Here is a 57,671-nt window from a genome sequence, read left to right on the forward strand (position 1 = left end):
AAAAAAAATTATATACGTTGGCAAAGCCAAAAATTTAAAAAAAAGGGTAACGCAACATTTTGCTAACAATAAAACCACCGCACAAAAACAAGCTTTTTTACGAGAGGTTTATGCCATTGAGTTTAATGTTTGCAGCAGCGAATTTACTGCTGCAATATTGGAGAGTATTGAAATAAAAAAAAGGTGGCCGAAGTATAATAAAAGCCAAAAATTTAAAGAACAAAAGTTTGGCTTATATCATTTCATCGATAACAAAGGCTATGAACGCCTGGCTATTGACAAATGGAAGAAACAACTAAATCCCTTAGCAGCATTTAGTTATATAACCGAAGCGAATAATTGCTTGTGGAACCTAATTCATGAATTCGAACTGATTCCTTACTTATGTTTTTTAGATAAAAACGAACCGGATTATCCTTTACCTGATACATTCGAATACAACGCAAGAGTAAAGAAGGCCATCCAATCGTTAGAAGCCCAAGCAATTACATGTTCCATAAAAGATGGTTCACATTATATTTTAATTGAAAAAGGCATGTTTACGGGTATGGGTACATTGCAAAATGAACCTGAACAAACTGCATTAACAGTTGAAATGCTTAAAAACGCATTAACACCTTACCCTGAAAACGATGTTATTAAACACCTTATTCAACAATATATCCGCAATTATCCCGAACAGGTTATTTACTTCAACAATTAGGCATTAAATAATCTAATGCTATTTTAAAAATTTTTTTTTAACTGTCAGCAATTATATTCGCTGCCCGAATTCAAATATTTTATTAAATATTTTGTGTATGTTACCAGAAAATATCAATGCATTAGTAGCTGCTAATGTACAAATAAGCATAAACCAAATTAATTCCGTTATTACCCTTTTAAATGAAGGGGCAACGATACCCTTCATTGCCCGATACAGAAAAGATAAAACCGGAGGTTTAGATGAGGTGCAAATAGAAAAAATTCAAGATGAGTATAAACGTTTGCAACAATTTTTTCAACTAAAAGCAAGCATTGAAAAAAGTATAACCGAGCAGGGTAAAATGACGGAAGCACTGCAAGAGCAATTAAACAAAGCCACTACCGTTGCAACATTGGAAGATATTTACCTACCATACAAACCAAAACGTAAAACCAAAGCTCAAACAGCAAAAGAAAATGGTCTTGAACCCTTGGCACTTCAAATTTTAGAACAACAAAATATTGATGTAGAAGCTTTAGCACAAAATTTTATTAATGAATCTGTAGTTGATGCTGCCAGTGCATTACAAGGCGCAAGAGATATTATTGCAGAAAGTATAAATGAAGATGCCGGCATACGTGCCAAACTTCGGCACTTGTTTGAGCAAAAAGCTTTGTTTCAAAGTAAAGTATTAACAGGCAAGGAAACAGAAGGTATTAAGTTTAAAGATTACTTTGATTTTCAAGAGTCGGTAACCACCATTCCCTCTCATAGAATTTTGGCTATTTTAAGAGGGTTTTTAGAAGGTTTTTTAAAAATTAGTATTGCACCAAATGAAGAAGAGGCTATAGCAATTATTGAAGAACAATTTATTACCAATTATGGCAATGCTGCTGTTGAACAAGTAAAAAAGGCCATTAAAGATGCATATAAAAGACTTTTACAACCAAGCTTAGAAACAGAATTGCGTTCTGCATTAAAACAAAAAGCTGATGAAGAAGCTATTCAAGTTTTTGCAGAAAATTTAAAGCAATTATTATTAAGTGCACCATTAGGCAGTAAAAGAATTTTAGCCATTGACCCCGGATACAGAACCGGTTGTAAAGTAGTGTGTCTTGATGAAACAGGTGCATTACTGCATCATGATTTAATTTATGTTCATGAAAGCAACAAACTACAGCAAAGCAGTGCCGTTATTTTACATTTAATTGACAAATTTAAAATAGCTGCTTTTGCTATTGGCGATGGTACCGCAGGGCGAGAAACGGAGCAATTCATAAAATCATTAAATACAGGATTGCCTGTATTTTTAGTAAATGAAGACGGTGCATCAGTATATTCTGCTTCTGAAATTGCCAGAGAAGAATTTGGCGATTATGATGTAACAGTAAGAGGTTCCGTTAGTATTGGAAGACGTTTAATGGATCCATTGGCAGAATTAGTAAAAATTGACCCAAAAAGTATTGGTGTTGGTCAATATCAACACGATGTAAATCAGTTTCGCCTAAAAGAGAAATTAGATCAAACAGTAGTTAATTGTGTGAATGCTGTTGGTGTAAATATTAATACTGCGAGTAAACATTTATTAAGTTATGTAAGTGGAATCGGGCCTACATTAGCCGCACAAATTATTGAATACAGAAATAGTATAGGAAAGTTTACCAATAGAAAACAAATTTTAAATGTTCCCCGCTTAGGACAAAAAACCTTTGAGCAATGTGCCGGTTTTTTACGTATTAAAGACGGGGATAACCCTTTAGATGCCAGTGCAGTGCATCCCGAAGCATACCATATTGCTGAAGCCATTGCCAACGATTTACAAACCAATGTGCAACAACTGATTGGCAACGAAACTTTATTAAATAAAGTAAAACCTGAAAAATACGTATCGGAAACAATTGGAACATTGACCATTCAAGATATTTTGAATGAATTGAAAAAACCCGGATTAGATCCTCGAAATGAAATTGAACAATTTGAATTTGCAGGTATATACAGTATAGAAGATGTTAAGCCTGGTGATATTTTACCGGGAATTGTTACGAATATTACACGCTTTGGTGCATTTGTAGACATTGGTGTAAAGCAGGATGGTTTAGTACATATTAGCGAAATTGCCAATCGTTATATAACCGACCCTTCAGAGGTATTAAAATTAAACGAAAAGGTAAAAGTTAAAGTTCTGGAAGTTGATGTAGTTAGAAAACGCATTGCACTTTCTATTAAACAAGCAGCAGCAACAGGTGAAACAGTAAAAAAAACAAAACCATCTCATAAAAAAACTGACTCTGATTTAAGTAACATGAGTGTTGAAGATGCACTTTCGGTTTTAAAAAAGAAATTCGGCAAATAAAAAAATGCGACTGTTTTGCAAAAAGCATTACAGTCGCACTTAAATTAAAAAAAGTACCTTACGTGTTAGTTACTTTCCGAAAAGGGTAGCGGGAATTGTTTCCAAATATGATCGGTAGGTCTATCTAAAGGCAAAGTACTTAGTAAATTATACCTACGCACATCTACCCACCGATGCCCCTCATAAAACAAAGAAAATCTTCTTTGTTTCAGCATTTCAGTAATCAAAGCTGATTGAGTAAGAGGCCCACTGTAATTAGGCAAATTGTGGCCATTGCGAATGATATTAATGGCAGTTTGAGCATCAGTTAAAGCATTGGTTTGAATTTTTGCTTCTACATAAATTAATATCAATTCTTCATTCCTAATAATGGACACCGGATCCGTATTTGTTTTGAAAATTGCCACATCATAGTTACTGGTTAAACCACTTTGTGTAGCGGGAGTATTACGTAAAGCAACTTTATTTATTCTGTCATCGCCAGGTTCCATATCTGTTACATATGAAGGCTGTGCCAAACGATTTTCACCTGTATTATTCAATGGCAAATACAAAGGATTTAATTGATCGCCCGATGCTGTTGAAAATACATGATTCACCCCAGTATAAAAATTACCATTTAAATTAAAGAAGGAGGCATTTAAGTCTGTTAAGGCAGCTGTCCAGTTTTGTTGATACACATCTACCCTTGCAGCCAAAGCCCGATTAAATTGAATTAAACCACTTGCAGTATTAAAACCGGAAAAGCCTGATGATAAATTAAATATAACATCGCTACCGGTTAGGTCTGCCTGCCCCTGATTCAATAAATTACTAATGGCGGTAAGTGCATCACTTAATCCAACAATAGGTCCCAATTTATTATAATCTGCCACATCAACCCTTATACCATTTTCATAAGTTAAATTCAAATTCAATAAAAGTTGATAAGCAATAATTGTTTTGGCAAAACCGGTATATGCTTTGCGCTGAGCATCTGTTATATAAGTTGAATTGGTAGCAGCTTGAATTAGAATGTAAGCGTTACGAATGGTATTATACCTTGACCCCCAAGGATTAGTAAGATAAAATGTATTATTATCTAGCACTGCATTACCGGCACCCAACAAATCAGATGTGTATCGAGGTTCAGAACCGGAAAATCTGTAGCCTTCACGCCCAATCATACTTACAACATCTAAATATATTGCAATATTATTGCGCATACCCGATTCTGTTCCGGTAACCAAATTATTCAATTCACTAATGGTAGGATCACTTGTTATTTGTTGTGATGTAGGACCATTCAAATATGGTATAGGTTCTTTCTTACATGCAGTATTCATTAGCAAACTGATGCTAATTAGCAATACTGAGAATTTAAAATTTTTCATATATTAATAATTTTATTTTTAAAATGATATAGCAACATGAAATTGAACACGTTTTGAAGTTGGGAAAGGAGTAACATCAACACCTGAAGAAAAACCAACACCAAAGTTTGATACCTCAGGATCGTAACCAACATAAGGTGTTATTACAAACAAATTATTGGCTGATACACCCAATTGTATGCGTTCAATATTTTTAATGCGATAAGGAACAGTATAATACAAACCAATTTCCCTGAATTTAACAAAGCTGGCATTTTGCACAAAAGGTTTTGAAGAAACGCCTAATGCAGCAATTCTATTTTCTCCAGCTGTTTTACCATTACTTTGCATCACATCAAAGTCGGGACTGGTGCCGCCTAAATCCGTTAACAGCTGTGTTAAATTAATAACATCACCACCCTGTTTCCAGTGAATTAAGAAGCGCAAAGACCAATTTTTGTGAATTGTGAAATCGTTTAAAAAGTTCATTTGGAAAGTGGGTTCAGCATCGCCTAATTTCCCAATACCACCATTGCCATTTAAACCTACTATTTGAGTTGCTGAAGCACCTTGTTGAATAAAATATGTACCCAAAGTTGTACCAAATGCACCTAACGGGAATGCAGGAATATTCAATTGTGTAATCAAAGAACGATTCAACCAAAAGTTTGTAGTTGAGGTCCATCTGAAATTTTTTCCTTCAAATGGTATTGCTTTCAAGCTTAACTCAATACCTCTGTTTCTTAAACTACCGGCATTTAAATATTTTGTAGCAAAACCGGTTGAAGCCGGTACTTGTCCTTGCATTAATAAATCTTTTACTACTTTATTGTAGAATGTGGCTTCTAAGCTTAATTTCCCTTCTAACACACTTATGTCAACCCCTGCTTCTAATTCAGTTTGCCTTTCTGAACCTATACTTCCATCACCCAAAGTATTTGAAACCAATGAACCGGGATAACCACCAATATTAGAAGAATTTAGTGGGGTAAACCGACTAATATAAGCCGGGAAATTGCTTGACTCACCATAAGCAACCCTTAATTTTAAATCGTTAATGGTTTTACTTTTCCAAAAATTCATTTTTGATAAATTCCATGCCACATTTGCTTTTGGATAAGTAAAGTATTTTTTATAGTCACCATTATTGGTTGATTGATCAAAACGTAAACCTGCTGTAATGTTTAAATAGTTTTTGAACGCAAATTCTTCCTGCACAAAAACACCATCATTTTTATATTGTGTTCTAAACTGTGAAACGTTGATAGCGCCAGCCTGATCAAGATTGGTTTGAATACCGATTAACTGTGTAGCAACATTTAAAATGTTATCGTATTTACCATATTCGTGGGTTAAACCTGCAGTAGTAATAAAAGATAAATCATCTGCCGGTTTATAAGAGTTTACTAAAAATCCTGCCCAGTTTGTATTTACATTATTGGTCATACCCTGAATACTATGTCCTTTTGTGGTATTCACTTCAAATTGTAAAATAGAGGGAAATACAGCTGTTGTTTTTAAGTTGTAGTAATCTAATCCACCTCTTGCTATGATGCGAGTAGTCATTTTGTTTGACTGTTGAATAATGGCATCCAAATTAACACCGCCAATATAACGATTGGTTAATTCATTATTTGTCATTAAATCGCGTGTTTGTAATGGGTTAGATGCAGCATAAGGGTTGTTGGGGTAATTACCATTTGCATCGGGAAATAATTGTGCAAATGAAGGTGTAGATGAAAGTGCTACCCCGAACGTTACCCCTGCGTTATCGTTATTCGTTAATCCCCTGTCGGCTGAAGAATTAATAAATGTTGAACTATAGCTTAGTTTTATTTTATCATTAATACGATGATCAATGTTCACACGTAATGAATTGTTGGCATAGCCTGTACGTTTAATAATGCCATCTTCTTTACGCAATCCGCCTGCTAAATAAAAAGTTGTTTTATCATTGCCACCACTAATGGATAAACGGGAATCACGAATCAATCCTTTTTGTCCATACATTACTTTTTCATAATCGTATAATTTTCCTGCAGCTTTTGCAGAATCATAAGCTGCAACATCCCAACCTTGTGATTGAACGATAGCATCAGTTAAAGGGCGTTGTCCCAAATATCTGATAATAGAGTTAAAACCCACATCTTGTGAAAAATTAAATCTGGTTTTACCTGCTTTACCTCTTTTAGTTGTAATAATTACAACACCTGCTGCTGCTTGTGCACCATAAATACTGGCTGCTGATGCGCCTTTTAGTACTTCAACACTTTGAATATCTTCCGGATTTAAATCGGCAATTCTATTCGATGCATTGTCCTGATTAGAAGAATTACCTGCCGCTGCTGCTGCAGTTACTGCATTTAAACCTGCTGATGTTGCTGAGTTGTTTACAATAACTCCATCTACTACAAATAACGGTTGCGAATTGCCGAAAATGGTTGTTACACCTCTTAACTTTATAGAAGTTCCGCCGCCGGGTGCACCGGAATTGGAAACAATATTAGCTCCCACCACTTTACCATTTAAAGCCGCATCAAAAGTTTGTGCAGGTGCAGTACCGGCTAATTCACGCGCACCAATTACTGCAACTGCATTAGCAGCATTACTGCGTTTTACAGTTGTGGCCAAACCTGTTACCACAACCTCATCTAATCGAGCATAATCTTCTTTTAAAGCCACATTAAATGAGGTTGTTTCATTGGTAATTTTAAAACTTTGAGTTCTATATCCTGTAAAACTTATTTCAATGGTAGAGCCAACAGAAGCCTTTAATGAAAAATGCCCTTCAGCATCACTTAATGTACCTGTTTGTGTGCCTTTTACAGAAATGTTAGCCCCGGCAACAGGGTTCCCATTTTGGTCAGTAACTTTTCCGGAAATGTTTTTTTGTTGAGCTATTGCCAAAGCCGGCAATAACAGTAGCAGCCAACAGAATAGCTGCACTCGTTTTTTCATCTGCATAAATGTAGTTTTGGTTTAATAATTAGTTAAGCAACATTGTAATTTAATAAAATTTTCAGAAAACTAACATTTGTTTTACAATCTCATTAAATAGTACTAAATGCATTTAACATTCGTTGAATATATTAAAAATTAAAATTTTTCGATTATTGTAATTATGTACAATTTTGCGCCATGCATTTACAAAAGAAAGATGTGATTTTAATGGCCATCTGCACCGGTTTAATTGTAGCCAACATTTATTATATTCAACCATTAATTGTATTAATATCCCACACATTTAATGTTCCTGAAAATATAGCCGGAAGCACTACTTACCTTACACAAGCCGGATATGCCGCGGGTTTATTGATTTTGGTTCCACTCGGCGATATGATTGAACGCAGAAAACAAATTATAGCTACTACCCTTTTAGCCATTATTGCTTTAATTGGTGTAGCAACGGCTCAAAGTTTTGTTGCATTACAAATCAGTTGCTTTTTTGTAGGGGTTGGTTCCATTGTACCTCAATTAATTTTACCATTGGCAGCAACCCTTTCCGATCCCAACCAACGAGGTAAGGTTGTTGGTACTGTAATGAGCGGACTTTTAGTGGGTATTTTACTTTCGCGTACATTAAGCGGTGCAGTGGCTGAATGGATGGGCTGGCGGAGCATGTTTTGGATAGCCGCCATTTTATGTTCATTTTTGGCCATTTTCATGCAAAAACGATTTCCCAAAAATTATGTTTCATTTCCCGGTCATTACGGACAATTAATGCATTCTTTAATTCAATTAATTAAAACACAACCTGTTTTAAGAGAAGCTACTGCCATCAATATGTGTTGTTTTGCAGTATTTGGCAGTTTTTGGACAACCATGGTTTTACATTTATCAAATGCACCCTTTCATTATGCATCTCATCAAATTGGTTTATTTGGAATTGCAGGGGCTGCCGGTGCCATTACTGCCCCTTTTGTTGGTAAATTAGGCGATAAAGGTTCACCCAGAAAAACCATTAAAATGGGCTTATCTTTATTTTTAATAAGTATAACAGTACTGTATTTAGGAAGAGATAGTTTATGGTTTATGATATTGGGTACCATTTTCATTGATATAGCCCAACAATCAGTTCATGTTACCAATCAAACCCGTGTTTATGCACTTTTGCCTGAAGCCCGTAATCGTTTGAATACCGTTTTTATGAGCATGAGTTTTGTAGGTACAACTTTGGGTTCGGCCATTGGTTTGTATTTATGGAAACTGGGTGCCTGGCATGGTGTAATGATAGGTTCCATTATTATTATAGGTATTGCCTGGATTATTTTTATGAGTACGAAATCTAAGAAAATTTTGATATCAAGAACAATTTCATAAATACATAATCACAAAAAAGCAAGAGTATTTGCAACAGGACCATAACATTATTTTTTCAAGAATATTATATCATAGTTCTAACAAAAAAATCTGCATCATTCAATAATCATAGCATTCAAATATGAACATAAATGAATGGGAATTTACACTGAATGGTATTTTACATCAACACAAATAAATTACGCATTGTTATTTCTTAAGGCTAATTTTCTTTGAATAAATGGCCATATGATATGTATGGAAAATTCCGATGAATAAAAATAAAAAGCCCCTTTCAATTTTCATTAAAAGGGGCAATTTGTAACCGTTGGAACTGAATGCGGTTAGTAATTACTGCTTCTTCAGTTTTACAAAGTATATAATGGTATTGTGCATTAAATCATTTGAAATGCTTACCTCTGTACGTTTGCCGGTATCATCAGTAATAACCATTAATGCTGAGTTTGGCGGTATTTCTCCCAAATTCTCTGCAAAGAATATCATTTCATTGCGTTTTTCATTAGGCTCAACCGGCACTTTGAAGCTAATGGCTTTATCGGTTTTTAACTCTTGTTTGTACACAATAATTTCTGAATTATAAATTACAGATACACTATCGTGGTCATAAGTACCATTATCATATAAATCAACGTGCACAGAATCTGATGTGGTATAAACTGTAAATACCTGATTAATTGAACGATGATTGATAGCTGTTAATAATAGTCTGCTCTTAATTTCAGAAATAGAATCAAGGGTTGCTATCTTTCTGTCTTTTTGTTTCAGTTCATTTTCCAAATGTGCCGGTAGGGCTTGATTAACAACATTATTATTATTGTTCGATGTAACTGGTTTTGACACATATGGATTATTTGCTGCAGCATTCTTTTGGGCATTTTTTTCTTTGGCAGCTGCCTTACGTGCCTCTTTTTCAGCTTGTAATCTTGCCCTACGCTCAGCCGCAGCTCTAGCTTTCTCTTCACGCCTTAAACGAGCAGCTTCAGCTTCTTGTTGTTGTTTCAAACGTTTTTGTTCTCTTAATTCAGCTAAATGCTCTGCCCTTGCTCTTGCTTTTTCTTCACGCAATAACTGTCTCTCTGCTTTTAAATTATTATTAGCCTTTGTAGTAGGTTCATCAGGAATATACCTGAATGGACGTCGGCCATTGGTAATATCATCTAATATTTGATCAATATCCAATTCTTTTCCTGATGGAACCCATTTCGGATTCTTAGCCTTGGTAACAATAATATCTGAACGTCGATTGACAATTTGTTGAGCAGTATCATAGGTAGCATCATCTTTACAAGGTAAGATTAAGTGTTGTTCGCCATAAAAATCAACATTAATTCTTGATGCAGCAATATGATGCTTGATTAAGTACATTTTTACTGCTAATGAACGAGCTTTTGATAAACGCAAATTCAAATCAAATTTACCTTTACAATCGGTGAATGAACCTATTACCACATTGTATTCAGGATTATCTTTTAATAATTGAATAATGGTATCTAAGCTATTTTTGTCTTCAGGTCTTACTTTGGCTTTATAAAAATCAAAGTTTACTGAAACGCGTTTAATAGTAGCACTATTCAGTGAATCTAAAATATGTTTCCTTCTTTCAGCTTCTTCATCTAATTTGTTCACAGGAATTGAAACTACAGGAACATTATTCTTTGCACTGGTATCAGGTGTATTCAACTTTGAAGAATCAATGGGTTCGGGTTGTTTAACCTCAGGCAAAGGAGGGAGTTTGATAGATTGAAATATTTCCAAACAGCATGGCGATTCTCTATCAGAAGTTAAATAACTTGTATCTGCATTGCCAAAACTATCATAATAAATATCATCTTTAACTGAATTAATGGGAAGCCCTAAATTTTCAGCAGTGTTCCATTGGTTGGAAACAATATTGCCTTTGCTTTTATAAATATCCATGCCACCAAGCCCTACCCGTCCGTTTGAGCTAAAATAAAGCATACTGCTATCTGCTAAAAATACCGGGAACATATCATCATCAGGTGTATTAATGGCAGCCCCCAGGTTTTCAGGTGCAGCATTGGGTAAGCCAAAACTATTTAATGAAACTTTCCATATATCATATTTACCCAAACCGCCGGGCCTATCGGATGCAAAAAATAAATATTGTCCATCTTTTGTAATGAATGGATGCCTTGCATTATACCCGGGGGCATTGACGAAACTATCTAATGCAAAAGGTTTATCCCAAGGCGCATCAACCGATGAACGTGTAGCCGTATAAATAAGATATTTGTTGGCATCTGATTTTTGGTCTTCATTCCATCCTGTAAAATATACCCGTAAGCCGTCAGCCGAAAACTGCGCTGCTGCTGCATCATAAGGTAATGTTTGTTGAAATAATTTTGAAACGGTATTTTGATTGGTATTGTATTGATATAAAGCAGAACGATAGATTACCTGTTTATTTTTTCCAACTGTATCAGGCCTTGAGCTTGAAAAAACAAAAATACTGTCATTCAATTTTGCATAAGCATAGTTTGACCCCAAGGCATTAATTGGTGAAGGCAATTTTTGAATAGTAAAGCGTTTAACATTTTGTTGTTGTTCAATATTGAACCTGCAATCGGCCATTTCTTTCAAAGCCAACGCAGTATAGCTGTCTTGTTGTGTGTATTCTGTTGTAAATTTTGATAACGCTTCTATTGCTTTTTCAGGTTCATTCATTGCCCTTAATGAAACTCCGTACCACAAATAAGCCATAACATCTGGCTTCTTTTCTAAACTTAAATATTTTTCATAATTAGGTAATGCATCTTGATAGTCATGATACAACCTGTATGACTCTGCTAACTGGTGTAATAAATATATTTCTTTTGCTCCTTTGGGTCGTTTACCATGTTTGTGCACAACAGGTGTATAAGGCAATACGTCTTTGCTGTCAAAGTTACCATACAAAGCTTTGCTGTACAATTGTGCAGCACCATAGTAATTTTTTTCTTTAAACAATTCATCAGCTCTTTTCGTATAAGCGCGAATAGACTGAGCATTTAAGAGAGATGAAGATAAACACATTACTATGATAGCAGTAATGCATTTTGGAAATAACGGAGTTAGTAATGTTACACGTTTTACCATGCTAATGTTATAAAAGAGAAATTCTATGTGTGAATATAGGCACTGTTTTCAGCACATAGGTAAAAAATGCCCAATAAGTTTTTAACATTATGTGGGTAACTATTTCTTGCACATTTCACATTTTTGTAGATATTATGTGTTTCTACACTGTAAAAAAAAAGTTATTCTGTTCAATCAGAATAACCTTGCACTAACCCAATAAGCTGATAGGACTAAAGACGGGGGCAAATAAATTTGGTAGCAGGAATTTTTTTGCGATGTACATAACTTATGGAAATTTCGTATGCACCACGGTATTGTGAAGCTGTATTTAAAGATGATACATTAATATCATAACTTAACCCAACAATAAAACCATTTAAGTTAATTCCAATATTGGGCGCTATGGCATCATGATTTCTATACATTATACCTGCTATTAAATCTTTTGTATAATCGAGTGTGTAATTCATATACAACCCCCCTGCTAATTCACTGGCGGCACCTTGCATTTCATAAACAACATGGGGTGTTAATTGTACTAAATCACTCACAGCAATTCTTGTTCCGGCATGAAAAGAATAACGAATAGGTATAAAGCTGTTGCTGGCTTGCAAAAATTTATCTGTTGGTTGTGTAGGATGGTATAAACTTACTCCAACAAAAGGATTTATTTTTTTATGAGGATCACCATCATAATACATAACACCAACGCTTCCATCTAAAGTATAGGCTGATGTTTTTGAAAAAATTTCATTAGATGGTAAAGTAGGGTCATATCCTACCAATGGATTAAACTGATTTCCAAATTTCAATTTTGATGGATCAACACCCCGATAAATGAAACCCAATTGAAAGCCACCACTTAAACGCTTGTATTCACTTAAATGAACTTGATAGGATAATGATAAATAGCTGTTGGTGTAATTATATCCACCATCGCCAGCAGTTTGGTTTAATACCATTAAGCCTATTCCAAAATTATTCGGTAATGCGGCATCCAAACTAATTCCATTCGTTACTAAAGGTGTTGCTACCGACGACCATTGGTTTCTTGAATTTGCTGTTGCGCGGTAATTCCCATCAATAACACCGGTCATTGCCGGATTTAACCACATTGGACTGGCATAATACTGTGTAAAATGCGGATCAATTTGTGCTTTTACCATTGTGGCACAAATTATAAAACCCAACATTATATAGTATTTCAATTGTCGCATATTCAGATATTACCTTATCGAATTAATGTTATTGAACCACTTTTCTTTACTTTCGAATCGTTTTGCAATGTAGCTTCGAAAGTATAGTAATAAACTCCCACCGGCATTTTGGTGCCATTGTATGTACCATCCCACCCTTGCGATTGTGCATTACTAATATATAGCAATTGTCCCCACTGATTATAGATGGATAACTTCATTGTTTTAATGGTATTTCCATAAACATAGAAAACATCATTATTACCATCGCCGTTAGGTGTAAATGAATTGGGTATAAAAATAGCATCACCAATAGGATTCAAGGTAGTTGCCGAAACTGAACCAGGCGCACTTTCTTGACAAGGCAAATTGCCTAATGCTTTTACTTGGAAATTAATGGTTTGATTTGGTCCTAACCCTGTAACTAATTCTTCTAAAGCAGTTGGTCCAGCTGCAGGTAACTGAAAGGTGGTACCGTTATCTAAACTAATTAAGTAACTAGTAGCTCCCGGAACAGGTTGCCAAGAAAATAATATGCTGTTTGCTGTAACAGTATCTGCAGTAACAACAGGTGTACTTAAAGCAGTTGCAACTTTTATACTAATGGTTGCATTAGTTGCCGCACAAATGGGTGGATTGGTATTGGCCAGCACCACATAATTTGCATTAGTATTAATTGCAGGTGTTACATAGGTAGTACCGGTAAACAATAAAGTATTGTTACCAACCATGTACCAATTATATGTTACCCCTGTTTGTGGAGAAACAATAGTCAATGTATCTTTTCCTCCCGGGCAAACAGTATCTGAACTTGCTTGTATTGTAAAGGGTTTAGGACTAGTTGAAAACTGTACTTTAGTACTGTCGGTAACTTTACAAATGCTATCAGTTATAGTAACTTTATAAATTCCATTGGTATCAACGGTTATACTATTGGTTGTATCACCGGTTGACCACAAATAACTACTAAAACCGGTACCGGCGTTTAAAACTTTAGTTGTATCATTACAAACTGTAGTTACTGCTGCCAATTGAGATTTTAAAGCATCAACTTTTATTGTTACTTGCCCTTTACACACATACGGACTATCTGTGTAGGTTACTGTGTAAGTAGTTGTTTGTGAAGGAACAACTTTAATGGTTGTTGTAGTATCGCCTGTTGACCATACCAAAGTAGGTTTGGGTGGCTTTACTAATGAAGAGTCAGGATAGTAAGCCCAAATACCATCAATTCTTGCCCAAATTACACGTTTTGCAATCGGATCGTAGTATGAATAACCATTGGAGGTGTTCATAGGTGCCGGTGGTGGAATGGCACCCGTACCAACAAATTCAGTAAATCCGGTATCAACACCCCAATTAAATCGAAATGTTTTATTGGTATTCACTAAATATTGGTTTAATGGATAATCGCCCGATGGTTGAAATCCACCAAACAAATAAAATCTATTTTTATCATAATCATACGATAAAACTCCTTCATATTGAATGGAGCTGTTATTCGTAGGTAGAATATTGGTGAAGGTATAAGTGTTTAAGTCTAATGCATATAAATCTCTCAACCAACAAAACATGCCATTAGCGGTTGCCCAAGGACTACCTAATGAACAGGTACCGCTTAATTCATTGCCATCACAACTTCCTTGACCTGAAAAAAGGAATAATGTTTTTCCATCTGCAGAGGTACCCATTAAGTTACCCCCTTTGGGCGGATTGCAATCGCTTAAATTAGGCCGTTTCTGAATCCAGGATAAATTATTTTCAAAAATCCAGTTTTTAACTGTAAAGCCACCATATCCGCCATAAAAGCCAGGGCTATTGGTTATAGGGTTCCAATAACTGCTGGCATTATAACTGGTATTATCAAAAGCACCGTTACCAATTTGTGCCCATGCACCTCCACTTGCAGAAACTGCATAAACATTATCTGTTCCCGCACGCCATAATATTAATCTATTATTGGTGTAATCGTACGTAAATTCGGTATAGTTACCCGGCCAACCGGGCCAATTGCTTGCCGGAATTTCTGTTTTAATATTATTCTTTAAGTCGTAACGAATAATATGCTGATTGATGATGGAATATAAATATTGATTGGCTTTATCATACCCGTAAGGTTTTATGTTAAAATTAGCCTGATCAATACCACTGCTACCAATTAGTAAAACCCATACTCCCGGGGGCTCACTATCAACATGTACCGGTTTAATTGCTGTTAAAGTAACCGTGTCGCCTTTACAAATGGTTGTATCATTTTGTACAATCATTTTAGCAGGACAAGAAAAAGGGGGAACACTATCAAAACTTTGCATACCTACACCAGTAGGACTTTTGAGCGATTTGATAGAAGCATTTAATGGGAGATGTTGACTTTGAATTTGTCGATTTTCAAGTCCCCCCAATGTAGGCTTTGCAACATTTAATGTATTACCGGAAGAGAAACCCAATAATACAAATGCAACAAAAACCAATAAGAACGTTAAAGTAAAATACTTATTCATGCGTTCAATAATAAAATTTTACAACCAATCACATTAACACTTCCACTTATCCATTTTTATTTTTTGCAGGGGGTAACTACAAAACAAAAAATGAGAAATCATTTCATTAAACGGCAGGGTGAATAAATTATTGTATAACAGTTCTAAAATACATTAATTTTTTAATGAAAACAAGATAAACCGCATCAAATCGGCGAAATATCCATTACTTTTTTCTTTTGTTTATTTGTTACATGATCGTTTTCTAATATTTAGAGATGTTCATTTCCTAAAAAATGCTGCATAAAACATTATTCAAACTTATAAATAGCTTAAAAATGATGGTAAATTCCATCGCTTTTAATCATTTCAATAAAAATGTTTAAATTCCCTGTTTGTTTTCAATTACATAAACCAAGACTTAACATATGAAATGGCTACCCGCTCGCATGAAAAAGGCAATTATGATTTTATTGCTTGCTGTACCATCTTTTTGGGGAAACGCCCAACAAATTAGCAAGGAAACAAATGAATCAGTTAACAAGCCCATTTACAATCCTGCACTATTCAACGGATTAAAGTGGCGTAACATTGGGCCCTGGCGCGGCGGAAGATGCTTGGCAGTAATGGGAATACCTAATGAGCCTTATACTTATTATGCCGGCCAAACAGGCGGTGGCGTATGGAAGACAACTGATGGTGGCAATACCTGGAAATGTGTATCCGATTCGTTTTTTACCTGTAGTTCAGTTGGGGCAATTGCTGTGGCCAATAACAACCATAACATTGTATATGCAGGTACCGGTGAAGCCGAAATGCGGAATAACATTTCCTTTGGTGATGGTATATACAAATCAATTGACGCAGGAAAAAGCTGGAAACATATTGGTCTTGAAAAAACTTATGCCATTGGCACCATTGCCGTTAATCCTTTAAATGATAATGAATTATATGTAGCTGCAATGGGAAAGGTTTATGGCCCTAATAAAGAACGAGGCCTATATAAATCAATTGATGGCGGTAATACATGGAAGCAAATTTTATATATAAACGACAGTACAGGATGTGTTGATGTAAAAATTGATCCTGCCAACCCACTCATTATTTACGCATCCATGTGGCAAGCCTACAGAACACCTTACTCATTAAGCAGCGGTGGCAAAGGTTGTGGTTTGTATAAATCAATGGATGGTGGAAATACCTGGCAGTCATTATCCGAAAACCCCGGCATGCCAAAAGGACTAAAAGGAAAAATAATATGCACTATCTCTGCTGCTAATCACAATAGAATATGGGCAATTGTTGAAAATGCCAATAGCGGTGTATTTCGTTCTGATGACGGGGGAAACACCTGGCAATTAGTTAGTACAAAAAATGATTTAACCCAACGCCCTTGGTACTTTAATCAAATATTTGCCGATCCTAAAAATGAAAATACTGTTTACGTTTTGAATGTTGAATTTTGGAAATCAGTAGATGGGGGATTTACTTGGGATAAAATTGCTAATAGGCATGGTGATAATCATGATATGTGGATTAATCCCAATAATCCTAATAATTGGATAATGGGTGATGATGGTGGGCCACAAATTACTTTTGATGCTGGCAAAAACTTTACTGCGCCTAATTTACCCACCGCACAATTTTATCACGTAAACTTAGATAATGAATTTCCTTACAATGTTTACGGTGCACAACAAGATAATACCAGCGTACGAATTGCCAGCAGAAGTGCAAATGAAGGCATTGGTATTCGTGATTGGTATCCGGTGGCAGGTGGCGAAGCAGGTTATATAGTTCCCGATCCGTTAAACGCCCAAATAACTTATGGGGGGGAATATGATGGACAACTAAGTACCTATAATAAATCAAACGACCAAAACAGAAACATTTCTGTTTATCCCGAACAGCATAGTGGTGAAGGCGCCATAGTTATGAAGTACCGATTTAATTGGACTTACCCTATTGCTTTTTCTCCATTTAACCCCAAAATGCTATATGTAACTTCTAATCATGTACATAGAACAACAGATGGCGGACAAAATTGGGAAACAATTAGTCCTGACTTAACCCGCAATGATCCTGCTACCCTTCAGCCAAGTGGTGGTCCTATTACTTTAGATAACAGTATGGCAGAAGTTTACGGTACCATATTTGCGTTTGCTGAATCACCCGTACAAAAAGGTGTTTTATGGACCGGTTCCGATGATGGACTAATTCATGTAAGTAAAGATGATGGCAAAACTTGGGAAAATGTTACCCCAACTAATTTACCAAAGTGGGCATTAATAAGCTATGTGGAGCCCTCTCATTTTGATGCTGCAACTTGCTATGTTTCAGCCACACGTTATCAAAGTGATGATACCAAACCTTACTTGTTTAAAACACACGATTTTGGCAAAACATGGATTGCCATTAATAATGGAATACCCGGCTACAATCGTTGTATTCGACAAGATCCCAGCCATGCTAACATATTATATTGTGGCACAGAAACCGGCATATTCATTTCATTTGATGAAGGGGAACACTGGCAAAGTTTACAACTAAATTTACCGAATACACCTGTACGCGATATTCAAGTACAAACCCGTGATAATGACTTGGTAATTGCCACACATGGTCGTTCTTTTTGGATATTAGATGATATAACCCCCATATATCAATTAAACGAAAAATTGGCCAATCAGGCAGCCATATTATTTAAGCCAAGAAAAACATACAGAACCCCGGCCGGAACAAGTTCAACACAACCGCCATTAACTGAGGGAGAAAATGCGCCGTTGGGTGTAATTATTCGTTACTATTTTAAAACGGCTCCTTCAAAAGAAATTCATTTAGCAATTAAAACAGATAAAGGCGACAGCATCATTACTTATTCATCACAACACAATTACTTTGGCGAACCCATTAGTAATAATGCTAATTTTATTCCCAATCCTAAGCAAAAACGTCCCGGAATTTTAACAGCCAATAGCGGCATGAATACTTTTATTTGGGATTTACACTACCCTGATGCTAAAGCCGATACTTCTGCCACTTTTGAAGGTGCTTTAACAGGCCCTACCGCTGTACCCGGAAACTATCAATTAGCTTTATATATCGGTGACTCTTTAATTCAAGAGCAAAGCTTTTCCGTGATTAACGATCCAAGGAATACCTTTACCACTGCCGATTTAGAAAAACAATTTCAATTGGAACAAGAGATTCATGACTTATTAAATATTATTGGAAAAACCACTAAAAACATTCGAGATGTTAGAACAAAAATTGCCAATTACGAAGCCAATATTAAACAAACTGATTCCATAAAGCAATTTAACGCATTAACAAAACCTTTCATAATGGGCTTAACTGAAGTAGAAAATACTTTAATGAATCCCAAAATATTAGCCGCAGAAGATAACTTACGTTTCCCGGTAAGACTGGAAGAAAAACTTTCAGCCTTAAACGCTGCTGTTCAACAAGCCGATGCACCGCCCACTGCTTCCATGTATAGCAGCTTTTCACATTTAAAAGAACAAATTAATAACCAATTAAGCAAGTATAAAACTTTAATAAGTCAATATGCCACGAAAATAAATGAGTGGATTTCCCATCAGCAAAACACTTTTATCGATTTGAAATAAGTTAAATACGGGATTTTTAATGCACAAAAACCATATGGATATTAAATTTTTGGGGTGAAAAGTAGGTTTATTCGTAAAGATGCTTACATTTGCACTCCAAAATTTTTTCCCGTAAGGTTCAACAAGTGCATCCCGGTGGGTGCCACCAGCAGGGTATAATCTGAAGAAAAGATTATTTATGCCAAAAGTTAAAACCAACTCAAGCGCAAAAAAACGCTTTAAAGTTACCGGAACAGGTGAAATAACCTTCCAAAAATCTTTTAAACGCCACATCCTCACCAAAAAATCTAAAAAAAGAAAAAGAGCATTAAACAAAAAAGGTATTGTTGGCCCTGCTAACAAAGATTTTGTGATGCGTTTATTACGTTTAAAATAACACATTATTTCACCACTCTATTAAGAGAAAAAATATTAAATTATGCCACGTTCCGTTAATGCAGTTGCTTCTAGAGCAAGAAGAAAAAGAATATTAAAACAAGCCAAGGGCTACTATGGCAAACGTAAAAATGTATATACCGTTGCCAAAAATATTGTTGAAAAAGGTATGACCTACAGCTATGTAGGCCGCAAATTAAAGAAAAGAGAATACCGCCAATTATGGATTGCCCGTATTAATGCAGCTGTTAGGGCTGAAGGCTTAACATACAGCCAATTTATCCATAAATTATCTGTAAAAGGTATTGAATTAGATAGAAAAGTTTTGGCTGATTTAGCTATGAACAATCCTGAAAGCTTTAAAGCGTTGGTTGATTCTGTTAAATAAGTTACATTTCTTTTACAATGTATTAACCGGGCTCAACAAGCCCGGTTTTTTATGTTATATATGCAAACAGCGCCATAGGAATAAAAAAAAGTTCAGCCAAATAATTGACTGAACTTTTGAATATTTAAAAGGCATCACATACTAAATATCAATTGCTTCACCGTATGCAGCTGCAGTAGCTTCTTTTAAAGCTTCGCTCATGGTAGGATGCGGATGAACAGCATTTAAAATTTCATGAGCGGTAGTTTCCAATTTACGTGCAACAACTGCCTCAGCAATCATTTCAGTAACATTGGTGCCAATCATATGGCAACCCAAAAATTCACCATATTTTGCATCAAATATTACTTTAACAAAACCCTCAGTTGCACCAGCAGCACTGGCTTTACCACTGGCAATGAATGGGAATTTACCAACTTTAATATCATAGCCGGCTTCTTTAGCGGCTTTTTCAGTATAACCTACACTGGCAATTTCAGGTGTGCAATAGGTACAACCCGGAATGTTATTATAATCAATTGTATCAGGTAAATGGGCAATTTTCTTTTCCAAATATGCCATGTGTTCAGCAGCGTTAATACCTTCTTTTGAAGCAACATGCGCTAATGCCTGGCCGGGTGTACAATCACCTATAGCATAAATTCCGGGAACGGTGGTTTGCTGATATTTATCAACAACAATTTTACCTTTTTCGGTTTTAATGCCATTTTCTTCTAATCCAATATTTTCAATGTTAGCAACAACACCAACTGCACTTAAAACTATATCAGCTTCCAAGGTCATTATGCTACCATCCTGTTTCTTAACCTGGGCTTTAACACCTGTGCCGGTTGTATCAACACTTTCAACAGAAGCATTAGTGAAAATTTCAATACCTTGTTTTTTATATTGTTTTTCTAATTCTTTTGAAATTTCTTCATCTTCAACAGGAACAATTCGTGGCATAAATTCAACGATGGTTACTTTGGTTCCCAAGCTATTGTACACATACGCAAATTCAACACCGATGGCGCCACTTCCTACAACAATCATGCTTTTGGGCTGAACGGGCAATACCATGGCTTCTCTGTAACCAACTACTTTTTTACCGTCTTGTTTTAAATTCGGCAATTCACGACTTCTACCACCGGTTGCTATTACTATGTATTTTGCTTCTACTATTTGTTTTGAGCCATCGGCAGCAGTTACTTCAACCTTCCCTTTTGCTTTAACTTTACCGGTGCCCATTATCACATCAATCTTATTCTTCTTCATTAAAAACTGAACACCTTTACTCATTTTATCGGCAACACCCCTACTACGTTGAATAACAGCAGGAAAATCGTGAGTGCCGGTAGCTTGAATACCATAGTTTGAACTATGTTTTAAATAGTCATACACATTGGCACTTTTTATTAAGGCTTTAGTAGGAATACAACCCCAGTTTAAACAAATTCCTCCTAAGCTTTCTTTTTCTATAATAGCCACTTTAAAACCTAATTGAGAAGCTCTGATTGCTGCGGGATATCCGCCAGGGCCACTTCCGATTACAATAACATCGTATGCCATAATTTTAAAAATTAAGATGAGTGGTAATTAACAAAATTGTTTTACCAAAATATGGGTGCAAAAATACTGGCTTATCATGAAATGGAAAAAAGAGAGTTATTCACTTTAACATGAAAACAAAGAATTATATATAGTGAAAATTTATTTATTCAGGAAATAAATGCGAATGGTTTGATAAAACAATGTGTTGGAAGTTACACTTCCTGTTGAAACATTGCGTGTTGAAAAACTACGTAAGCCAAATAATGCAGCCATTTTACCATTATTTACAGCCAATTCTAAGTAATTAGCAGCATTAAACATAGCCAGCACCTCTCCTTTTGGCACATCAGAATAGTGATTACTAATTTTATTTATGCCGGCACTATGAGGTACACTAATTTCGAATGGTCTTCCGGCAGCTGCTTCTTCAAATTGTTGGCGGGTAATATTAACAATTACATTATCAAACTTATCAATCAACAATATTTGACCTTCAATCCAGTTACTACCTACTAAAGGTTGTAGCGCAATTTTTTGTTGAAAATTGGTCGCATTTTTTAAAAAATCTTCCGGTAATACATTACACAATAATTGATGAATCACCAATGCTAATTGTTGTGTTATGTTTAATATGGAAAAATGTGTACTTAAAGGAATGCTATAAACAAATTTTGGGGAAGGCACCAACATGGTAGCAATACCATTATCGGGGCATATTATAAATTGATCATTGTGTTTTATCAACAAAAACTGCTCGTTATTGCCTTCAAAACAATCAATTAATAAAACATGAATAGTGCCTTTGGGGAAATAGGTGTAAGCTTGACTACATACAAATGCAGCATGAGGATAATTTGTTGCATTTAATTCATGATTGATATCAACCAATAAAGCTTGTGCATTTTGAGATATAATTTGTCCCTTAAAAGCAGCAATAATATAATCATGAAAACCTATATCGGATGAAAGTGTTATAACTGACATGTTTCTGGAACGTTCGCAGCACTAAAATTATTTTACCAATTCGCCATCTTTATAAAAAAAACGCTTAATTAATTTATCTGTTAACGATGGGAATAATTTATTCATCCAAACAGTTTCTTTTCCTTGTGCAGTTAATACCAACGTGCGTTTACGCTTTTCAATGGCTTTCATAATATGCTGGGCACATTCTTCTGCAGTCATTAACTTAGACTCATCCAAAGGACTTTCGCCTTGTGGTTTAGCATCTTTATTCAACGCTACATTTCTAATATTGGATGCAGTAAAACCCGGGCAAACCCACATTACATTTACGCCCTCATCCATTAATTCTGTTCTTAATGCTTCCAACCAGCCGTTCATTGCAAATTTCGAAGCTGAGTAGCCACATCTTCCGGGCAAACCTCTATAACCGGCAATTGATGAAACACCCAATAGAGTGCCTTTAGTCTGAATTATATATGGAAGTGCAAATTTTGTACAATAAACAGCCCCCCAAAAGTTTACATCCATTAAACGTTGTAAGGTTTCAATACTTGTTTCCTTGAATAAGGAACGCATGGAAATTCCCGCATTATTAATCAAAATATCTATCGTGCCATAAACTTTTATTACGGCATTGATAAAATTTTTACAATCAGTTTCATTACTTACATCAGCAGCTTGTACCATTAATGGTTTTCCGGCATGAATAGATTGCAACATATATAATTTATCATAGTTACGGCCACAAGTTGCCACCTTAGCACCTTGCGCTATAAATGCTTCAACTAAGGCTTTCCCTATACCTTCAGAACCACCGGTAATAACAACTACTTTATTTTTAAACACCATAAATGAATGTATTATTTGCAAAATTAAGGTTCTGTTTTTGTAGTGTGTATAAATATATTGAGAATTGATTGTAAAAAAATTTGGTGAAAAAAACTTTTCTCCTATTTTTGCACTCCCAAAAACAAACGGTACGATTCCGTAGCTCAGTTGGTAGAGCAATACACTTTTAATGTATGGGCCCTGGGTTCGAGTCCCAGCGGGATCACTGAAAACCTCATCAAATATTGATGAGGTTTTTTTATTTTAATAAATTTTCTAACATTATACAATTTCTCTATCAACGGTATAATATTGACGATTAAACATTTTATCAATAAAATAAAAAAAGAGGCAAATGCCTCTTTTATGGATATTGGGTCAGGGATAATTGTATTTTAATTCGGCTCAATAATTTTAATAACGGCGTTTTGTAAGTTTGAATTAATAAACAATTGACATGACAAGCGCACAGGCTGTTCAGTTTTTACGACAGTTTGTAAAGTTTTACTTTCATTACGCCGTAAATTCAGATCTAAATTTTGAGCAACCATTATTTCAATAGCGCAGGTACCACATTTTCCCATACCCTTGCAGTCGCCAAAATCATCTAAACAAAATTGGTCTGCTAATAAATACATGAGATTCCTATAAGAATTGGCATAAGTATGTATCAACTTCATTTCATGCTGAAAAAAAACATTGAAGCTAATTTCATTATAGTTCATAAAATAATATTAAATGATCCTTAAAACATTCTACTGTCTTACTTTATATTTTCATTATCATTCATGTTAGAAAAAGTATTTTACATAATTGCTCTATTTTTAAATAGAATTACCTATTAATTAACATCCTATCAATTTTCACAAACTTTGCAACATTTTAAACAGGCTTATGTTTGTTGGAAAATCAAATCCAGCGACTGCATCATTTGTTGATGTAACATGCAATATTTATACCTCTTTTTCTAATACCAAAGCTTTTGAAAAAAGTATATTATTTTCTAAATGTATATGAATATATAAATCGTTTTCAAATTCTTCCATTTTTTTAAATAAATAAGCATAACTATTACAAGCATCTGAAGGAAGTGTATAATTATTGGTTAATTTTCTAAAAAATCGTAAGTCTTCACCAGAAACTTCGTGCTCTTGCATCATCATTTTAATAGCCCCCGGAATAATTCCTTTCATGAAATTTCCTTGTTTGTGTTCGCGTTCATGCTGCACCAATGATTTTATTTGTGGAAATAAAACCTTTTCTTCTTTCTCCATGTGTTGCAACATGTCAATTAAAAACAGGTTCACTCTTTTTGAAAAATCATACAATTCCGGATGATTACTACCATGATGTTCAGTAACCTTACGAGCTAATTCATTAATGATACCTGAAGCTTCTTTAACATATCGGTGATGGATATTAATGATATAATCCACTAAAAAATCAACTTCCCATTTATTATAATCTTCAAATAAATTTTTATGTACATGTTCATCTACAGCACTTAATGCTGCTCTTAAGTTTGTTTCTGAAATATTTATTTCTGCAGCAACTTCAGCCAAAGTTTTATTACCACCGCAACAAAAATCGATACCTAATTTTTTAAATACTTCTGCCTTACGTAAGTCATTTGCAACTATACTTCCCACTGTATCATTTGACCGGTATGAAATTAATTTTTTAGTAATTCGTATCCGCCAATTTACAGGACCATCCTCTAAATATTCCCAGGTAAATGTATTACCTCTTTCACTTAATAACTGCTCATAAAAAATTTTAGGATTATGATCGTTTAAAATTAAAAAAGCTTCGCCTTCTTGTAAATTATCGAAGTAATTAAATATGGTGGCATGTTTTTCTTGCGTAGGCAAGATAGTAACATTTAAAACAGGTATTGCTGACATAATTAAAATTTGAAATGATAACGTGAATTTTATTGCTTAAAATGAAATATTTGGATAGCGAAATAAATTAATAACACTACTTTAATGCACTCAGCTGCAACAAAAAAAATGTGAAGTGAATTTGCCGGTAAAGTTTCCCCGGCCATTATTAATTGTGCTCTTTTGTCTAATTTAGGTAATAACCAAAAAGTTTGTGCAAGTAATAAGCATATTATCCAAAAAAAAGTGAATCCAATGTCTTTTAAAAAAAGTTTATGACTTTGTATGTTGAATGACAGATAAATAAAAACAGCAATTATAACAAAAGCTATCACCCACTCTACTTTATTGAGTGCAGCAAAAACCAAACGACCAATTCCTAGTCCGATTGATAGTGTAACACCAGGCGCCCTGAATTTTAACCAGGCTTCCATAAAGCTGATAGCACCAATAAAACCAATCCAAATAAATACTGCAGCTGTAAAAATATCATTTATTCTCATTATTAAAGGATTTAATATTTTATAGGTAAAAAAGTAATTTTTAAGGTTAAATTGCTCTGTTTTTGTTGGATAGATAATTAAGTTTACTTTCAAAAATTATAGCCATTTTCGATGCTCGCCATTTGGCTTCCTCTGCTCGTTCGCCCACAAAATAGCAATCAACAGTTTCAGTAAATAATGTTAACCATCGTTCAAAATGTGCATGACCAATAGGTAAATTACTATGTGGCGGAAAGGGTGCTCCGTAATAAGTGTGTTTATCTACCAATAAAGTTTCCCAAAAACGATACATTTTTTCTAAATGTTTGGGCCAATCATCTTTTATTACATTATTGAATATAGGTGCTAGCAATTCATCTTGTTGCACTTTTGTATAAAATGCATTGACCAAATACTGAATATCTTGAAATGAGTGTATGTCATTTTTTATGTTCATAGATAAATAGATTGATTTTAAAACTTATTACGATTTCATCGATCATAAAACGTTTCTAAATTCATAAAGCTTCATTATGGATGCAATGACAAATACCGTGTTAAATAAAATAAAGCCCAAGCAATAAAGGAAATCGTAATTACCCATACCCAAGAAGGAATACTTTTAGGGGATTCACTACCAATGATTAAAAATTCTTTTTGATTACCTTTTCCATATGCATTAATCATTAAAGGTAAAACACCATCTACAACTGCATTTTCCTTTATTCCTTCTACTTCAATGGCTGGCCCATTCCTAACCTCGAATGGAATAATTCGAATACCTTCCTTACCAACTGGATCCTTACTAACAATTCGAAGGCTATGCTTTCCATCAACTAACTTAGTAGTATCTAATTCAAACCTTACGGGTGATTCGAAAGATGCAATAGGTTTTATTTCATCATCTAAAAAAATGAAAATTGAACTTTTATCTTTCATATATATTAAGTTTAATAATGTCAATTGCACTAACACAATTCTTAAATGAAATATTATTTTAAGCTAATGTCATCTTTAAGAATTGATTGCTTAATGTGATTAATGTTGTTTTCACCCGGTTTTATTAACCATTTTATTGAATAATAAAGTGTTAGCAGCGTTATTATAATGGCTATTACAACAATGATATAATCAAAATTTCCATCAGGTCCCGGTCCATGAGTAATGCCTTTTAAAAAAGCCGGTTGTTGTTCTTTACAAGCTGCACATGCCAAAACTTGCACTTTAGAAAAAATTATACACAAAAAAATAATAATAACTTTTTTCATACTATTTCATTTAAAAAATTATTGATTAGATGCGACTTTTTTTGCTAAATCCATCAACTTTTTTACTTCATCTACCGATACTTGTTTAGCATTATTTCCCCAACTTGTTTTTTCATGGTTCATAATAGCAGCAATTTCTTCGGCAGATAAGTTGTTGTTGGTACCAACAGGCGGCATGGGGCCAAAACCTTCCTTCTCTCTTCCGGTGTAACCATTCATAATTATATTTACCATTAAAGCTGCATTATCATCCAATACCACCTTGCTTCCTTTTAAAGGCGGAAATGCACCTGGCAAACCCTCACCGTTGGCTTGATGACAACTTTGGCAATTGGCCACATACAACGCTTCACCATTCAAAGTATTTCCCGATACATTTTGACTATTATTATTTGCAGCTAACGATTGTTGTTTATATAAAAAATCGGGTGTCGGACTTCCATCAGGTAATTTTGTTTGTTTCAATGAAGCTAAGTAGGCTACGAGTTGTAAAGCTTCAGGTTTAGCTACAACTTTTCCCTTCTTACCATATAAATAAGCTTCCGGAACATTAATTACAACATCATTTTTATCCGGATTTTCTTTTACTTCAAAAAGGAAGGAATAAGATGGCATAATAGATTCTTTCACCACAATTCTAGGATTGTATAAATGAACTAAATTCCAATCTTTACTGGGTTGCCTTAAGCCAATGTTGGTTAAATCAGGACCGGTACGTTCAGTTCCCATTAAAGTTGCCGTATTAACCCATATGCTTTGACGATGAATATCTGCATAATCAGCAGCAATACTTGGACGCTCGCCCCAAACTTTATCCATTGAAATATTTCGAACTTGTTGTGTATGACAAGCTACACAACCATTTGATATGAAGACTTCTTTTCCTTTAGCAGCATCAGCAGATAAAGGAACTGAGTTGGGTAAAGGTGCATTATTATATTGATTTCGCCATGCAGGAATAATAGCCACCAATATGGTTAATACAATGAAGAATAATGCTGCAGTAGAAAATAATTTTTTATGATTATCGAATAATTCCATATAAAAAAATGAATAGTTAAATAATAGTGTTTGTTTCAGTGGTATTGGCATTTCCAAGTTTTAGTTTTTCAATTGCTAAATCAGTAACAGAAATATTACTCGTATCAACTAACATTTTATAAACATTATACCCGAACAACAAATGTGAAAACCACATTAAACTACCACCGATAGCGCGCCATAACCAATAGGGCGCCATCATTACTACCGATTCAATAAAAGGTTTTCCTTCTAACCACATATTTCCTTTAAAAGTTGCGCCAATCATTAATGGTATCGTATAAAACAATAACCCAATTAAAGCAAACCAAAAATGTGCACCAATTGTAAGCTGTGGTGCTTCTTTTCCTGTTAGTCTGGGTACAACAGCATAAATAGCTGCCCAAAGAAAAAATGATATGATTCCATACATTGTTAGGTGTGAATGTGCCACAGTAAAATCAGTAAAATGCCATATTAGATTTGAAGAACGGAAAGCCTCTGCCGTTCCTTGCATGGAACCTGAGAAATAAAAAATAATACCTACCAAAAAAAATGGAAGCGTGTAACTATCAGCAACTTTGTACCATGCACCTTTAAAGGTCATTAAAAAGTTAGTAGTACCTGCAATTACAGGAATAGCCATTCCGGCACTTCCAACAATTGCAACAGTTTGCAACCACCAAGGTATAGCACTGAACACAAAATGGTGCGTGCCAATTAATGTGTAAAATAAAATTTGGGTCCAGAAAGCTAAAATACCTAAGCTATAGGAATATATTGGATGATTTAGTTGTTGTGGCAAAAAATAATAAACAATACCTAAAGTAAACAGCATAAACCACATACCCACACCCTGATGCATATAATAACCTTGTATGATGGTTTCCCCTAATGCATCTTGCCAAAAAGGAAGATACGCAACCAATGCAATGATTAATCCAAACATTATGGCAGAAACAATGTACCAATTGGAAATATAAATTTCCTTGGTTGTTCTTTTAGCAATGGTTTGTAAAAAATTGATTAGTGTTAAAACAAGGCCAATACCAAATAACAACATAACCGGCCAAATGTATTCTCTATATTCACCTCCGGCATTATTAATACCTGCCATTAAACAAAGAGTTCCAAGAATAACAGCTGCATTGATTAAGTACAAACTATACCATCCTTTTTTTAAACTAGCCAATGGCGCATTACTAACTTTAGGAACAATATAGTAACCCAAACCCAACATACCCAATGAAGCCCATCCCCAAAAAACTGCATTCGTATGTACCGGTCTTAATCTTCCAAAACTCAACCAACTAACATGGTCTGCATCAGGTGCAACGAATTTAATACCAAGATACTCACCAATAGAAGTACCGAAGATTAACCAAAAGGCTGCACAGCCAATATACCATAATACTAATTTTGATAAAGCAGGATCAATATTGGGGCGCTTCAATGCGCGTTTTTTTGTTGCGGCAATAGGTAATTCCCCTTGAATTGTACTATTTTGAATTAATCCTCTTTCATCTAACGGTAATGCATTGCCTGATAATTCATTATTTTGCAATGAAAAACTTAAAGCAACTTTCCTTTGATTTAAAACATCAGCTAATTCAGTATCCTCATTTTTTTCTAAAAAATCGGCTAATTTTTCTGCTTCTTTAAATTTTAAATTATCTCTATACTTTTGTAATACACTCATTACTTTTACAATCATAATAATTATACCCAAAAGAATAGGGGTTAAAATGAGAATAGTTGTAATAATAATACCGGCCTCACCTGTTACAGTTTGTGTTGGTTGCGCCAGTAAAGATTGAATGGAAAATACACTCATCAACAACAATAATATTTTAGTAGTATGCCTATTGCCATAGGTATGCTGCTTTGTAACTTTTTTTTGCTTCCATTCAAAATATTGATCGATTTGTTCTTTGGTAAATTGTTGTATATAATGGCTGATGTTTTGAGTAATATTTTTCTTTTCAATGTCAAATTGTGCTTTATTCATCTCCTTCACCTTTAATAGCAGCACAATGGCTGCAACCAACACCAGTATTAGTAGAGTAATAATGATTAACATAATTCCTGTTAAAGATTGAAAGCTAAATGAACTTGGCAGACTGCTTTGTGCATACAAATGCGAAAAAGGAAATACTACTAAGCATACGAAACATACAACCACAGAAAATTTAATAGACTTTATCATAATTAAGATATTAAGATGTTTTTATCTTTTATTAAATCAAAAAAAATTATCTTTTCAAAACTGCTAATCTTTTATCTAATAAATCATTAAACTCACCCAATTTTGAGTTTTCAAGTAACTTAAAAATATCTGAACGTATTTTCTTAAACTCTTTATGAATGGGGCAAGGTTGCTTCTCTGAGCATTGTTTTAAACCCAACCCACAACCATTAAAAATCTTATCCCCGTCAATGGCTATGACAACATCCGCTAAAGAGTATTGCATACTTTCATCGTCTAAATAAAATCCACCTGTAGGTCCCTTTAATGATTTTACTATTCCCTTTCTACTTAATTCTTGTAAAATTTTACCAAGAAAAAATTCAGGTGAGTCAATTCCTTTTGCAACATCCTTTATACTTACCTTAACTCCTTGCTTCGATTTTTGAGCTATAAACAGAATTGCACGTATTGCATATTCACATGTTTTTGAAAACATATTATTACTTTGAGAGAACAAAAGTAGAGAAAAAAATTAATAAAAGATATTTTTATCTTTTATTTTTTTAGAATTAAAAAATTTTAATTCATAAAAAATTGATTTATCACTTTCCAAAGCGTAATTAAACTAGTAGTCATAACCAAAATTCCTACAGCAATGTACATTTTCTTAATGGGCAATTTACCCACCAACTTAGCAGCAATGGGCGCAGCAATTACTCCGCCAATAATCAATCCGGCAACATCGAAAAGTGGAATATGTTTCAGTACAATAAAAAAAGTAATAGCACTTGCAAAAACAATAAAAAACTCTGCTAAACACACCGAACCAATAACATAACGAGGATTCTTGCGTTTTGCAATCAAAGTACTTGTAACTAAAGTACCCCAACCACCGCCGGCAAATGCATCGGTAAAACCTCCAAAACCTGCCAACCATCCAGCCCGTTTAACTTTAGAACCAACCATTTTTTTGGAAAATGCTTTGCGTATAATATGATAACCTAAAAATAAAGTATAAATAGATAATGGAATTTTAATATAAAAAGCATAAGCTTGTAACAAGCACGCCAAAGTTGCACCTAACACAGCTCCTATTGTGCCGGTAATAACCAAATTTTTAAATAGCTTCTTGTTAATGTTCCCAAAACGATGATGTTGGTAACCTGAAACACCACTTGAAAATACACGGGCTGCATGTACGCGACTACTAACAATAGCAGGATTAACCCCATTAGCTAAAAGAAACGTAGTTGAAATTGTGCCATAACCCATTCCTAAAGAACCATCTACGAGTTGTGCAATAAATCCTGTTAATAGCATCATCAAAAAAACTTTCCAATCCATTAAATCTATCAACTTTAAAATGCCCGATTTCCAACTGAAGGAAGGCAACAACGATAATAATGTATGGCCTAAAATCATAAATACAAAAGCCAACAAACACCATTTTACAATCTGTTGCCATTTTTTTTCTTTGGTTTGGAACAACTTATTGGGTGAAATATTATTAGAAACTAAAGATTGTGTTAATGAATTAAGTTGTTGAACTTTTAATCTGAAATCACCATTGAGGCGTTGGCGAATATGGTGCATATTATACAACAATGCATCTACGTCATTTGGAATTGTTTCAATTAATAACTCTTTTAAACGCTTTGCTATTGTTGGCGATTTACCGTTTGTAGATATAGCAATTTTTAGATTGCCTTTTTGCACAATTGCGCCTAAATAAAAATCACATAAATCAGGCGTATCGGCTACATTCACCAATAGATTACAAGCATGTGCATCATCAAAAATACGCGAAGCTAAAGCAATGTTATTAACGGCAACAAATACCAATTGTTGGTTTTGCAGAAAAGAAGGCGTATATGCAGTAGAAATAATTGTTATATTATTGTATTGTTGTTGAAGTTCAATAATTTCAGCATGAAATTGAATAGCTACCATTGTAATTTGACTACCGAGTGCATTTTGCAATATGCTTCTTAACTTTTCTAAAGCAACATTTCCGCCGCCAATAATTAACACTCGTAAGGTTTCCAATTTTATAAAAACAGGAAATAAATTATTTTGCTCAATGGTATGAGCCAATGCCTGCTTTTGATATGTCTTTGTATTATCAATCATCTTCTGGAAAAATCTTGTAAAATATTAATACGAATTATGTGTTGATTATCACGATAATGTGCCAAAGCATCCACTTTGTACTGGCATTGATATAAATATTGAATTTGGCAACGAACATTATTATTTAGGGAAACATACATTCCCCCGAAAGCTCTCAGTAAATCCATCATATTCGATTGATGTGACACAACCATCACTTCGGTTCCCATTTCTGCCATAAGTGTAGAAGATAAAGGATAAGTAATACTTACTTTATTACGTAAACGATTGATATAGTTTATGCCTACTGTACTATCTGTTACAGGTCGCTGTAACCACCTTTGCTCCATTCTGGTTCGAAAAAATAAACTAAAAGGTGATAAATCCAATTGCAAAGCATTTTCTTGCCATAAGCGAAATTCATTCAATAAAATAGCTTCATTAAAAACTTTACCAGTGGATTGAAAATTGGCTGTACCTACAATAATTGACCAATTAGGGCGAACATTGTATGCAACACCTGCTCTTATTAAAAATTGGGAAAGTTGTGAAAAGCCATTTTTAGATCGAACTTGTGCATCGCCTACCAACGACCATTTGGATGATACCGGCGCAGTAAAAAAATAACCGCCCCAAGCAGCCATAGTGGTTGTTGTTTGCACCTGTGCCGTTGCAAAGTAATAGCAGCCCGAAAAAGAAATGGTATATATTAATCTTTTAATCAAAAAAAATGAATTTATGATTTAAAAAAATATTCATTCGAAAAATCGCCAAAGGATTGTCCCCTTTTTCGAAATTGCGAAAATGCTTTAAAGCATGCATCTAACTCCTGCAAAATGGCTGTTTCATCTAAACTTTCTTTGTAAAGTTTATTCAATCGAAATCCGGCATAATCACCACCTAAATACAAATTATACTTTCCAATAGCTGTTCCAATTAAACCAATTTCGGCTGCATAAGAACGAGCACATCCATTGGGGCAACCTGTCATTCGAATAATAATAGGCTCGTTTTCCAAATGATGGTTAGCTAACAATAACTCAATTTTGGAAATTAAAGAAGGGAAATAGCGCTGGGCTTCAGCTAAGGCTAATGGACAAGTAGGTAATGCTACACAAGCCATTGAACGCTGTCGAATTGCTGAAAACAATGCATTTGCTTGAATGATTCCATATTGTACTAAAACAGATTCAACGGCAGGTTTATTGACTGGTAATATATCACTGAGAATCAAATTTTGATTACAAGTAAACCGAAAGTTTGCTAATTTTTTAGTTGCAATTTCATATAAAGCTGTTTTTAACTGAGCTGTGTCGGTATCAAGTACTCTTCCATTTTCTACAAATACCGTATAATACCATTTCCCTTCATGGTTTTGATGCCAACCAATTATATCGGCCCGTTCCAATAACTGATAAGGTTTTAATGGCAGAAATGGATAACCACTTCGCTTTTCAATTTCTTGTTTAAACCAATCAATACCGTATTTATCTACGGTATATTTTAATCTGGCGAATTTTCTGTCGGCTCTGTTTCCATAATCGCGTTGAATAGCAGCAATGGCATAAACCACGTTTATAAGATTTTCTTCACCTTGCACAAAGCCAATCTCCGTTGCTAATCTGGGATAAGTATCCGGGTTGCCATGTGTAGATGCAAGGCCGCCACCAATGGCAACATTAAATCCCACTAATCGATTATCTTCTTCAATTGCAATTAACCCAATATCATTAGCAAAAACATCCACATCATTATGTGGTGGTATGGCAATGGCAATTTTAAATTTCCTTGGCAAATAACGATTCTCATATAATTCATCTTTTTCTAACTCGGGATTGCCTAAACGTTCTTCATCTAACCATATTTCGGCATAGCCATGAGTTTTTGGCAATAATTTTTCTGTAATTTTTTTTGCTACATCAAAAACTTGTTCATGCAATACCGAATATGCAGGATGTGCTGAACATAAAACATTTCTATTAATATCACCACAAGTTGCAATAGTAGTTAATTCAGCCTGATGGAAACTTTTTAAAGTAGGCTTAATATCAGCTTTGATAATGCCATGCAATTGTAAGGTTTGACGACTGGTTATTTTAATTACTTCAGTACTATATTTACCTGCAACATGATGTATAGCTGCCCATTGATGCGGCAATAATAATCCACCGGTTAAACGTAACCGCACCATAAATGAATATAATCGTTCTAGTTTCTTTTCAGCCCGTTCCTCTCGCCTGTCTCTATCATCCTGCTGATACATACCATGAAATTTTATTAAAGCTTGATCATCTTCACGTATTGCACCTGTATAACTATCTTTCAGGCTTTCAGCAAGGGTTCCCCGTAAACCGTTACTTTTCAATTTAATTTTCTCAATTGTTGAAAGTTTGTTTTCATTTTCCATATTAGCCATGTTGTACTATTAATAAATTTCTTTTACATACCTACCTTCTTTTTTCAATTGTTGCAACTTTGCCAAAGCTGCCTCTTTCCCATTTTTATTTTCCATAATTTGTAATAAAGCATCATCAATTACTGAACCGGTATATTCTTTTTCACCACTTACATATATGTAAGCACCATTATTAATTAATTGCAACAACTCATCGCTATTATTAATTAATTGTTCAGTTAAAGTGCTGGATTGAAAAATGTTTTTTTGAAAACAAACATGCAAATTGTTTAAATGCCCAAGTGCTAACCAATTTTGAATTTCGGTTTGATATAAAAAGTCTGTTACAAAATTCTGATTTTCAAAAAACAACCAATTCAAACCCTCATCACCATTGGCATCGCGTTGATGAAGAAATGAACGAAAAGGTGCTATACCTGTTCCATGAGCAATCATAATAACAGGTATGTGGCTTTCGGGCAGTTTAAACCTTTTGTTTTTTTGCACAAAAAATGACAACTGACTGCCAACTTCTAAATTTTTTAAATAAGATGAACCGACACCATATTTAATAGTTTGTTGCACCAAAAATGTTTCAAGATTAACTGTTAAATGAAGAGAATCATCATGTACATTCGGCGCTGAAGCAATGGTATATAACCTGGGTAATTGTGGGGTCAATAACTGAATAATTTCATTCAATTGATTTTTGGGATTGATGGGATAAATCTTTAACAAATCCAATAAATCCATGCGAGTTAACGGAATTTCACATTGAACAAATTGGGCATAATTTTGAATCCACTTTTCAGATAAGTAGTGAATGTTTACTTTTTTCTTCAATAGATTTTCAATCGTAAATTTTTCACCACGCCATTCTACAATATAATTGGGATTTAACTGCAAACAATCTACAATTGATTGTACAGTTTCAGGGTTATTTTCCGGGTAAATACCAATTGAATCTCCAGGCAAATAATCAATATCAGCTACACTTAATTCTATATGATAGGTATTGTGCGTTGAACCCACATCATTCAGCAATATTTGTTTTGTTACATATCCCTCATAAAATTTTTTTTCATTTTTTCCGGTTATACTAATGGTGTTATTTTGGGATTGTTGTTGAATGGGTGATTGTTGATTTTTCAATATCTGCAACAATTCATGAAACCAATGCATGGCAACAGCTTCATATTCTACATCACATTTTAATAGCTGCTGTAAACGATTGGCACCTAATTTAGCTAACTGGGTATCTACATCAACACCTGCCTTACAAAATTCAGGATAACTACTATCGCCCAAACCCACAACAGCATAACTTAAGTTGTTCAATTGAATATTTTCACTAAATAATGAATTGAAAAAAACTTTTGCAGCCGCAGGCGGTTCACCATCACCCTGTGTACTAATTACAACAATTAATATATTTTCCTTTGGAAGTTGATTAAAAACATATTGATCTACCGAATAAAGTTTTACGGGTAGTTTATTTTTTTTTGCAATACTTGCAAATTGAGTGGCCAATTGTTTTGAGTTGCCCGTTTCGGTAGCGTAAACAATGGTTATTTTGTTGTTAACCCTGATGGGCTTTTGATTATCGACTTCAGTAGCTTGCTGTTCGTTAATAATTCCGGCAATATATCCGTTAATCCATATCAGTTCTTCTTTACTGGATGTTTGTACCAAATTAAGAACAGTTTGCATTTTAGGTGTTGCTAACATAATCAAATAAAAAAGAAGGTGAAAAATTTAAATTATATGTTTGGCTTAATGCAGGAAAGTATAAAGCATTTTTAGAATTACTACTCTTAAACCAACTAAATGCAGTTGACAATTCAGCCACTTTACCCACAATTACTAAGGAAGGGGATAAAAAGCTTAAGTGCCCAAATTTCTCAGAAAATTGCAATATTGGTGCTGTAAACACACGCTGCAGTGGTGTACTAGCTTGTTCAATAACGGCAATCCATTTACTATGATCAATTCCGTTAGCAATTAAACTTTCAACTAGTTGATTCAAATTTGCAGAAGACATATACCAAACCAATGTATCAGATGTTGCCGCTAATTCTTTGAATTGATTATTTGAAAGTTCATTTGCATTATGCAAAGTCAAAAAACGAACTGCAGAAGCATAGTTTCGTGCTGTGAGTGGAATACCTGCGTATGCTGAAGCTGCTGAAGCTGCAGTTATTCCGGGAATAATCTCAAATGGTATTTTATTTTCCTTCAACACCTGTAATTCATCTAAAACATTGGAAAAAAAAGCAACATCACCACCTTTTAAGCGAATAACCAAAGCATGATTTGCAGCATAGTGTACAATTAAATCATTAATGGCATGCTGAGGTGTAGATACCTTTTTACTGCATTCTTTACCAACCGAAATAATGATTGCAGAGCTTGAAACATATTGATTTAAAATTTCTTCACTCACTAACCTATCTACCAATACAACATTAGCTGATTGTAAATATTTTACAGCTTTGATGGTAATTAAATCAGGATCACCCGGCCCTGCTCCAATTATTACAACTTTACCCATGGTTTTTTATTTATTAGTCTACTGAAATAGTAGAGTTATTGTTTAAAAAATTTAGTATTTAAATCACATTAAAACAAGCCATCTACCGATAGATAACGCTCACCTGTATCGTAATTAAACGTAAGTATTAATTTATTTTCAGGAATATTGGAAATAATTTGTGCTATTGCGGCCAATGATGCACCGGTTGAAATACCGGCTAAAATACCTTCCTTACGTGCCAGCATTTGTGTAAAATGAAAAGCATCTTCTTTACTAACTTTAATTACTCCATTCAATAATTCGGTTTTAAGTATGGCAGGTATAAAACCTGCTCCTAAGCCTTGTAAGGGATGCGGCCCCGGGTTTCCACCACTTAAAACAGGTGAAAGTTCGGGCTCAACTGCAAATACTTGTAATTGGGGCCAATGCTTTTTCAATACTTCGGCAACACCGGTTATATGACCACCGGTTCCAACCCCAGTTATTAAATAATCAACACCATCAGGAAAATCATTCAATATTTCCTGAGCTGTAGCTTGATGATGTATAGCTACGTTTGCAGGATTATTAAATTGTTGAGGCATCCAGGCATTGTTATTTTCCTTTAATAATTCATTGGCCTTTTCAATTGCTCCCTTCATTCCTTTTTCACGAGGGGTTAACACAAATTCAGCCCCGTAAATCGCCATTAGTTTTCTTCTTTCAACACTCATGCTTTCAGGCATCACTAAAATCACTTTATAACCTTTAACGGCTGCAACCATAGCCAAACCAATACCGGTATTACCGGATGTAGGCTCAATAATAATACCGCCGGATTTTAATAATCCTTTTTGCTCAGCATCTTCTATCATGGCAAGTGCAATTCTATCTTTAATGCTGCCACCGGGATTGGCACGTTCCAGCTTCATCCAAACCTGTTGGTGATTGGGAAAAATATGATTCAACCTTACATGAGGTGTATTACCAATAATGCCTAAAATATTATTTGCCTTCATAATAAATATTAAATAACATAATTTAATGGTTCGGGAAATGGATTATTGTCACGAACCTTTACTTCACTTTTATGATACACCACAGAAAATGGTTCAACACTATAGGTTAACCAAACATTACCTCCAATAATACTGTCGTGCCCAATAATGGTATCACCGCCTAAAATTGTAGCCCCTGAATAGATTACCACATTATCTTCAATAGTAGGATGCCTTTTGGTGGTAGCATCTTTTTTATCGACACTCAAAGCACCCAATGTTACACTTTGATATAATTTAACATTGTTACCAAGAATACAAGTTTCACCAATTACAACACCGGTACCATGATCAATAGAAAAAGAATGACCAATTGTAGCACCCGGGTGTATATCTATACCGGTTTTACTGTGTGCAATTTCAGTTAACAAACGAGCTAATAACCGCAGGTTCAGGTGCCACAATACATTGGAAAAGCGATAAACAGCTGTTGCAAAAAAACCCGGGTAAGCAACCAATACCTCTTCCAACGATTGCGCTGCCGGATCAGAACTTAAAATAGCTTGTGCATCCGCTAACAACACTTCGTACACTTCAGGAATCTTTTCAAAAAACTGATTGGTTATATCATCTATTGCTTTGGCATCGGGCAAAAAACCACTTACAATACTTTGAAATCGAACTTTTAAATCAGCATAATCACGTTGTATGGCCATTAAACCACCTAAGCCATTATTCTTGGGCACGAAACACAAATGAAATAAATCATCAATAAAACTTTCAGTAGCATGTTTATCGGGGAAAACCTGATAACATTTTTTATTGCGATGATACAATGTTTGTAAAAAAGTAGATTCGTTCATAACTAATAAACAATTATTTTAAATCATTGTTGCGCAATGAAATTATAACTTTTTAACGAATACTATCATTGTATCATACAAGCCCCTACTGTTACATTGGTTGCCTCATCAATTAAAATTGCTGCACCATTAACAGGTAATGATTCATATTTATCATAAACTAATGGCGTTGCCGTTTTTAAAGTTATTGATGCAATTTCATTCAACTGAATTTTATCTATGTGCTCCTGCTTAGTAAGTGAATCAACATTTAGCACATAATTGATATTTGTAACAATACATTTTACCAATGTGCTATTTAATTGTAACCAGTAACGATTGCCTATTTGCAAAGGTTTTGTATCCATCCAACAAATCATGCTGGAAAACGCTTTATCTGACAAAGGTTGTTGTTGAACAGGAACAATTACATTTCCTCTACTTACATCAACATCATCAGCCAAATGCACAATAATGCTTTGTGGCGCAAATGCTTCTTCCACATTTTTTCCATTGTGTTCAATAGATGCAATATGGGTATTAATACCCTGTGGCAAAACACTAACTGCATCTCCAACTTTTAGTATACCACTAATCAATTTCCCTGCATAACCTCGGTAATCATGCAAGGTTTCCCCTTGTGGTCGTATAACATATTGAACCGGAAAACGTGTAACAGATAAGTTAACATCATTGCGTACCGGCACATTTTCTAAAAATGACAACAACGAACTTCCATCATACCATGACATTGCTGTTGATTTTTCTACAATATTATCGCCCTTCAATGCACTGATGGGAATGTAGGTTACATTTTTTAACCCTAACTTTTCTGCCACAACGGCATAATCAATCATAATATTATTAAAAACATCTTCTGCATATCCCACCATATCCATTTTATTTACAGCCACCACCACATGCGGTATTTTTAAAATAGAAGCAATTAATGAATGTCGTCTGGTTTGTTCAACAACGCCATTTCGTGCATCAATTAATACAATAATTAAATTAGCGTTAGAAGCACCTGTAATCATGTTTCGGGTATATTGAATATGCCCCGGTGCATCGGCTATAATAAATTTTCGTTTAGGGGTTGAAAAATATTTGTAAGCTACATCAATGGTAATACCTTGCTCACGTTCGGCACGCAAGCCATCGGTTAATAATGCCAAATCAATTTCGCCCACTGCTTTATGCTTAGTTTGTTGTTGTATAGCTGTTAATTGATCAATCATGATTGATTTACTATCATACAATAACCTTCCTATTAAGGTACTTTTCCCATCATCAACACTTCCGGCAGTTATAAAACGTAAAATATCCATATGCACTTATTTACAATATTTAAAAATATCCGTTTTTCTTGCGGTCTTCCATAGCAGCTTCAGACACCTTATCATCAATACGAGTTTCACCACGTTCACTGGTTTTGGTAGCTACAATTTCATTAATAATTTTTTCAAGTGTATCCGCATTCGACTCCACAGCAGCAGTACAACTCATATCACCAACAGTTCTATAACGTACCCGCCTTTTTGTAATAACATCAGTTTCATCAATTTTAATATAAGGTGAAACAGCTACTAACTGACCTTCATGTTCAATTACTTCACGTTCGTGGGCAAAATAAATAGAGGGCAATTCTATTTGATGGCGTTGAATGTAATGCCAAACATCTAACTCAGTCCAATTACTAATGGGAAATACACGAACATTTTCTCCTTTGTGAATTTTACCATTGTAAATATTCCATAATTCGGGTCTTTGCAATTTAGGTTCCCATTGTCCAAATTCATCACGAACAGAAAATATTCTTTCTTTGGCTCTTGCTTTTTCTTCATCTCTACGAGCGCCACCTATACAGGCATCAAATTTAAATTCGTCAATGGCATCGAGTAAGGTAAATGTTTGTAAAGCATTTCTGCTGGCAAATTTACCCTTAGGTTCAGGTAAATTTTTAACTTTCATTGTATCTTCTACTTTCCTAACAATTAAATGTTCCTGAATTTCATGCACTAACTGATCTCTAAATGCCAGGGCTTCAGGAAAATTATGGCCGGTATCAATGTGTAATAAAGGAAAGGGAAAATTACCGGGTCTAAATGCACGCAAAGCCAAATGAACTAATGTAATAGAATCTTTCCCCCCACTAAACAGTAGAACAGGCCTTTCGAACTGACCGGCAACTTCCCTTAGAATATGAATAGCTTCTGATTCCAACTGATCTAAATGATCTAAATATCTTTCCATGTACTTTTCTTTAAATCGATTTACGATTGAATGGTTGTTAATTGGGAATGTATATGCAAGCCACATTCCTTTTTATTGGCATCTTCCCACCACCATCTTCCTGCTCTAAAATTTTCGCCGGGTTGAATGGCACGGGTACAGGGTGCACAACCAATGCTCACAAAACCTTTATCGTGTAACGGATTGTAAGGTATGTTTTGGTTTTGAATATAGCTTTTGACTGCTTCAGTTGACCAATGTAAAAGCGGATGAAACTTAAAAACTGCATAAGCACTATCCCACTCCAAGATGGGCAATTGTTGTCTATGCTGTGAATGTTCCGCTCTAAGCCCTGTAATCCATACTTTTTGATTGGCTAAAGCTTTTTGTAACGGTTGAACTTTCCGAATATGGCAACAGGTTTGACGGTTTTCAACTGATTGATAAAAAGCATTAGGGCCATTTTGGGAAACAAAATTTTGAATTTGCAAAGCATCAGGGTAATATGCCTTTATTTCTAAACCATATTTTTCCCTACTTCGCTCCCACACAGCATAAGTTTCAGGAAACAACCGTCCGGTATCTAAAGTAAAAGGTTGAATATTAATGTGATGCTGATATATCCAAAACAAAATAATTTGATCTTCCCAACTAAAACTGGTTGAAAAAACTACCTGATTTGGGAATGATTGAGCCAAAAAATCTAAAGCTTCCCATTCATTTTTTCCCTGAATTTGCCTTTGTAATTGTTGTAGTTGTTCGTTTGATGTATGATTCATTGTTGCAATTGTTTGTGATTAATTAAATTGTATTAAACTGATAATCAACAACAATTGCATGTTTTAAGGGTGTAAATTTTCAATAAAATACTCATTAGTCTACCAATTTAGTAGAGCAAATATAGTCTACCAAATTGATAGAGTAATTGAAATAAGCTTAAAATTTTTATTAACAACACAGAGCAATGGCTGAAATGCAGCAACAATAGATGTTATTATCAAAATAAAAATATTTTATTCAAATCGGTTAACATCAAAAGCCGATAAAGAAATAGAAGGTTGTTGCTCATTTAGCAACTCAGACACCAATTTCCCTGTACCTGCCCCTAAACTTAACCCCAACATAGAGTGGCCGGTTGCAACCACCAAATTATTCCATTGTTTTGGCTTGCCGATATAGGGCAAACCATCTGCTGAGCAAGGTCTAAACCCATACCAAACTTGTTCTATTGATGGAACAGGAACCATAAATTCAGGAAAGAATCTTTGCACTGCCTGCAATAAACCAACAACACGTTGCATTTTAGGTGGCGATTTAACGCTAGTAATTTCCATTGTTCCTCCAAAACGAATTTTATTTCCATCCATTGGTGTTAATGCAGCCCTTCCTTCCACCAAAATTGCGGGATGATTAATTTTATAAGGTGAATTTTCTAATGTAACGGAATACCCACGCCCCGGCATTAGTGGTATAGATAGTTTTAATTGTGCCGCTAATTCGCGGCTCCATGAACCGGCGGCCAAAACAACAGCATCAGCCTCATAAAAATTATTTTTAGTAATAACTGCATTAATTTTTTGTTGTTGGGTATTGAACCCGATTACAGGTTCATTACGCAACAAGGCAACACCGTTATTTTGTAAATACTGCAGCAATTGAGCCATTAATTTGTTAGGATATAAATGTGCATCGCATTGAAAAAAAATAGCCCCCAAGGCATTTATTTTGGTTTGAGGTTCCATTGCTTGCAAAGCATTATAATCTAACAATTGAGTATCCGTTAAACCTAATGCATGGGCTTTTTCCACCGTGTGCTTAGCATGTTCGGCCCCTTTTTCAGTTTGAAATATCTCTAACAAACCCTTGTGTTCATAGGCAAAATTAAATCCCGGCTGTTCGGCCAAAGCATTATACATATGTTGACTAAACAAAGCAATATCACGCAATGGGATGGCTGCTTTTTCAACTTTTTCCGGTGTTGCACTGCGCATAAACTTTATGCCCCAATCAATTAATGATTTACTGAATCGGGGTTGTACATAAAAGGGGCTGGTATCTTTCAGCATCCAACGCAAACCTTGCTGTACTATTCCCGGTGTGGCTAAAGGAATGAAATGGCTGGGACAAACATAACCTGCATTACCATAGGAACAATTATTCAGCATATCAGTTTGATCAATAACGGTAACCTGATGCCCCGATTGATACAAATAAAAGGCACTGCTTAAACCAATAATACCACCGCCAATAACTATAATTTTCATGTATAATTTTTTATAAAACTTGAAAACCTAATGCATAAGGATCATCATCCGTATCAATCTGTATGGTGTTATAGCCATACACTTTTGCCCAACCTTCAATAGCAGGTCGAATGGCGGGCTTTCCATCCAAAATCAATTCCTCGGCAATGGTTCCTTTGAATATAGAGCCTATAATACTTTCATGAATAAAAACATCGCCCTTTTTTAATTTTCCTTTGGTGTACCATTGAGCCATGCGGGCAGAGGTACCGGTTCCGCAAGGACTTCTATCAATGGCTTTTTCACCATAAACAACAGCATTTCTTGCGGTTGAAGTGGCATTCATTACATTTCCTGTAAATAAAACGTGGCTGCAACCACGAATGGTTTCATTTTCAGGATGCACAAAATTCATGGCTTTGTTTACTTCCCTTTTAATAATTTGCGCAAAGTGAATTAACTGGTCGGCCTTGTAATTATCTATCCCCAAAAAATTTTCTTGTTGGTCAACTATTGCATAAAAATTGCCACCATAAGCCACATCCACACTTAGGGTTCCCAATCCTTCACAGTAAACAGCTATATTTTCTGCAGCTAAATAAGCAGGAACGTTGGTTAGCTGAACACTTGTAACTTTTTTATTCTGCTCTGTATAAGAAATAGGCACAATGCCGGCCGGTGTTTCTAATCGCAAAGAACCCGGTTTTTTGGGTATGATCAATCCTTCTTGTATGGCAATAGTTACAGTACCAATTGTTCCATGACCACACATGGGTAAACAGCCGCTGGTTTCAATAAACAAAACGGCAGCATCATTTTCAGGTTGATGAGGTGGATATAAAATACTGCCACTCATCATATCGTGCCCACGGGGTTCAAACATCAGTCCTTTTCTAATCCAGTCATATTCTTTTAGAAAATATTGTCGTTTTTCGCTCATATTATTGCCATACAATACCGGGCCGCCGCCGGCCACTAACCGTACGGGATTGCCGCAAGTATGCGCATCAATGCAAAAGAAAGTTTTCTTCATATTTATATGGTGGCATTATATAGCAGCTTGGGTAAATTGTGCATTCACCATGCGCCAAATGTTTAATGGATTTTCATTTTTTAATGCAGAAGGAAGCAAGGCCTCAGGTGCATTTTGAAAAGCAACCGGCCTTACCCATCGTTTAACAGCGTGAATGCCTACAGCTGTGAAACGACTATCAGTACAAGCAGGAAATGGGCCACTGTGTACCATTGCAGGACATACTTCAACACCGGTAGGAACACCATTAAATACTAAACGTCCGGCAACATCAGCTGCAATATCAATTAATTCGGGTAGCGCTTCAAAATCAATTTTATTCCCAATAATTGAAGTGGTTAACTGGCCACTCACAGATTTCCAAACTTTCAATAACTCTTGTAAATCGGCACATTGTACAATTAAAGAGTAAGGTCCAAACACTTCTTCACGCAATAAGGGATTGGCTAAAAAAACTGATGCCTCAACTGTTGCAATAGTGGGCAACGCATCCATTTCATTAATGGGTTGCTTGCTTTGCTGTACCAGGTTTACCCCTTTTTGGGCCAATGCATTTTTCATTTTATTAAAGTAAGCATCGTGTATGCCTTTGTGTAGCATAGGTGCAGGCATTGCCTTTTCAATTTGTTCACTTAATGTTTGCAAAAAAACCGGCATATATTCATTCGCAATACCTAATATTAAACCCGGATTAGTGCAAAATTGCCCCATACCCAAAACAATAGATTGGGCATATTCCTTTGCAATGGCTTCAGCCCTTTCATGCATGGCATTAGGCAGTAGTACAACAGGATTTATACTGCCCATTTCGGCAAAAACCGGAATGGGCTTTTCGCGTTCAGCGGCATATTGCATTAATGCTTTTCCACCACTTAATGAACCGGTAAACCCAACGCCAGCGGTTAAAGGATGTTGCACTAAATTTTTTCCTGCTTCAAAAGAGGTGTCAGTTACGTGTTGCACAATGTACTGTGGCATTTTATTGGTAGCTATGGCTTTCTGTATGGCACTAAATACCATGGCCGATGTTGCTGCATGTGCAGGATGTGCTTTTACCACTACCGGGCAACCGGCAGCTAAAGCACTTGCAGTATCGCCACCAGCGGTTGAATAAGCAAACGGAAAATTACTGGCACCAAAAACTATAATCGGGCCAATAGGAAATAACATTCTTCTTAAATCAGGCTTAGGTGGTGTTCTGTCAGGTATAGCAGTATCTATAACTGCCTCAACCCAACTACCTTCTAACAGCATATCAGCAAACAAATGGAGTTGATTGGTCGTTCTGAATCTTTCACCCTTTAGTCGTTCAATGGGCAAATTAGTTTCATTGGCGGCTTGTTGCAATAATGTATCGCCTAATGCTTCAATTTCAAAAGCAATGCTGCGTAAAAAATCAGCTTTTTGTTTAGGAGAGTAGTGTTTATATGACTGAAATGCTTGATATGCATTTTGCATAACTTCATCAATTGCTACCATAATTTCCGAATTTAAAAGTTACCAAATTTAAAGTTACACATTCGGCAAACCGGGATGATTGGCTACACATTTTTTAATTAAGTTTAAAACATTTTCAAGTTCAGCACCTTCGGGCATTAAGCGTGGTGAACGAACATATGCAGTTCCCAAACCGGTAACCTGTTGTGCCAATTTAATGTATTGCACCAATTTCGTATGAATATCTAACTCTAATAAGGGTAAAAACCATCTGTGCAATGCAATTGCTTCGTCAATTCGTTTCTGTTGTATTAATTCATATAAAACCACCGTTTCACGGGGAAAAGCATTCACCAAACCGGCAACCCAACCATCAGCCCCCATTATAATGCTTTCGGCTGCAATAGTATCCACCCCACAAAACAATGCAAAACGCTTCCCGAAATTATTTTTCAAAACAGTTAGGTTAGTAACATTTCTGGTAGATTCTTTGATGGCAATGATATTTTCATGTTTCGCCAATTGATTTAAAATTGTAATGGTTAATTCTGTACCATAGTCAACCGGATTATTGTATAACATAATTGGCAAATTAGTGGCAGCAGCTACTGATTGCAGAAAATAAGTAGTTTCTCTTGCATCACTTTTATACCGCATAGGTGGCAGCAGCATAAAGCCATTGGCGTTATTGGCCTCGGCCATTTTTACCGTCTCAAAAGCTTCCTTTAATGTGGCGGCAGCTATATTTAACAAAACCGGCACTTTGTTTTTATTGGTGTTTATGGCAGTTTGCAATAACTGTTCTTTTTCTTGTAATGATAAAACCGCTGCCTCACCCAACGAACCACCAATAATAATGCCATGCACACCGGCATTTAATTGTGCCTGAATTTGATTATTAAATAAGGGTAAATCTAATGTGTCGTGTTGTGTAAAAGGAGTAGTTAATGCGGGAAAAATACCTTTCCAAATATGTGCTTCCATTTTTTTTGCTAAAGCTACACAAGAAAATTGTACAAATTAAAAGCAAGAAAAAATTTATTTCAGGAAGGAAAAGAGTTTTTGAAAAAAAGAAAGATTATGGTTAACCGGTTGAGCAGTAACTATACAAGGAACTAAATGTGCTAATTGTTCTACAGGAGTCCAATCTTCTAAGCCTTCATACCATATTTTATCGGTAACTTTTAGCCCTTTTTGAGCAATTTTTTTACTATTAAAAGGGCCTATGATAAGCTTATCTTTTCGTAAAATATAAATTTTTTCCATTAAGCAAGTTCGGTTTACACATCGTTAATTTCTTAAACGCATTACTTTTACAACTATTGCAGTACTTGCAATGCTTTTTTAAAAGTTTCATTATTGGCATTCATTATTTCGTAAAAACCCGTAGTGCCAAAAAGTTGACGTGCCAATAAAGCTTTAATATGCACAGCCAGTTCCTTCTGTGCTTCTGCATTTTTCGGCATTTGCAATGAGTCGGCCTGTAAATAATTTTCCAGTTCCTTCCAATTATTTGTGTTGAGTTGAAAGGACTGCTGAAATTCATTTATATTTTTAAAATTATGAAAATAGGTTGAATCTTTCAGATATAATTTATACACATACCTGTTAATAGTATTCTTGGCAAAAATTTTGTCGAGTGAAGCACGGAATAAAGTTGTGTCGAATGGCACAAAAATATCGGGTGTAATTCCGCCACCACCGTACACTAAATGTCCATTGGGTGTTTTAAATGCAGGACCTTTTAGTTTAGAGGAATCTAACTTAAGCAACTCACCATCATGAAAACGATTAATTAACTCTTCATCGTAAGCATCTTTACCTTTATTATAGGGTTTTTGTATATTTCTTCCCAAAGGCGTATAATAACGTGCAACTGTTAACCGAAGTGCGCCCCCGTTACTCAATTGAAATTGTTGTTGCACCAACCCTTTACCAAAAGTTCTTCTACCCACTATTGTTGCTCTGTTCCAATCTTGCAAAGCTCCGGATAACACTTCGCTGGCAGATGCGGTAGTTTCATTTACCAAAACCACTAAAGGATTTTTTTCAAAAATGCCATCCCGTTTACAACGGTAATCAATACGTGGCGAATGTGCCCCTTCTGTATAAACAATTAGTTTTTCATCATCCAAAAACTGATCGGCAATAGCAGTAGCTTCTGTTAGAATTCCGCCACCATTACCTCTTAAATCTAATATTAATTTTTTCATTCCCTGCTTCTGCAATTGCTCCAATTTTTGCATAAACTCTTCAAAGGTGCGTTCCCCAAACTTGTTAATTTTAAGATATCCAATATCGGGGGTTACCATATAAGCAACATCTACGGAAGGAACTAAAATGCTGCCTCGTGTTAGAGCTAATTGTATGATTTTTCCATTACGTAAAAGCGTTAATTTAACCGTTGATCCGGCGGGACCGCGCAACTTACTTTTAATACTATCTGTTGATAATTTACCAACAAGATTGATTGTGTCATTGGCTTTTAAAATAGCATCACCTACTCTAATTCCCGATTTCTCTGCAGGACCGTTGGGCATAACTCCCAAAACATTGATGGTATCATTGAATACCTGAAACTCAACGCCAATTCCTTGAAAATTGCCCATCAATTCTTCATTCACCTCCTTTAAATCTGCCGGTGAAATATAAACAGAATGGGGATCTAAATTGGCCAATGTTTGCTGAATAAGTGCTTGTTTAAAACTATCGGGTTTAATTTCGTCAACGTACTTATTGTCAATTAAATGAATGATTTCCTGTAATGTTGAAGGTGCCCCATTTTTTAAAAACCCATCGGAAGAATTATTTACATTAAGCTGATAACCCAAAACCATTCCTATTACCAAAATAACCGCCAATAGAAAAGGTAACCAAATACTTAATTTTTTTCCTGACATATTAAGTTGCTTCTTTGTATCTTGATTTGAATTTGCGAATATCTGTATTAATGTTGAAATGTATGGGTATTGTTGCACACATTTACAGTATAACCTTATAATTATGGCAGTTAAATTAGTTGCAGACAGTGGCGCTACCAAATGCGAATGGTGCCTGATACAACCTCGTAAAACAACCAGTTTTGTTACCCAAGGCCTTAGCCCCTATTTTTTAGGCAAAGAAGCAATGACTGACATAATTCGAAAAGAAGTATTACCTAACTTATCAAAAAATACAAGCATTGATGCAGTTCACTTTTATGGAACCGGTTTGGGTAATTCCAATCACGTTAAAATGGTACTCAATGTACTAAAATCAATCTTCCCTAAAAGCAAAATTGAAGTGAATACCGATATTTTGGCAGCAGCCAGAGCATTATGTGGAAATGAAAATGGTATAGCCTGTATTTTAGGAACCGGCTCTAATTCATGTTATTACAATGGCAAGAAAATTGTAAAAAACAGAGCAGGTATCGGTTATATATTAGGCGATGAAGGCAGCGGCGCCTATTTGGGTAAAAAAGTAATTCAATATTACTTGTATGAAACCTTTGATGCGGAATTAATGGAGAAATTTAAAAAACAATATGGCCTCAGCAATACTGAGATTTTAGAAAATGTATATCAAAAGCCATTAGCGAATCGATATTTAGCAAGCTTCACCCTATTTCTTGCAGAAAACCGCGGCCATTATATGATTGAAAATATTATTGAAGATGGTTTAAACGATTTTTTTTATCAACATTTGCTTAAATACAAGGAAATTTGGGAATATCCTATTAATTTTATTGGCAGTGTTGCATTTGGATTTAGCGATATTTTGCAGGAACTTTGTGCCACATACGAATTTAAAGTAGGCAAAATACTGCAAAAACCTATGGAGGGGTTAATTGCCTATCATCGATAATAAGTAAACATGAACCAACAGACGAAAATTACGGAACAAGCATCCAAATACCGACATTTAGAAAAAATGTCGGTGATGGAAATTTTACAACATATTAATGACGAAGATAAATCTGTACCCATAGCTGTTGAAAAATCCTTACCCCAAATTGAAGCCTTAGTTTCTGCCATTAGCGATGTAATGTTGGCCGGTGGACGTTTATTTTATATTGGTGCAGGAACCAGTGGCCGTTTAGGCATTTTAGATGCCAGTGAATGCCCCCCCACATATGGTGTTCCCTACGGTTTAGTAGTAGGCATTATTGCAGGCGGTGAAAAAGCAATTACACAGGCTGTAGAAAATGCCGAGGATGATACTGAGCAAGGTTGGAAAGACCTTCAACAATACAATATCAGTAAAAATGATTTTGTGGTGGGTTTAGCGGCCAGTGGCAGTACACCTTATGTTATTGGTGCTTTGCAAGCTTGTAAACAAAACAACATACTTACGGGTAGCATTTCCTGTAACCCCAACTCTGACATAAGCAATATAGCCGATTTCCCAGTTGAAGTAATTGTAGGTCCTGAATTCGTTACCGGAAGCACGCGAATGAAAAGCGGAACTGCACAAAAATTAGTATTGAACATGATTTCCACCAGTGTTATGATTCAATTAGGCAGAGTTGAAGATAACAAAATGGTAAATATGCAATTAACAAATGCAAAGTTGGTTGATCGCGGTGCCAAAATGGTTATGGAACAACTGCACAATATGACCTATGAACAAGCAAAATCTTTATTATTGCAGTATGGCAGCGTAAAAAAAGCCATAGAAGCTGCTAAGAGTCATCAACATGCATAATATTGAACCTTTTTATAATTGGCGGCATATCTATATTTCTGAAGAAGATAAACATTCACCCTTCTTTGGAAGAACTTATAGTGAATTTGAATACTCTCACACCGTATATAATTACTACATTCATCCACAATGGGACGATTTTGGGAGTAGAACATTGTATATTAAAATTTTATTTGCCGACTATGATGCCCACTATGCCATAATTGAGATGCTTGGCGAATGGAACGATGCTATTGAAAATGATATTATGGAATTAAAACGCGAAGTTTTAGATCCGCTTTTCTCCGAACATATTACTAAATACATTTTAATTACTGAAAACGTATTAAATTTTCATAGCAGCGATAAAGAATATTACCAGGAATGGTTTGAAGAAGTAACTGAAGAAAATGGATGGATTGTAGCATTAAATATGCCTTTAGCAACACAACAAGATTTTAAAAAACAAAAGCTGAATTATTATATTGAACTTTTGGAAATACCCGAGTGGCGTGTATTTAAACCCCAACACCTTTTTAAGAAAATAGATGATATGTTTGCCAAGCGTTTAAGTACTTAGCAATTTTTAAAACCAATTTTATATTCATATTTTGTAGCTCTGCTGCTTTCGTGTATATTCACACTTCATTCCCGGTATGAAGGTAGTAGTAACTTATATCCTGCTTTTATTTTATACATCAAATCTTTTTGCACAACAACCTGCTGTAGGCTTAACATTAAGTGGCGGTGGTGCCAAAGGTTTGGCGCATATCGGCATTTTAAAAGCTATCGATTCTGCACAACTGCCCATAAGTTATGTAACCGGAACCAGTATGGGTGCAGTAATTGGTTCTCTTTATGCAATAGGTTATTCAGCCGACACTATTGAAAAAATTGCTCGTCAAACCAATTGGGATCAACTCTTATCCAATAGTATTTCTCTTCGCTCATTTAGCATGCAAGAAAAGGATGATTATGGGAAATATGCAATTGAATTACCATGGGTAAACAACAGTTTTCGTCTCCCCAGTGGCGTTATTGAATCGGAAGAATTATGGCTTAAACTAAACGAGTTATTTTTTCCTGCCTATCAAATAAAAAATTTCAAACAATTTCCAAAAGCATTTGAATGTATTGCAACCAATATTTCAACCGGTGATGGCGTAGTATTGGATAGTGGCGAAATTGTTTATGCAGTGCGGTCCAGTATGGCCATTCCTTCCGTTTTTACAGCAGTAGATTATCAAGGAAAGAAATTAGTAGATGGAGGTGTGGTAAGAAACTTTCCCGTTATTGATGCACAAAAAATGGGAGCAAATTATTTAATAGGAAGTAATGTAGCCGGGGGTTTACTACCACAAGAAAAAATAAACAACATTATTCAAGTACTATTGCAAATTGCATTTTTCAGAAATGATGAAGACGCCATTAAAGAGAAAGCTTTATGTAATATTTATATTCCCCAACATTTGGAAGAATACAATATGGGCAGTTTTGGCTCTGCTAACGAAATTATTGATTCGGGAAATGTTAGAGGAGAAATGTACTATCCTAAATTTAAACATATTGCCGATTCTTTGCGTTCCATTTTTGGTCCACTTCATTTTGAAAAACAAGCTTTACCCAAAATTTCATCTGTAAAAATAACTGCATTTACAATTCATGGCTTGCACCAAACTGATGCCAGTTTCTTTTTAAAACGCATGCAATTTTCATTAAACCAATGGTATAGCGCTAACGATTTATCTGAACACATCAGAAAAGCCTTTGGAACTCGTTATTACAATAAAATTGTGTATTCATTATTACCCATAACCGATACTACTGCACAAATTATTTTTGATGTTGAAGAGAACCCATTAACATTTGCTAAATTGGGTATTAATTACAATCAATTTACAGGCATCAGTTTAATTACCAATTTAACTAGTAGAAACTTTTTCACTCCCTATTCAAAAAGCCAAATTACCGTTAACATAGGCGAAAACATGCGTTTAAGGGGTGAGCATATTCAAAATTTTGGAAAACATAAAGCTTTCTCCGCTACAGCAACAGCCCAAATAGAATCGCTTAGCATTAACAGCTATAACAATTTTTCGAAACAAGGATTATTTAAACAAAATTATTTTCTTGGCGACTTAAATGTACGCTACTCTCCTACTCGCGAACTATCTGTAGGAACCGGCATTCGTTTTGAAAATTTATATTATAAACCCCAAATACCCGCTGCATTTGAAGCAAGAGGCGGTATCAGCTATTTTAACCCCTATCTGTTTATAAAAGCCAATTCACTTACCAATTCAATATATCCCAAAAATGGCAGTAAAACAGATATTGAATTAGGTGCAGTCATTAATCAAACACCCAATGTTGATTATTACATCAATGGCACTGAAGTACAAAACCTCGATTCTATTGGTATTCAATATAAAAATTACTATCGGGCATTCATCAATGCAGAAAAGTATATTCCTATTACAAAAAAGAAAACATTGTTTACCCAATTTCAAGGCGGCTTTAATTGGCGAAATGCAGGTGATGTTATTAACGCATTTAATGTAGGCGGATTAACCAACGTTTATAAAAACCAAATAACGTTTGCCGGATTAGCAGAAGGAACTGTTGTTACGAATAGTATTGCAGCTATGCAAGTGGGTTTACGTTATCAAATTTTTAACAATGGTTATATTATTCCCAGGGCAAATGTGGCTTTTTATGATTTTATTAATGGAAATTTTATGCCTGAAAAAGCAAAATTTTTATCGGGTTATGCCATTTCATTTGGCTACAATTTTGTTTTAGGTCCACTTGAGATTAGTGTAATGTATTCAGATCAAAGTAAAATGCTTTTACCCTATATAAACTTGGGTATTCCCTTTTAAATAAAACAAGTTAAGCCTAGCCTTGTTATTGTATGTTAATGCTTTACTTTGTGAGGCTAATAATATAGCATGGAAGATTATTATCAAATATTAAGGGTTCATCCCAATGCCAGCGAAACTACAATTAGAAAAGCATACAGAAAACTGGCACTGCAATACCACCCCGATAAAACCGGAAATTCGGAAGAATTGAATGCCTATTTTAAAAAAATAAATGAGGCATACAAAGTACTATCCAATGCAGAACAAAGAAAACAGTTTCATTTACAATATTATGCACTACACCATTATGAACCTCTTTTAAACAATAGTAACGAAATATTATCTGCATGTAAAAACTTATTAAAGCAAATAATTCAACAGGGTGATTATATAAATGAAGAAGCGATTGTGTTGAACATTCAAGAAAACATTTTAAACGACAATAATTTGTTCATTCTAAAAACCGAAAAGAACAAGTTTATTCAGCAACAAATTCAAAAAGAGATATTACAAATTGTTAATAAATTGAATTTCATAAATGGAAATGATTTGTATAATTTTTTAATAAAAAAATTTCCATTTGCCGAAGAAGTTGAAAAAGAAATGTTTTTGGAAGTATTAAAGAAAAAGAAACAAGAATATTATTGGGATAAATACAAATTCTTTTTGGCATTGTTAATTGCCCTACTTATTTGTTTAGGCATTTATTCCATAACTTAACCTCATTATTTAGCAAAAACTTTTTTAAGTAAATCAGTAGTTCTTGCTAATGGATCTTTTCTAATTTTTTGTTCTTCTTGTGCAACCTGATAAAATAAACCATTTAAAGCTTTTTCAGTTACATAACTGGTAAGATCCGGATTAATTTTTTTAACAAATGGCACTTTGTTATAAGTTGAAAATACAGAATTCCAATATTTGGTTGCATCAACTTTCTCTAATGATTGCGCCACAATAGGTTTGAATGCTGTTGTTAAAGAAGCTGTTGTTTTTTCACGCAAATAATGTGTAGCGGCAGAATCACCGCCTTGCAATAGTTGCATTCCATCTTGAATAGTCATTCCTTTAATTGCATTCACAAAAATAGGTGCAGCACTTTTAGCCGCATCTTCAGCAGCCCTATTCATAGCCAGTACAGCATTATCAACTTCATTACCCAACCCCATATCACGTAAAGTTTTTTCAACTTTTTGTGCTTCAGGGGGCATTAATATTTTTATGGCATTATTTTTAAAATACCCGTCTAAAGCTGAAAGTTTTGTAACACTATTATTAGTACCCACTTCTAAAGCCTGCTTCAATCCGTTTATAATATCATCTTTCGACAATGCTGTTCCGTTAGTACCACCTTTTATTAAACCAGAAACTGCAGAAACTGCATTATTAGCAGTTGAATCTTTGCCATTATTCAATAAACCCTTTAATATTTGAGCTTGCGAAACATGTATCAACAAAAAAAGACTAAGAGAAAAAATAAGTTTTTTCATATATTCAATTATACTATCGAAGTTAAGGCTAAAGTTAAATATAGAATAATGATAATTGTTAAAATAGGGAAATAAAAAGGCTGCATTACTGCAGCCAAAAAACGAATCGCCGAAAAAAAATTTATTGATTAATATAAGATGAAAGGGTCCTTGCTTTTGTACCTGTTGTTAGATTAGCATTTCCTTTATAATATAAGGTGAAAACCCGTTGGGGCGATGCACCTGTTAAATTGGTTGAAAAAGGCAACTTTGCTAAAATTGTTCTATTTGCTAATGGAGTATTAGAAGGTTGCCCGGGAGCAAGAGAACGAGTAACATAAAAAGTATCTACCACCCCCGTATTATACCCTAAACTTTGAAAGGCTGTAGTTGAATCAGGTGGAATATTCGTTAAGATAGTAGTATTTCTTGCATAAGAAAATACATCCACTTTTTTTCCAACTGTATCATTTAACACAGCATGAATAAAACGCAAACTAATATTTCCAGGTAATGGTGTCGTAAATACATCTTGCACAAAAATTCTAGAAGAATCACGTTTTGATAAAATAGAATCTGTAATGAGTAGTGTATAAAAACTTCCCGGATTTAAATTTTTGGTAAAAGCAAACAATTGCACAGAATCCTGTTTAATTACCCCGGGTATAGAAAAGTGAAACTGTTGTAAACCTGCAGGCACTGCCATATAGGTATTTGTAATGGTAGATGTATTAGGATTAACAGCATTCGGGAAAAGACCACCGTACGTTAAAAAAGGTACATTATTTAATCGAATATTTCCTAAATACACATTAAAGGTATCCTGTGCTCCGGTTGATAAACGAAAAAATGGAGAGGCATGAATAATTTTTAAATACGCTTTTGTTGAATCAACCACCTGATAAGGAGTGTTGATTATAAATGTTTTTTTGCATGCATAAGCAGCCACAAAAAACATAAAAACTAAAAATAATTTAACAAAAATTCGCTTCATGTTATAATAATTTTATTGTTGTGAAAACCAGCATTCGTATGTATGATAATCTAAATTCAGCCCACCAACTTTTTGTAAAGAAGGGATATCGTACAGATATTCTGAATTATATCGAGGTCTTGCTCTATAAACATACTTACCATTATTATTAATAAACAATGTGCCACCACCCGGAACAAAATCAGCATACACTTGTGCACCGGTAACAGGATCTAAATCGGTATAATGAAACCGACGCATATCAGCCCAGGTTTCATGTACCCCCCAACCGTATAATGCAATGTATTTTTGAAGCATAATTTGGGTTAGCGTTAAATTACCCGGATTAGTTGGAACAACATTTGGATTAGTTAAATAAGCCGATTTTGATGATGGTGTAATTAAAGCAAAAGAAGGAACATTAAATGAATACTGATTGGCAAGCATATCAAAATGTAAAGAAATTCCATTAGTGTATGCAGCTAAGGCTGTAGCTTTATCACCTTTACGATAAGAAGCCTCCGCAATAATAAACTGCATTTCTGAGGCAGTCATTACCGGGAATTGTGCTGTATCTCTAAACACAAATCTACCCGAGTCAGCCAAAGGCGCACCTACAGACGTAAATGGATTTCCCCAAAAATTTTTAGGTAAATCGGGCGTTAAGATTCCTGCTGAACCTTGACCTGGCTGCACCCCCTTGAATGTACCATTTGAATTTTCACGTATTAAATACCATGCTCTGGGGTCTTGAACACCTGTAAATGCAACAGAATTTAATCCAGACAAAAGATTAGCAACGTAGGCAGATTGACGAAGACTTCCAATATTACCTCTAAAAGGACCAAAATAATTGGATGTACCTGAAGTTTTTTGCCCGGCAAATTTCAGTGTAATATTATCTGAGTTACTTGCAGGGCCAAGATTTGCATAGTAAATGGCAGAATCGGCATAGTGATTAGATAAATAAGCAGACTTATTAGACAAGTATTGGTAAGATCGAGCCAATACACCATAAACAAATTTCTTCCATTTATTTACATCGCCTTGATTCATGTAAGCATCCCCAATAGCTAAGTTAGCAGCACTTACAGCACCATCAGTTCTGTTTAAATTAGTTAAAGCCCTATAACAAGTAGCCCTAACAGTGTCATACACATCAGATGGGTCATCATAGTTAAATTGCTGCAAACTAGTGTTAAAAGCTTGTTTCAAAATAATACTATTGTATTGATTCACCATTTCTAACCACCCCCATGCACGAATGGCCTGTGCAACACCAACGTAATCCCATTTCTGCTGTTGGCTACCCCATTCTATAATTCTATTCAAATTTTGGCCTTGACCATAATAAAACATAGCCCAAACAGAACCTAATAAATCACTGCCACCTACTGTACCACCCATCTGATCGTATTGGGTACCCCCATTATCACTCGAGGTTACTGCATAATTATTCCAATACTGTATATACCTGCCAATAATTGTAGCATCACCACCCAAGCCATAACCGCTACCGGCTGAAGAAGCATTACCCAAAAAATTACCTATAACACCCGGCAATAAACTTTCAATGGGCTCAACGGTTTGTGCATTAGGGTTTTGATAAGCAGCATCAATTTTTTTTGAACAACTATTCAAAAAAATTAGTATAGCTACTAAAGAAAATACACCAGTTTTTATTTTTATATTTTTCATAATATCTTTTTTTTGCTTTGCAATGAAATGAAATTAAAATCCGGCACGTAAACCAACATTTACTGAAATGGGTGTGGCTATGTTTCCAAAATCAAATCCAAAAGCCCCTACCCCTTTTGTTGCGGCAGTATTGCCGTTTACAGCAGGATCTGCACCATTGTAATTCGTAAACAATATCAAATC

48 protein-coding genes and 1 tRNA gene (2 of these 49 cut by a window edge) are annotated in these 57,671 nt (G+C 35.0%); 12 read left to right on the forward strand and 37 right to left on the reverse strand.

Translation table 11 applies throughout. The annotated features are described in order from the left end of the window. Both LX80_RS02250 and LX80_RS02255 read left to right on the forward strand, forming a co-directional pair. Positions 1-703 carry the 3' portion of an exonuclease domain-containing protein gene (locus LX80_RS02250; RefSeq protein ID WP_111293394.1) on the forward strand. Its footprint begins 620 nt before the window's first position, so 703 of the gene's 1,323 nt are visible here — the last part of the coding sequence; its start codon lies beyond the left edge, outside the window; it ends in the stop codon at positions 701-703. A gap of 97 nt (positions 704-800) precedes the next feature. Further along, positions 801-3,038 (forward strand): Tex family protein, encoded by a 2,238-nt coding sequence (locus LX80_RS02255; RefSeq protein ID WP_111293395.1) that lies wholly within the window; start codon positions 801-803, stop codon positions 3,036-3,038. A gap of 65 nt (positions 3,039-3,103) precedes the next feature. On the opposite strand, the gene LX80_RS02260 is transcribed toward LX80_RS02255, so the two are convergent. Continuing rightward, positions 3,104-4,411, reverse strand: coding sequence for a RagB/SusD family nutrient uptake outer membrane protein (locus tag LX80_RS02260; protein ID WP_111293396.1), 1,308 nt, complete (start codon positions 4,409-4,411; stop codon positions 3,104-3,106). 18 nt (positions 4,412-4,429) lie between these two features. After that, positions 4,430-7,354, reverse strand: a complete 2,925-nt coding sequence (locus LX80_RS02265) for a SusC/RagA family TonB-linked outer membrane protein (protein WP_245897930.1) — start codon at positions 7,352-7,354, stop codon at positions 4,430-4,432. Positions 7,355-7,528: 174 nt separating this feature from the next. Between LX80_RS02265 and LX80_RS02270 the strand changes: the two genes are divergently transcribed. Continuing rightward, a complete protein-coding gene (locus LX80_RS02270; RefSeq protein ID WP_111293397.1) occupies positions 7,529-8,710 on the forward strand; it encodes an MFS transporter in 1,182 nt (393 codons plus the stop codon). Between the two features lie 330 nt (positions 8,711-9,040). Here LX80_RS02270 and LX80_RS02275 read toward each other — a convergent pair whose 3' ends face one another. The 3 genes from LX80_RS02275 to LX80_RS02285 form a co-directional block, all read right to left on the reverse strand. Further along, complete coding sequence (locus tag LX80_RS02275) at positions 9,041-11,806, reverse strand: OmpA family protein (protein WP_111293398.1); 2,766 nt, start codon at positions 11,804-11,806, stop codon at positions 9,041-9,043. A 212-nt stretch (positions 11,807-12,018) separates the two neighbouring features. Then, positions 12,019-12,981 (reverse strand): PorP/SprF family type IX secretion system membrane protein, encoded by a 963-nt coding sequence (locus LX80_RS02280; protein WP_170120354.1) that lies wholly within the window; start codon positions 12,979-12,981, stop codon positions 12,019-12,021. 38 nt (positions 12,982-13,019) lie between these two features. Continuing rightward, the gene (locus tag LX80_RS02285) at positions 13,020-15,485 is read right to left on the reverse strand and encodes a gliding motility-associated C-terminal domain-containing protein (RefSeq protein WP_111293400.1); all 2,466 of its coding nucleotides are present in this window, start codon (positions 15,483-15,485) and stop codon (positions 13,020-13,022) included. Positions 15,486-15,913: 428 nt separating this feature from the next. On the opposite strand from LX80_RS02285, the gene LX80_RS02290 reads away from it, so the two are divergent. The 3 genes from LX80_RS02290 to rplT all read left to right on the forward strand — a co-directional run bounded on the left by LX80_RS02290 (position 15,914) and on the right by rplT (position 19,856). Beyond that, positions 15,914-19,093 (forward strand): glycosyl hydrolase, encoded by a 3,180-nt coding sequence (locus LX80_RS02290; RefSeq protein WP_146250357.1) that lies wholly within the window; start codon positions 15,914-15,916, stop codon positions 19,091-19,093. Between the two features lie 178 nt (positions 19,094-19,271). Then, positions 19,272-19,469 (forward strand): 50S ribosomal protein L35, encoded by a 198-nt coding sequence (rpmI, locus tag LX80_RS02295; RefSeq protein WP_111293402.1) that lies wholly within the window; start codon positions 19,272-19,274, stop codon positions 19,467-19,469. A 42-nt stretch (positions 19,470-19,511) separates the two neighbouring features. Beyond that, a complete protein-coding gene (rplT, locus tag LX80_RS02300) occupies positions 19,512-19,856 on the forward strand; it encodes a 50S ribosomal protein L20 (protein WP_111293403.1) in 345 nt (114 codons plus the stop codon). A 141-nt stretch (positions 19,857-19,997) separates the two neighbouring features. Here the strand turns inward: rplT and lpdA are convergent, their stop codons facing one another. The 3 genes from lpdA to LX80_RS02315 all read right to left on the reverse strand — a co-directional run bounded on the left by lpdA (position 19,998) and on the right by LX80_RS02315 (position 23,201). Next, entirely contained in the window at positions 19,998-21,404 is a 1,407-nt protein-coding gene (gene lpdA / locus LX80_RS02305) for a dihydrolipoyl dehydrogenase (RefSeq protein WP_111293404.1), read from the reverse strand. 141 nt (positions 21,405-21,545) lie between these two features. Then, on the reverse strand, positions 21,546-22,370 hold the full coding sequence (locus LX80_RS02310; RefSeq protein ID WP_111293405.1) for an SAM hydrolase/SAM-dependent halogenase family protein: 825 nt from the start codon (positions 22,368-22,370) through the stop codon (positions 21,546-21,548). Positions 22,371-22,397: 27 nt separating this feature from the next. Beyond that, entirely contained in the window at positions 22,398-23,201 is an 804-nt protein-coding gene (locus LX80_RS02315) for an SDR family oxidoreductase (protein WP_111293406.1), read from the reverse strand. Positions 23,202-23,333: 132 nt separating this feature from the next. Here LX80_RS02315 and LX80_RS02320 point away from each other — a divergent pair. Beyond that, positions 23,334-23,406, forward strand: a tRNA-Lys gene (locus LX80_RS02320). A gap of 169 nt (positions 23,407-23,575) precedes the next feature. On the opposite strand, the gene LX80_RS02325 is transcribed toward LX80_RS02320, so the two are convergent. From LX80_RS02325 to LX80_RS02445, 25 genes are all read right to left on the reverse strand, one after another. After that, positions 23,576-23,905 carry a 2Fe-2S iron-sulfur cluster-binding protein gene (locus LX80_RS02325; protein WP_111293407.1) on the reverse strand — a complete coding sequence of 110 codons (330 nt, stop codon included), beginning with the start codon at positions 23,903-23,905 and terminating at the stop codon, positions 23,576-23,578. Positions 23,906-24,133: 228 nt separating this feature from the next. Further along, on the reverse strand, positions 24,134-25,084 hold the full coding sequence (gene ric / locus LX80_RS02330; protein WP_111293408.1) for an iron-sulfur cluster repair di-iron protein: 951 nt from the start codon (positions 25,082-25,084) through the stop codon (positions 24,134-24,136). A gap of 29 nt (positions 25,085-25,113) precedes the next feature. Beyond that, positions 25,114-25,566 carry a hypothetical protein gene (locus LX80_RS02335; protein WP_111293409.1) on the reverse strand — a complete coding sequence of 151 codons (453 nt, stop codon included), beginning with the start codon at positions 25,564-25,566 and terminating at the stop codon, positions 25,114-25,116. A gap of 46 nt (positions 25,567-25,612) precedes the next feature. Beyond that, positions 25,613-26,002, reverse strand: a complete 390-nt coding sequence (locus LX80_RS02340) for a group III truncated hemoglobin (RefSeq protein ID WP_111293410.1) — start codon at positions 26,000-26,002, stop codon at positions 25,613-25,615. 74 nt (positions 26,003-26,076) lie between these two features. Next, the gene (locus LX80_RS02345) at positions 26,077-26,484 is read right to left on the reverse strand and encodes a cytochrome C (protein WP_111293411.1); all 408 of its coding nucleotides are present in this window, start codon (positions 26,482-26,484) and stop codon (positions 26,077-26,079) included. Between the two features lie 53 nt (positions 26,485-26,537). Further along, the gene (locus LX80_RS02350; protein ID WP_111293412.1) at positions 26,538-26,813 is read right to left on the reverse strand and encodes a hypothetical protein; all 276 of its coding nucleotides are present in this window, start codon (positions 26,811-26,813) and stop codon (positions 26,538-26,540) included. 18 nt (positions 26,814-26,831) lie between these two features. Then, on the reverse strand, positions 26,832-27,854 hold the full coding sequence (locus LX80_RS02355; protein ID WP_111293554.1) for a cbb3-type cytochrome c oxidase subunit II: 1,023 nt from the start codon (positions 27,852-27,854) through the stop codon (positions 26,832-26,834). Between the two features lie 16 nt (positions 27,855-27,870). Then, positions 27,871-30,039: a cbb3-type cytochrome c oxidase subunit I gene (locus LX80_RS02360; protein WP_211307676.1), complete on the reverse strand. Its 2,169-nt coding sequence runs from the start codon at positions 30,037-30,039 to the stop codon at positions 27,871-27,873. 46 nt (positions 30,040-30,085) lie between these two features. Further along, complete coding sequence (locus LX80_RS02365; RefSeq protein WP_111293413.1) at positions 30,086-30,517, reverse strand: RrF2 family transcriptional regulator; 432 nt, start codon at positions 30,515-30,517, stop codon at positions 30,086-30,088. An 83-nt stretch (positions 30,518-30,600) separates the two neighbouring features. Beyond that, the gene (locus tag LX80_RS02370) at positions 30,601-32,151 is read right to left on the reverse strand and encodes a TSUP family transporter (protein WP_111293414.1); all 1,551 of its coding nucleotides are present in this window, start codon (positions 32,149-32,151) and stop codon (positions 30,601-30,603) included. Continuing rightward, positions 32,148-32,855: a DUF2490 domain-containing protein gene (locus LX80_RS02375; protein WP_111293415.1), complete on the reverse strand. Its 708-nt coding sequence runs from the start codon at positions 32,853-32,855 to the stop codon at positions 32,148-32,150. Before LX80_RS02375 ends, LX80_RS02370 begins: the two co-directional genes overlap by 4 nt. Before the next feature lie 11 nt (positions 32,856-32,866). After that, the gene (locus LX80_RS02380) at positions 32,867-34,537 is read right to left on the reverse strand and encodes an NADPH-dependent assimilatory sulfite reductase hemoprotein subunit (RefSeq protein ID WP_111293556.1); all 1,671 of its coding nucleotides are present in this window, start codon (positions 34,535-34,537) and stop codon (positions 32,867-32,869) included. A gap of 18 nt (positions 34,538-34,555) precedes the next feature. Continuing rightward, complete coding sequence (locus LX80_RS02385) at positions 34,556-36,235, reverse strand: diflavin oxidoreductase (RefSeq protein ID WP_170120355.1); 1,680 nt, start codon at positions 36,233-36,235, stop codon at positions 34,556-34,558. Position 36,236: 1 nt separating this feature from the next. Continuing rightward, a complete protein-coding gene (gene cobA, locus LX80_RS02390; RefSeq protein ID WP_111293417.1) occupies positions 36,237-37,076 on the reverse strand; it encodes a uroporphyrinogen-III C-methyltransferase in 840 nt (279 codons plus the stop codon). Between the two features lie 68 nt (positions 37,077-37,144). Then, positions 37,145-38,056 (reverse strand): cysteine synthase A, encoded by a 912-nt coding sequence (cysK, locus tag LX80_RS02395; RefSeq protein WP_111293418.1) that lies wholly within the window; start codon positions 38,054-38,056, stop codon positions 37,145-37,147. Between the two features lie 8 nt (positions 38,057-38,064). Next, positions 38,065-38,898, reverse strand: coding sequence for a serine O-acetyltransferase (locus tag LX80_RS02400; protein WP_111293419.1), 834 nt, complete (start codon positions 38,896-38,898; stop codon positions 38,065-38,067). A gap of 65 nt (positions 38,899-38,963) precedes the next feature. Beyond that, positions 38,964-40,205 (reverse strand): sulfate adenylyltransferase subunit 1, encoded by a 1,242-nt coding sequence (locus tag LX80_RS02405; RefSeq protein WP_111293420.1) that lies wholly within the window; start codon positions 40,203-40,205, stop codon positions 38,964-38,966. Positions 40,206-40,224: 19 nt separating this feature from the next. Next, positions 40,225-41,130, reverse strand: a complete 906-nt coding sequence (gene cysD, locus LX80_RS02410) for a sulfate adenylyltransferase subunit CysD (protein WP_111293421.1) — start codon at positions 41,128-41,130, stop codon at positions 40,225-40,227. A 20-nt stretch (positions 41,131-41,150) separates the two neighbouring features. Then, complete coding sequence (locus LX80_RS02415; RefSeq protein ID WP_111293422.1) at positions 41,151-41,888, reverse strand: phosphoadenylyl-sulfate reductase; 738 nt, start codon at positions 41,886-41,888, stop codon at positions 41,151-41,153. A 234-nt stretch (positions 41,889-42,122) separates the two neighbouring features. Further along, positions 42,123-43,373 (reverse strand): NAD(P)/FAD-dependent oxidoreductase, encoded by a 1,251-nt coding sequence (locus LX80_RS02420; protein ID WP_111293423.1) that lies wholly within the window; start codon positions 43,371-43,373, stop codon positions 42,123-42,125. 10 nt (positions 43,374-43,383) lie between these two features. Further along, on the reverse strand, positions 43,384-44,385 hold the full coding sequence (locus tag LX80_RS02425; protein WP_111293424.1) for a 4-hydroxyproline epimerase: 1,002 nt from the start codon (positions 44,383-44,385) through the stop codon (positions 43,384-43,386). Positions 44,386-44,400: 15 nt separating this feature from the next. Further along, entirely contained in the window at positions 44,401-45,864 is a 1,464-nt protein-coding gene (locus LX80_RS02430) for an aldehyde dehydrogenase (NADP(+)) (RefSeq protein ID WP_111293425.1), read from the reverse strand. Positions 45,865-45,897: 33 nt separating this feature from the next. After that, positions 45,898-46,806 (reverse strand): dihydrodipicolinate synthase family protein, encoded by a 909-nt coding sequence (locus LX80_RS02435; RefSeq protein ID WP_111293426.1) that lies wholly within the window; start codon positions 46,804-46,806, stop codon positions 45,898-45,900. A gap of 54 nt (positions 46,807-46,860) precedes the next feature. Continuing rightward, positions 46,861-47,088 carry a GYF domain-containing protein gene (locus LX80_RS02440; protein ID WP_111293427.1) on the reverse strand — a complete coding sequence of 76 codons (228 nt, stop codon included), beginning with the start codon at positions 47,086-47,088 and terminating at the stop codon, positions 46,861-46,863. 53 nt (positions 47,089-47,141) lie between these two features. Continuing rightward, on the reverse strand, positions 47,142-48,722 hold the full coding sequence (locus tag LX80_RS02445) for a S41 family peptidase (RefSeq protein WP_111293428.1): 1,581 nt from the start codon (positions 48,720-48,722) through the stop codon (positions 47,142-47,144). Between the two features lie 103 nt (positions 48,723-48,825). Here LX80_RS02445 and LX80_RS02450 point away from each other — a divergent pair, with 103 nt between their 5' ends. From LX80_RS02450 to LX80_RS02470, 5 genes are all read left to right on the forward strand, one after another. Further along, entirely contained in the window at positions 48,826-49,668 is an 843-nt protein-coding gene (locus LX80_RS02450) for an N-acetylglucosamine kinase (RefSeq protein ID WP_111293429.1), read from the forward strand. A gap of 9 nt (positions 49,669-49,677) precedes the next feature. Continuing rightward, the gene (murQ, locus tag LX80_RS02455) at positions 49,678-50,508 is read left to right on the forward strand and encodes an N-acetylmuramic acid 6-phosphate etherase (RefSeq protein WP_111293430.1); all 831 of its coding nucleotides are present in this window, start codon (positions 49,678-49,680) and stop codon (positions 50,506-50,508) included. Continuing rightward, positions 50,501-51,067 (forward strand): hypothetical protein, encoded by a 567-nt coding sequence (locus LX80_RS02460; protein WP_111293431.1) that lies wholly within the window; start codon positions 50,501-50,503, stop codon positions 51,065-51,067. The genes murQ and LX80_RS02460 overlap by 8 nt, the downstream gene beginning before the upstream one ends. A 76-nt stretch (positions 51,068-51,143) precedes the next feature. After that, positions 51,144-53,369: a patatin-like phospholipase family protein gene (locus LX80_RS02465; RefSeq protein ID WP_111293432.1), complete on the forward strand. Its 2,226-nt coding sequence runs from the start codon at positions 51,144-51,146 to the stop codon at positions 53,367-53,369. A 69-nt stretch (positions 53,370-53,438) separates the two neighbouring features. Continuing rightward, on the forward strand, positions 53,439-54,071 hold the full coding sequence (locus LX80_RS02470) for a J domain-containing protein (protein ID WP_111293433.1): 633 nt from the start codon (positions 53,439-53,441) through the stop codon (positions 54,069-54,071). 5 nt (positions 54,072-54,076) lie between these two features. Here the strand turns inward: LX80_RS02470 and LX80_RS02475 are convergent, their stop codons facing one another. The 4 genes from LX80_RS02475 to LX80_RS02490 form a co-directional block, all read right to left on the reverse strand. Then, positions 54,077-54,838 carry a DUF4197 domain-containing protein gene (locus tag LX80_RS02475; protein WP_111293434.1) on the reverse strand — a complete coding sequence of 254 codons (762 nt, stop codon included), beginning with the start codon at positions 54,836-54,838 and terminating at the stop codon, positions 54,077-54,079. 121 nt (positions 54,839-54,959) lie between these two features. Next, positions 54,960-55,811 carry a DUF4397 domain-containing protein gene (locus tag LX80_RS02480; protein WP_111293435.1) on the reverse strand — a complete coding sequence of 284 codons (852 nt, stop codon included), beginning with the start codon at positions 55,809-55,811 and terminating at the stop codon, positions 54,960-54,962. Between the two features lie 12 nt (positions 55,812-55,823). Continuing rightward, a complete protein-coding gene (locus tag LX80_RS02485; protein ID WP_111293436.1) occupies positions 55,824-57,488 on the reverse strand; it encodes a SusD/RagB family nutrient-binding outer membrane lipoprotein in 1,665 nt (554 codons plus the stop codon). Between the two features lie 33 nt (positions 57,489-57,521). After that, a protein-coding gene (locus tag LX80_RS02490) for a SusC/RagA family TonB-linked outer membrane protein (RefSeq protein ID WP_111293437.1) crosses the window boundary here: on the reverse strand, positions 57,522-57,671 show its 3' end. Its footprint extends 2,991 nt past the window's final position; 150 of the gene's 3,141 nt are visible here — the last part of the coding sequence; the start codon falls outside the window, past its right edge; its stop codon occupies positions 57,522-57,524.

The organism is Hydrotalea sandarakina, from assembly GCF_003254115.1.
GTDB classification, from domain to species: domain Bacteria; phylum Bacteroidota; class Bacteroidia; order Chitinophagales; family Chitinophagaceae; genus Hydrotalea; species Hydrotalea sandarakina.

Bases quoted from the DNA above. Each gene is read 5' to 3' on its own strand.
- LX80_RS02255 (WP_111293395.1), top strand. From the start codon at position 801: ATGTTACCAGAAAATATCAATGCATTAGTAGCTGCTAATGTACAAATA.
- LX80_RS02260 (WP_111293396.1), bottom strand. From the start codon at position 4,411: ATGAAAAATTTTAAATTCTCAGTATTGCTAATTAGCATCAGTTTGCTA.
- LX80_RS02265 (WP_245897930.1), bottom strand. From the start codon at position 7,354: ATGCAGATGAAAAAACGAGTGCAGCTATTCTGTTGGCTGCTACTGTTA.
- LX80_RS02270 (WP_111293397.1), top strand. From the start codon at position 7,529: ATGCATTTACAAAAGAAAGATGTGATTTTAATGGCCATCTGCACCGGT.
- LX80_RS02275 (WP_111293398.1), bottom strand. From the start codon at position 11,806: ATGGTAAAACGTGTAACATTACTAACTCCGTTATTTCCAAAATGCATT.
- LX80_RS02280 (WP_170120354.1), bottom strand. From the start codon at position 12,981: ATGTTGGGTTTTATAATTTGTGCCACAATGGTAAAAGCACAAATTGAT.
- LX80_RS02285 (WP_111293400.1), bottom strand. From the start codon at position 15,485: ATGAATAAGTATTTTACTTTAACGTTCTTATTGGTTTTTGTTGCATTT.
- LX80_RS02290 (WP_146250357.1), top strand. From the start codon at position 15,914: ATGAAAAAGGCAATTATGATTTTATTGCTTGCTGTACCATCTTTTTGG.
- rpmI (WP_111293402.1), top strand. From the start codon at position 19,272: ATGCCAAAAGTTAAAACCAACTCAAGCGCAAAAAAACGCTTTAAAGTT.
- rplT (WP_111293403.1), top strand. From the start codon at position 19,512: ATGCCACGTTCCGTTAATGCAGTTGCTTCTAGAGCAAGAAGAAAAAGA.
- lpdA (WP_111293404.1), bottom strand. From the start codon at position 21,404: ATGGCATACGATGTTATTGTAATCGGAAGTGGCCCTGGCGGATATCCC.
- LX80_RS02310 (WP_111293405.1), bottom strand. From the start codon at position 22,370: ATGTCAGTTATAACACTTTCATCCGATATAGGTTTTCATGATTATATT.
- LX80_RS02315 (WP_111293406.1), bottom strand. From the start codon at position 23,201: ATGGTGTTTAAAAATAAAGTAGTTGTTATTACCGGTGGTTCTGAAGGT.
- LX80_RS02325 (WP_111293407.1), bottom strand. From the start codon at position 23,905: ATGAACTATAATGAAATTAGCTTCAATGTTTTTTTTCAGCATGAAATG.
- ric (WP_111293408.1), bottom strand. From the start codon at position 25,084: ATGTCAGCAATACCTGTTTTAAATGTTACTATCTTGCCTACGCAAGAA.
- LX80_RS02335 (WP_111293409.1), bottom strand. From the start codon at position 25,566: ATGAGAATAAATGATATTTTTACAGCTGCAGTATTTATTTGGATTGGT.
- LX80_RS02340 (WP_111293410.1), bottom strand. From the start codon at position 26,002: ATGAACATAAAAAATGACATACACTCATTTCAAGATATTCAGTATTTG.
- LX80_RS02345 (WP_111293411.1), bottom strand. From the start codon at position 26,484: ATGAAAGATAAAAGTTCAATTTTCATTTTTTTAGATGATGAAATAAAA.
- LX80_RS02350 (WP_111293412.1), bottom strand. From the start codon at position 26,813: ATGAAAAAAGTTATTATTATTTTTTTGTGTATAATTTTTTCTAAAGTG.
- LX80_RS02355 (WP_111293554.1), bottom strand. From the start codon at position 27,854: ATGGAATTATTCGATAATCATAAAAAATTATTTTCTACTGCAGCATTA.
- LX80_RS02360 (WP_211307676.1), bottom strand. From the start codon at position 30,039: ATGATAAAGTCTATTAAATTTTCTGTGGTTGTATGTTTCGTATGCTTA.
- LX80_RS02365 (WP_111293413.1), bottom strand. From the start codon at position 30,517: ATGTTTTCAAAAACATGTGAATATGCAATACGTGCAATTCTGTTTATA.
- LX80_RS02370 (WP_111293414.1), bottom strand. From the start codon at position 32,151: ATGATTGATAATACAAAGACATATCAAAAGCAGGCATTGGCTCATACC.
- LX80_RS02380 (WP_111293556.1), bottom strand. From the start codon at position 34,537: ATGGAAAATGAAAACAAACTTTCAACAATTGAGAAAATTAAATTGAAA.
- LX80_RS02385 (WP_170120355.1), bottom strand. From the start codon at position 36,235: ATGCAAACTGTTCTTAATTTGGTACAAACATCCAGTAAAGAAGAACTG.
- cobA (WP_111293417.1), bottom strand. From the start codon at position 37,076: ATGGGTAAAGTTGTAATAATTGGAGCAGGGCCGGGTGATCCTGATTTA.
- cysK (WP_111293418.1), bottom strand. From the start codon at position 38,056: ATGAAGGCAAATAATATTTTAGGCATTATTGGTAATACACCTCATGTA.
- LX80_RS02400 (WP_111293419.1), bottom strand. From the start codon at position 38,898: ATGAACGAATCTACTTTTTTACAAACATTGTATCATCGCAATAAAAAA.
- LX80_RS02405 (WP_111293420.1), bottom strand. From the start codon at position 40,205: ATGGATATTTTACGTTTTATAACTGCCGGAAGTGTTGATGATGGGAAA.
- cysD (WP_111293421.1), bottom strand. From the start codon at position 41,130: ATGGAAAGATATTTAGATCATTTAGATCAGTTGGAATCAGAAGCTATT.
- LX80_RS02415 (WP_111293422.1), bottom strand. From the start codon at position 41,888: ATGAATCATACATCAAACGAACAACTACAACAATTACAAAGGCAAATT.
- LX80_RS02420 (WP_111293423.1), bottom strand. From the start codon at position 43,373: ATGAAAATTATAGTTATTGGCGGTGGTATTATTGGTTTAAGCAGTGCC.
- LX80_RS02425 (WP_111293424.1), bottom strand. From the start codon at position 44,385: ATGAAGAAAACTTTCTTTTGCATTGATGCGCATACTTGCGGCAATCCC.
- LX80_RS02430 (WP_111293425.1), bottom strand. From the start codon at position 45,864: ATGGTAGCAATTGATGAAGTTATGCAAAATGCATATCAAGCATTTCAG.
- LX80_RS02435 (WP_111293426.1), bottom strand. From the start codon at position 46,806: ATGGAAGCACATATTTGGAAAGGTATTTTTCCCGCATTAACTACTCCT.
- LX80_RS02440 (WP_111293427.1), bottom strand. From the start codon at position 47,088: ATGGAAAAAATTTATATTTTACGAAAAGATAAGCTTATCATAGGCCCT.
- LX80_RS02445 (WP_111293428.1), bottom strand. From the start codon at position 48,722: ATGTCAGGAAAAAAATTAAGTATTTGGTTACCTTTTCTATTGGCGGTT.
- LX80_RS02450 (WP_111293429.1), top strand. From the start codon at position 48,826: ATGGCAGTTAAATTAGTTGCAGACAGTGGCGCTACCAAATGCGAATGG.
- murQ (WP_111293430.1), top strand. From the start codon at position 49,678: ATGAACCAACAGACGAAAATTACGGAACAAGCATCCAAATACCGACAT.
- LX80_RS02460 (WP_111293431.1), top strand. From the start codon at position 50,501: ATGCATAATATTGAACCTTTTTATAATTGGCGGCATATCTATATTTCT.
- LX80_RS02465 (WP_111293432.1), top strand. From the start codon at position 51,144: ATGAAGGTAGTAGTAACTTATATCCTGCTTTTATTTTATACATCAAAT.
- LX80_RS02470 (WP_111293433.1), top strand. From the start codon at position 53,439: ATGGAAGATTATTATCAAATATTAAGGGTTCATCCCAATGCCAGCGAA.
- LX80_RS02475 (WP_111293434.1), bottom strand. From the start codon at position 54,838: ATGAAAAAACTTATTTTTTCTCTTAGTCTTTTTTTGTTGATACATGTT.
- LX80_RS02480 (WP_111293435.1), bottom strand. From the start codon at position 55,811: ATGAAGCGAATTTTTGTTAAATTATTTTTAGTTTTTATGTTTTTTGTG.
- LX80_RS02485 (WP_111293436.1), bottom strand. From the start codon at position 57,488: ATGAAAAATATAAAAATAAAAACTGGTGTATTTTCTTTAGTAGCTATA.